55 protein-coding genes and 2 tRNA genes (2 of these 57 running past the window's edge) are annotated in these 57,421 nt (G+C 50.6%); 38 read left to right on the forward strand and 19 right to left on the reverse strand.

Going from position 1 to position 57,421, the window contains the following annotated elements:
- The 14 genes from rseP to E6C74_RS00360 all read left to right on the forward strand — a co-directional run.
- Positions 1–947, forward strand: the 3' portion of a protein-coding gene (gene rseP, locus E6C74_RS00295) for a sigma E protease regulator RseP (protein ID WP_136482256.1). It extends 412 nt beyond the left edge of the window; 947 of the gene's 1,359 nt are visible here — the last part of the coding sequence; its start codon lies beyond the left edge, outside the window; it ends in the stop codon at positions 945–947.
- 48 nt (positions 948–995) lie between these two features.
- Positions 996–3,410 (forward strand): outer membrane protein assembly factor BamA, encoded by a 2,415-nt coding sequence (bamA, locus tag E6C74_RS00300; protein ID WP_136482258.1) that lies wholly within the window; start codon positions 996–998, stop codon positions 3,408–3,410.
- A gap of 14 nt (positions 3,411–3,424) precedes the next feature.
- Positions 3,425–3,934, forward strand: coding sequence for an OmpH family outer membrane protein (locus tag E6C74_RS00305; protein ID WP_136482260.1), 510 nt, complete (start codon positions 3,425–3,427; stop codon positions 3,932–3,934).
- A 10-nt stretch (positions 3,935–3,944) separates the two neighbouring features.
- Positions 3,945–4,979: a UDP-3-O-(3-hydroxymyristoyl)glucosamine N-acyltransferase gene (gene lpxD, locus E6C74_RS00310; RefSeq protein ID WP_136482262.1), complete on the forward strand. Its 1,035-nt coding sequence runs from the start codon at positions 3,945–3,947 to the stop codon at positions 4,977–4,979.
- Between the two features lie 115 nt (positions 4,980–5,094).
- Positions 5,095–5,526, forward strand: a complete 432-nt coding sequence (gene fabZ, locus E6C74_RS00315; RefSeq protein ID WP_206208366.1) for a 3-hydroxyacyl-ACP dehydratase FabZ — start codon at positions 5,095–5,097, stop codon at positions 5,524–5,526.
- A 1-nt stretch (position 5,527) separates the two neighbouring features.
- Positions 5,528–6,316, forward strand: a complete 789-nt coding sequence (lpxA, locus tag E6C74_RS00320; protein ID WP_136482266.1) for an acyl-ACP--UDP-N-acetylglucosamine O-acyltransferase — start codon at positions 5,528–5,530, stop codon at positions 6,314–6,316.
- Between the two features lie 162 nt (positions 6,317–6,478).
- Positions 6,479–7,618: a lipid-A-disaccharide synthase gene (gene lpxB, locus E6C74_RS00325; RefSeq protein ID WP_136482268.1), complete on the forward strand. Its 1,140-nt coding sequence runs from the start codon at positions 6,479–6,481 to the stop codon at positions 7,616–7,618.
- Positions 7,619–7,672: 54 nt separating this feature from the next.
- Positions 7,673–8,293, forward strand: a complete 621-nt coding sequence (gene rnhB / locus E6C74_RS00330) for a ribonuclease HII (protein WP_136482270.1) — start codon at positions 7,673–7,675, stop codon at positions 8,291–8,293.
- A gap of 95 nt (positions 8,294–8,388) precedes the next feature.
- Positions 8,389–11,868 (forward strand): DNA polymerase III subunit alpha, encoded by a 3,480-nt coding sequence (gene dnaE / locus E6C74_RS00335; RefSeq protein ID WP_136482272.1) that lies wholly within the window; start codon positions 8,389–8,391, stop codon positions 11,866–11,868.
- Between the two features lie 44 nt (positions 11,869–11,912).
- Positions 11,913–12,872, forward strand: coding sequence for an acetyl-CoA carboxylase carboxyl transferase subunit alpha (gene accA / locus E6C74_RS00340; RefSeq protein WP_136482274.1), 960 nt, complete (start codon positions 11,913–11,915; stop codon positions 12,870–12,872).
- A gap of 185 nt (positions 12,873–13,057) precedes the next feature.
- Complete coding sequence (gene tilS, locus E6C74_RS00345) at positions 13,058–14,359, forward strand: tRNA lysidine(34) synthetase TilS (RefSeq protein ID WP_136482277.1); 1,302 nt, start codon at positions 13,058–13,060, stop codon at positions 14,357–14,359.
- Between the two features lie 63 nt (positions 14,360–14,422).
- Positions 14,423–14,734, forward strand: a complete 312-nt coding sequence (locus E6C74_RS00350) for a cytochrome c (RefSeq protein ID WP_136482279.1) — start codon at positions 14,423–14,425, stop codon at positions 14,732–14,734.
- Positions 14,735–14,848: 114 nt separating this feature from the next.
- Positions 14,849–15,187 (forward strand): nitrogen regulatory protein P-II, encoded by a 339-nt coding sequence (glnB, locus tag E6C74_RS00355; protein WP_168796919.1) that lies wholly within the window; start codon positions 14,849–14,851, stop codon positions 15,185–15,187.
- Between the two features lie 166 nt (positions 15,188–15,353).
- Positions 15,354–16,202, forward strand: coding sequence for an endonuclease/exonuclease/phosphatase family protein (locus tag E6C74_RS00360; protein ID WP_136482281.1), 849 nt, complete (start codon positions 15,354–15,356; stop codon positions 16,200–16,202).
- A gap of 16 nt (positions 16,203–16,218) precedes the next feature.
- Here E6C74_RS00360 and E6C74_RS00365 read toward each other — a convergent pair whose 3' ends face one another.
- The 3 genes from E6C74_RS00365 to gloB all read right to left on the reverse strand — a co-directional run bounded on the left by E6C74_RS00365 (position 16,219) and on the right by gloB (position 19,292).
- Positions 16,219–16,905 carry a YIP1 family protein gene (locus E6C74_RS00365; RefSeq protein WP_136482283.1) on the reverse strand — a complete coding sequence of 229 codons (687 nt, stop codon included), beginning with the start codon at positions 16,903–16,905 and terminating at the stop codon, positions 16,219–16,221.
- Complete coding sequence (locus E6C74_RS00370) at positions 16,902–18,461, reverse strand: LysM peptidoglycan-binding domain-containing protein (protein ID WP_136482285.1); 1,560 nt, start codon at positions 18,459–18,461, stop codon at positions 16,902–16,904. Before E6C74_RS00370 ends, E6C74_RS00365 begins: the two co-directional genes overlap by 4 nt.
- Positions 18,462–18,533: 72 nt before the next feature.
- On the reverse strand, positions 18,534–19,292 hold the full coding sequence (gloB, locus tag E6C74_RS00375) for a hydroxyacylglutathione hydrolase (RefSeq protein WP_136482287.1): 759 nt from the start codon (positions 19,290–19,292) through the stop codon (positions 18,534–18,536).
- A gap of 37 nt (positions 19,293–19,329) precedes the next feature.
- On the opposite strand from gloB, the gene E6C74_RS00380 reads away from it, so the two are divergent.
- Positions 19,330–20,082 (forward strand): class I SAM-dependent methyltransferase, encoded by a 753-nt coding sequence (locus E6C74_RS00380; RefSeq protein WP_136482289.1) that lies wholly within the window; start codon positions 19,330–19,332, stop codon positions 20,080–20,082.
- Positions 20,083–20,164: 82 nt separating this feature from the next.
- Here E6C74_RS00380 and rnhA read toward each other — a convergent pair whose 3' ends face one another.
- Entirely contained in the window at positions 20,165–20,629 is a 465-nt protein-coding gene (gene rnhA, locus E6C74_RS00385; protein ID WP_136482291.1) for a ribonuclease HI, read from the reverse strand.
- A gap of 56 nt (positions 20,630–20,685) precedes the next feature.
- On the opposite strand from rnhA, the gene dnaQ reads away from it, so the two are divergent.
- Together dnaQ and E6C74_RS00395 are read left to right on the forward strand one after the other, a co-directional pair.
- On the forward strand, positions 20,686–21,426 hold the full coding sequence (gene dnaQ / locus E6C74_RS00390; RefSeq protein ID WP_136482293.1) for a DNA polymerase III subunit epsilon: 741 nt from the start codon (positions 20,686–20,688) through the stop codon (positions 21,424–21,426).
- 9 nt (positions 21,427–21,435) lie between these two features.
- Positions 21,436–22,686 carry a TIGR03503 family protein gene (locus E6C74_RS00395; RefSeq protein WP_136482295.1) on the forward strand — a complete coding sequence of 417 codons (1,251 nt, stop codon included), beginning with the start codon at positions 21,436–21,438 and terminating at the stop codon, positions 22,684–22,686.
- 175 nt (positions 22,687–22,861) lie between these two features.
- Here the strand turns inward: E6C74_RS00395 and fadE are convergent, their stop codons facing one another.
- Positions 22,862–25,306 (reverse strand): acyl-CoA dehydrogenase FadE, encoded by a 2,445-nt coding sequence (gene fadE, locus E6C74_RS00400; protein WP_136482297.1) that lies wholly within the window; start codon positions 25,304–25,306, stop codon positions 22,862–22,864.
- 300 nt (positions 25,307–25,606) lie between these two features.
- Here fadE and lpcA point away from each other — a divergent pair, with 300 nt between their 5' ends.
- Entirely contained in the window at positions 25,607–26,182 is a 576-nt protein-coding gene (lpcA, locus tag E6C74_RS00405) for a D-sedoheptulose 7-phosphate isomerase (RefSeq protein WP_136482299.1), read from the forward strand.
- A 79-nt stretch (positions 26,183–26,261) separates the two neighbouring features.
- On the forward strand, positions 26,262–27,107 hold the full coding sequence (locus E6C74_RS00410; RefSeq protein ID WP_136482301.1) for a class II glutamine amidotransferase: 846 nt from the start codon (positions 26,262–26,264) through the stop codon (positions 27,105–27,107).
- A 101-nt stretch (positions 27,108–27,208) separates the two neighbouring features.
- Here the strand turns inward: E6C74_RS00410 and purN are convergent, their stop codons facing one another.
- Both purN and purM read right to left on the reverse strand, forming a co-directional pair.
- Positions 27,209–27,847 (reverse strand): phosphoribosylglycinamide formyltransferase, encoded by a 639-nt coding sequence (purN, locus tag E6C74_RS00415; protein WP_136482303.1) that lies wholly within the window; start codon positions 27,845–27,847, stop codon positions 27,209–27,211.
- A gap of 3 nt (positions 27,848–27,850) precedes the next feature.
- The gene (gene purM / locus E6C74_RS00420) at positions 27,851–28,891 is read right to left on the reverse strand and encodes a phosphoribosylformylglycinamidine cyclo-ligase (protein ID WP_136482305.1); all 1,041 of its coding nucleotides are present in this window, start codon (positions 28,889–28,891) and stop codon (positions 27,851–27,853) included.
- Between the two features lie 321 nt (positions 28,892–29,212).
- Between purM and upp the strand changes: the two genes are divergently transcribed.
- Complete coding sequence (gene upp / locus E6C74_RS00425; protein ID WP_136482307.1) at positions 29,213–29,839, forward strand: uracil phosphoribosyltransferase; 627 nt, start codon at positions 29,213–29,215, stop codon at positions 29,837–29,839.
- 83 nt (positions 29,840–29,922) lie between these two features.
- Here upp and rluF read toward each other — a convergent pair whose 3' ends face one another.
- Entirely contained in the window at positions 29,923–30,981 is a 1,059-nt protein-coding gene (rluF, locus tag E6C74_RS00430; protein ID WP_136482309.1) for a 23S rRNA pseudouridine(2604) synthase RluF, read from the reverse strand.
- Between the two features lie 138 nt (positions 30,982–31,119).
- Positions 31,120–31,698 carry a DNA endonuclease SmrA gene (gene smrA, locus E6C74_RS00435; RefSeq protein ID WP_136482311.1) on the reverse strand — a complete coding sequence of 193 codons (579 nt, stop codon included), beginning with the start codon at positions 31,696–31,698 and terminating at the stop codon, positions 31,120–31,122.
- Between the two features lie 506 nt (positions 31,699–32,204).
- Here smrA and E6C74_RS00440 point away from each other — a divergent pair.
- Positions 32,205–32,281 (forward strand) — tRNA-Pro (locus tag E6C74_RS00440).
- A gap of 100 nt (positions 32,282–32,381) precedes the next feature.
- Here the strand turns inward: E6C74_RS00440 and E6C74_RS00445 are convergent.
- The 3 genes from E6C74_RS00445 to E6C74_RS00455 all read right to left on the reverse strand — a co-directional run bounded on the left by E6C74_RS00445 (position 32,382) and on the right by E6C74_RS00455 (position 36,736).
- Complete coding sequence (locus tag E6C74_RS00445) at positions 32,382–33,254, reverse strand: TraB/GumN family protein (RefSeq protein WP_136482313.1); 873 nt, start codon at positions 33,252–33,254, stop codon at positions 32,382–32,384.
- 260 nt (positions 33,255–33,514) lie between these two features.
- Positions 33,515–33,958: a DUF411 domain-containing protein gene (locus tag E6C74_RS00450; RefSeq protein ID WP_136482315.1), complete on the reverse strand. Its 444-nt coding sequence runs from the start codon at positions 33,956–33,958 to the stop codon at positions 33,515–33,517.
- A 15-nt stretch (positions 33,959–33,973) separates the two neighbouring features.
- A complete protein-coding gene (locus E6C74_RS00455) occupies positions 33,974–36,736 on the reverse strand; it encodes a copper-translocating P-type ATPase (RefSeq protein WP_136482317.1) in 2,763 nt (920 codons plus the stop codon).
- Positions 36,737–36,957: 221 nt separating this feature from the next.
- Here E6C74_RS00455 and gltX point away from each other — a divergent pair, with 221 nt between their 5' ends.
- Together gltX and E6C74_RS00465 are read left to right on the forward strand one after the other, a co-directional pair.
- Entirely contained in the window at positions 36,958–38,385 is a 1,428-nt protein-coding gene (gene gltX / locus E6C74_RS00460) for a glutamate--tRNA ligase (protein ID WP_136482319.1), read from the forward strand.
- Between the two features lie 328 nt (positions 38,386–38,713).
- A complete protein-coding gene (locus E6C74_RS00465) occupies positions 38,714–39,682 on the forward strand; it encodes an OmpA family protein (RefSeq protein ID WP_136482321.1) in 969 nt (322 codons plus the stop codon).
- 105 nt (positions 39,683–39,787) lie between these two features.
- Here E6C74_RS00465 and E6C74_RS00470 read toward each other — a convergent pair whose 3' ends face one another.
- Positions 39,788–40,294 (reverse strand): Fe3+-citrate ABC transporter substrate-binding protein, encoded by a 507-nt coding sequence (locus E6C74_RS00470; RefSeq protein ID WP_136482323.1) that lies wholly within the window; start codon positions 40,292–40,294, stop codon positions 39,788–39,790.
- Between the two features lie 1,262 nt (positions 40,295–41,556).
- Here E6C74_RS00470 and mqo point away from each other — a divergent pair.
- Complete coding sequence (gene mqo / locus E6C74_RS00475) at positions 41,557–43,194, forward strand: malate dehydrogenase (quinone) (protein WP_136482325.1); 1,638 nt, start codon at positions 41,557–41,559, stop codon at positions 43,192–43,194.
- A gap of 165 nt (positions 43,195–43,359) precedes the next feature.
- On the opposite strand, the gene E6C74_RS00480 is transcribed toward mqo, so the two are convergent.
- The 3 genes from E6C74_RS00480 to E6C74_RS00490 form a co-directional block, all read right to left on the reverse strand.
- Positions 43,360–43,743: a hypothetical protein gene (locus tag E6C74_RS00480; RefSeq protein ID WP_136482327.1), complete on the reverse strand. Its 384-nt coding sequence runs from the start codon at positions 43,741–43,743 to the stop codon at positions 43,360–43,362.
- Between the two features lie 230 nt (positions 43,744–43,973).
- Positions 43,974–44,050: transfer RNA gene (locus E6C74_RS00485), tRNA-Arg, on the reverse strand.
- A gap of 55 nt (positions 44,051–44,105) precedes the next feature.
- Positions 44,106–45,239, reverse strand: a complete 1,134-nt coding sequence (locus E6C74_RS00490) for a flagellar assembly protein FlgT (RefSeq protein ID WP_136482329.1) — start codon at positions 45,237–45,239, stop codon at positions 44,106–44,108.
- Positions 45,240–45,401: 162 nt separating this feature from the next.
- On the opposite strand from E6C74_RS00490, the gene E6C74_RS00495 reads away from it, so the two are divergent.
- Both E6C74_RS00495 and flgP read left to right on the forward strand, forming a co-directional pair.
- Positions 45,402–46,037: a FlgO family outer membrane protein gene (locus E6C74_RS00495; protein ID WP_136482331.1), complete on the forward strand. Its 636-nt coding sequence runs from the start codon at positions 45,402–45,404 to the stop codon at positions 46,035–46,037.
- Positions 46,038–46,046: 9 nt separating this feature from the next.
- Positions 46,047–46,484, forward strand: a complete 438-nt coding sequence (flgP, locus tag E6C74_RS00500) for a flagellar assembly lipoprotein FlgP (RefSeq protein WP_136482333.1) — start codon at positions 46,047–46,049, stop codon at positions 46,482–46,484.
- 91 nt (positions 46,485–46,575) lie between these two features.
- Here flgP and flgN read toward each other — a convergent pair whose 3' ends face one another.
- The 3 genes from flgN to flgA all read right to left on the reverse strand — a co-directional run bounded on the left by flgN (position 46,576) and on the right by flgA (position 48,214).
- Positions 46,576–47,001: a flagellar export chaperone FlgN gene (gene flgN / locus E6C74_RS00505; protein ID WP_136482335.1), complete on the reverse strand. Its 426-nt coding sequence runs from the start codon at positions 46,999–47,001 to the stop codon at positions 46,576–46,578.
- 35 nt (positions 47,002–47,036) lie between these two features.
- Entirely contained in the window at positions 47,037–47,357 is a 321-nt protein-coding gene (gene flgM / locus E6C74_RS00510) for a flagellar biosynthesis anti-sigma factor FlgM (protein WP_136482337.1), read from the reverse strand.
- A gap of 113 nt (positions 47,358–47,470) precedes the next feature.
- Positions 47,471–48,214 carry a flagellar basal body P-ring formation chaperone FlgA gene (gene flgA / locus E6C74_RS00515; protein ID WP_240798098.1) on the reverse strand — a complete coding sequence of 248 codons (744 nt, stop codon included), beginning with the start codon at positions 48,212–48,214 and terminating at the stop codon, positions 47,471–47,473.
- Positions 48,215–48,295: 81 nt separating this feature from the next.
- Between flgA and E6C74_RS00520 the strand changes: the two genes are divergently transcribed.
- The 12 genes from E6C74_RS00520 to flgJ form a co-directional block, all read left to right on the forward strand.
- A complete protein-coding gene (locus E6C74_RS00520; RefSeq protein ID WP_136482341.1) occupies positions 48,296–49,222 on the forward strand; it encodes a chemotaxis protein CheV in 927 nt (308 codons plus the stop codon).
- A gap of 10 nt (positions 49,223–49,232) precedes the next feature.
- A complete protein-coding gene (locus E6C74_RS00525; protein WP_136482343.1) occupies positions 49,233–50,060 on the forward strand; it encodes a protein-glutamate O-methyltransferase in 828 nt (275 codons plus the stop codon).
- A 173-nt stretch (positions 50,061–50,233) separates the two neighbouring features.
- Positions 50,234–50,470: a hypothetical protein gene (locus tag E6C74_RS00530; protein WP_136482345.1), complete on the forward strand. Its 237-nt coding sequence runs from the start codon at positions 50,234–50,236 to the stop codon at positions 50,468–50,470.
- Positions 50,454–50,849 carry a flagellar basal body rod protein FlgB gene (flgB, locus tag E6C74_RS00535; RefSeq protein WP_136482347.1) on the forward strand — a complete coding sequence of 132 codons (396 nt, stop codon included), beginning with the start codon at positions 50,454–50,456 and terminating at the stop codon, positions 50,847–50,849. Before E6C74_RS00530 ends, flgB begins: the two co-directional genes overlap by 17 nt.
- A 4-nt stretch (positions 50,850–50,853) precedes the next feature.
- Complete coding sequence (gene flgC, locus E6C74_RS00540; protein WP_136482349.1) at positions 50,854–51,270, forward strand: flagellar basal body rod protein FlgC; 417 nt, start codon at positions 50,854–50,856, stop codon at positions 51,268–51,270.
- A 17-nt stretch (positions 51,271–51,287) separates the two neighbouring features.
- On the forward strand, positions 51,288–51,995 hold the full coding sequence (flgD, locus tag E6C74_RS00545; protein ID WP_136482351.1) for a flagellar hook assembly protein FlgD: 708 nt from the start codon (positions 51,288–51,290) through the stop codon (positions 51,993–51,995).
- A gap of 28 nt (positions 51,996–52,023) precedes the next feature.
- Complete coding sequence (gene flgE / locus E6C74_RS00550; RefSeq protein WP_136482353.1) at positions 52,024–53,328, forward strand: flagellar hook protein FlgE; 1,305 nt, start codon at positions 52,024–52,026, stop codon at positions 53,326–53,328.
- 198 nt (positions 53,329–53,526) lie between these two features.
- Positions 53,527–54,276 carry a flagellar basal-body rod protein FlgF gene (gene flgF / locus E6C74_RS00555; RefSeq protein ID WP_136482356.1) on the forward strand — a complete coding sequence of 250 codons (750 nt, stop codon included), beginning with the start codon at positions 53,527–53,529 and terminating at the stop codon, positions 54,274–54,276.
- Positions 54,277–54,295: 19 nt separating this feature from the next.
- Entirely contained in the window at positions 54,296–55,084 is a 789-nt protein-coding gene (gene flgG, locus E6C74_RS00560) for a flagellar basal-body rod protein FlgG (protein ID WP_136482358.1), read from the forward strand.
- 38 nt (positions 55,085–55,122) lie between these two features.
- Positions 55,123–55,902 (forward strand): flagellar basal body L-ring protein FlgH, encoded by a 780-nt coding sequence (gene flgH / locus E6C74_RS00565; protein WP_136482360.1) that lies wholly within the window; start codon positions 55,123–55,125, stop codon positions 55,900–55,902.
- Positions 55,903–55,993: 91 nt separating this feature from the next.
- Positions 55,994–57,079, forward strand: a complete 1,086-nt coding sequence (locus E6C74_RS00570) for a flagellar basal body P-ring protein FlgI (protein ID WP_136482362.1) — start codon at positions 55,994–55,996, stop codon at positions 57,077–57,079.
- A gap of 10 nt (positions 57,080–57,089) precedes the next feature.
- Positions 57,090–57,421 carry the start of a flagellar assembly peptidoglycan hydrolase FlgJ gene (flgJ, locus tag E6C74_RS00575; protein WP_136482364.1) on the forward strand. Its footprint extends 604 nt past the window's final position, so the window shows 332 of its 936 coding nt (coding positions 1–332); it begins with the start codon at positions 57,090–57,092; the stop codon falls past the right edge of the window.

Below are 57,421 nucleotides of genomic sequence, written 5' to 3' on the forward strand. Positions count from 1 at the left end.
CAATTGCTGCCGATGCAGGTCTGCAGTCCGGTATGGAAATTAAATCAGTCTCCGGGGTGGAAACGCCGGACTGGGAATCGGTCAACATGGGACTGATTTCCCACATTGGTGACCAGCGCATGACGATGACGGTTTCTTCACCAGACGGTGTCGGGGTCGACGAAATCAAAACTTTTGACCTGAGCGGTTGGAACTTTGATCCTGAAACAGAGTCTGCTATGGGAGCGCTTGGATTTAATCCATTTACCCCTGCTATTTCGCCGGAGTTGACCAGTGTGTCTGCAGGTGGAGCCGGAGAGCGCGCCGGATTACAGGTAGGGGATGTGCTGACCCGCATTGACGGTCAGCCGATTACAGACTGGCAACAGGTGGTTGAGGCGATTCAGGCACACCCTGAGCAACCCTTGACGCTTGACCTTGAGCGTGATCAGCAGAGCCTGTCGGTTGAGCTGAATCCACAGGCGCGAGAGCTGTCTCAAGGAAAAGTGATTGGTTTTGCGGGTATTGCCCCAAAAATCGCAGATTGGCCGGAAAATTATCGATTTGAACTGCAATTTGGTGTATTTGAATCGATCGGAAAAGCGGTTGATAAAACCGGACAGATTATTGATCTGACGATCAGCATGTTGAAGAAACTGCTGGTAGGGGATGTCGGCCTGAATAACCTGAGTGGCCCGATTTCGATCGCGAAAGGGGCAGGGACGACCGCGGATTACGGTCTGGTCTACTTCCTTGGTTTTCTGGCGTTGATCAGCGTTAACTTAGGGATCATTAACCTGGTTCCTTTGCCGATGCTTGATGGCGGCCACCTGCTGTTTTTTGCCATTGAGGCTGTCATTCGTCGTCCGGTACCGGAAAGAGTACAGGAAATGGGGTACCGCATCGGTGGTATGATCATTTTCTCTCTGATGGCCGTGGCAATATTTAACGATTTTACTCGCCTGTGATTGATACGCATTAGGCAAAGGTTGTAGTAAGGACTAACTAAAACAAATATGGCAATGAAAAAAATCCTGTTCGCGACACTGCTCGCAACAAGCGTGTCAGCGCACAGTGCCGAAAACTTTGTTGTGCAGGACATTCAAATTGAGGGTTTGCAACGCGTAGCGCTGGGTGCCGCATTATTGAAAATGCCGGTACGGGTTGGCGATACCGTGGATTCTCAGGACGTGGCCGAGATCATTAAAGCCCTTTACGCCTCCGGTAACTTTGAAAATGTCAAAGTGCTGCGTGACGGCGATACTTTGATGGTGCAGGTCAAAGAGCGCCCGACAATTGCTAGTGTCTCTTTTTCTGGCAACAAGGCGATTAAAGAAGAGCAGTTGCAACAGAACCTTGACGCTTCCGGCATCCGCGTCGGTGAGGCACTGGATCGGACCAAGCTGAGCAACATCGAAAAAGGTCTGGAAGATTTCTATTACAGTGTAGGTAAATACAACGCCACGGTTAAAGCGGTTGTGACACCGCTGCCGCGTAACCGTGCCGACCTTAAATTTGTCTTCACCGAAGGTGTCTCGGCTAAAATTCAGCAGATTAACTTTATCGGTAATGATGTCTTCTCAGATGAAGAGCTGCGCTCACGTTTCAATCTGAATGTGGATGTCGCGTGGTGGAATTTCCTGTCTGATGACAAGTATCAGAAGCAGGTTCTGGCCGGTGATATTGAAGCCCTGCGCTCTTTCTATCTCGATCGTGGTTACCTGAAGTTCCAGGTTGACTCAACCAACGTCTCTATCTCACCCGATAAAAAGGGTGTTTATATCACCATGAACCTCAACGAGGGCAAGCCTTATACGGTGAAGGATGTCAAATTCCGTGGTGAGCTGATCGGCAAAGAAGATGACTTCAAAGCCATGATCCCGTTTGAGCTGGGTGAAACCTATCAGGGTTCAGCGGTAACGGAGCTGGAAGAGTCAATCAAACGTGAACTGGGTGAAGCAGGTTATGCTTATCCTCAGGTGCGTACTATCCCTGAATTTGACGATGAAACGCAGCAGGTATCGCTGGTGATTAACGTTGAAACGGGCAAACGTATGTATGTACGTGACATTCGTTTTGTCGGTAACAATGCGACCAAAGATGAAGTGCTGCGTCGTGAGATGCGTCAGATGGAAGGCTCTTGGCTGAACTCGAAAGCGATTGATACCGGCAAAGCCCGTCTCAACCGTCTTGGTTTCTTCGAAACCGTCGATGTACAGACGGTACGTGTACCGGGTACTGATGACCAGGTTGACCTGGTGTATAACGTCAAAGAAGCTAACTCAGGCAGCGTCAACTTTGGGGTCGGTTACGGGACCGAATCGGGCGTGAGCTTTACCGTGGGCCTGACTCAGGATAACTTCCTTGGTACCGGTAACCGGGTTGGTATTAACGCGACCACCAACGATTATCAGCGTAACATCACACTGGAATATCGTGATCCGTACTGGAACATCGACGGGGTCAGCCTGGGTGGCAAAGTGTTCTTCAACAAGTTTGAAGCATCAGAAGCCGGTATTGTTGACTATACCAACGAAAGTTATGGCACCAGTCTGACCTGGGGTTTCCCGTTTGACGAACTGAACCGTTTTGAGTTTGGTGTCGGTTACACCCACAACAAGATCGGTAATCTGACGCCTTACCTGCAGGTCGAGCAGTTCCTGCGTGCTCAGGAAAGTAATATGGACTCAGACGGCAGTCTGATTACCGATGACTTTGATATCAACGTGGCCTGGACCCGCAATAACCTCAACAAAGGTTACTTCCCGACTGCGGGTAACTATCAGCGTGCGTCGGCTAAAATGACCGTACCTGGCTCGGATGCCAAGTACTTTAAACTGCAATATGATGTGCGTCAGTACATTCCGCTGACCAAAAAGCATGAGTTTACGCTGTTACTGCGTGGCCGCTTGGGTTACGGTAACGGCTATGGTCAGACCGACGGCAAAGATAACCTCTATCCGTTCTATGAAAACTTTTACGCGGGTGGCTTTACCTCTCTGCGTGGATTTGGCTCGAACTCTGCTGGTCCAAAAGCGGTATATCGTGATTACTCTGGCTCGAACAACGGTGCGGATACTGCGACCGATGATTCAGTGGGTGGTAACGCGGTTGCCCTCGGCAGCGTGGAGCTGATCGTTCCGACGCCTTTTGCATCGGACGAAGCACGTAACCAGATTCGTACCAGTATTTTCTACGATATGGCCAGCGTGTGGGATACCGAATTTGACTACCGTGATGCTGGTGCCGCTTACGGGGCCAACTATTACTACGATTACTCGGATCCAACCAACTACCGCTCATCTTACGGTGTGGCGCTGCAATGGATGTCGCCGATGGGACCACTGGTGTTCTCACTGGCGAAACCTATTGAGAAATACGAAGGTGACGATGAAGAATTCTTCACTTTCACAATCGGACGAACCTTCTAATAGAGGAAGCTATTTTGAAAAACATCATCAAAGCGGCAGGTGTTAGCCTTATTGTACTCAGCTCTTCATTTATTGCGCAGGCGGCTGAAGCTGCGCAAAAAGTGGGTTTCATTAACACTGCACAAGTCTTCCAGGCTCTGCCACAGCGTGATGTGGTTCTGCAAAAAATGCAGGAAGAGTTCAAGGATAAAGCGGCCGAACTGCAAAGCATTCAGGCTGAAGCTAAGACCAAAATCGAGAAACTGAAACGCGATTCAGAACTGATGAGCGAAGCAGACGTAGAGAAACTGCGTATTGAGATTGGTCAGCTGGACAGCAAGTACAAGATCAAAGCACAGGCACTGGATCAAGCATCTAAGCGTCGTGAAGCAGAAGAGAAACAAAAACTGTTCAAAGTGATTCAGGATGCAGTACAAAAAGTAGCAGAAAAAGACGGCTACGATATGATCATTGACGTAAGCGCAATGCAATACGGCAAACCTGAGTACAATATTTCCGAACAAGTTATCAAAGCAATCAAATAATTAGAACATTATGACTACACTAACTTTAGCCGAATTGGCAACGATTACTGGGGGTGAGGTTCACGGTGACAGCAGTGCTGTAGTATCTGCCGTTGCGCCGATGAATCGCGCACAGCAGGGAGATGTAACCTTCCTGTCAAATCCGAAATACAGTAAACACCTGGCAGAGTGTCAAGCCACCGTCATCATGGTCAAAGCGGAGCAGCAGGCGCTATGCCCATCAAATGCTCTGGTGGTTGCAGACCCTTACGTGGCGTTTGCTAAGGTGGCACAGGCTCTGGATACGACCCCGGCTCCGGCTAAAGGTGGCATTGCACCGAGTGCAGTGGTGGCCGAGGACGCTAAGTTAGGAAATAATGTTTCAATTGGCGCCAATGCGGTGATTGAGTCTGGCGCTGAGCTGGGTGACAACGTCGTGATTGGCCCAGGTTGCTTTATTGGCCAAAATGCTAAGCTGGGTAACAATACTAAGCTGTGGGCCAACGTCAGCATTTATCATGATGTTGTTATCGGTACTGACTGCCTGGTGCAGTCCGGCACTGTGATTGGCTCGGATGGTTTCGGCTATGCCAATGAGCGTGGCGAGTGGATTAAAATTCCTCAGTTGGGTTCAGTGCGTATCGGTCACCGGGTTGAGATCGGGGCGTGTACCACCATTGACCGTGGTGCGCTTGATGACACCGTGATCGAAGACAACGTTATTCTCGATAACCAGCTGCAAATCGCCCACAACGTGCACATCGGATATGGTACAGCCATGGCCGGTGGTACCATTGTGGCCGGTAGTACGACGATCGGTAAATACTGTATCATTGGCGGCGCGTCGGTAATTAACGGCCATATCACAATTGCAGATGGCGTGACTATTACCGGCATGGGCATGGTGATGCGCAGTATTGATGAGAAGGGCATGTACTCTTCAGGCATCCCGCTGCAACCCAATAAAGAGTGGCGTAAGACAGCAACACGCGTTCATCGTATTGATGAGATGAATAAGCGCTTAAAAGCGGTAGAGAAGCTGCTTGAGCAAAAAGCGGAATCATAATTCCGGTTTTTTGTTAAAAAGGCTCGCAATATGCGAGTCTTTTTCGTCTATAATGCCCTAATTAATTTTTGTATTGATAAATAGGAATATGACTTTGACTACTGAAAAGAAAATGATGAATATCACTGAAATTCAGGAGCTTCTTCCTCACCGTTACCCTTTTCTGCTGATTGATCGCGTAACGGATTATGAAGAAGGTAAATACCTGATTGGCCTTAAGAATGTTTCAGTGAATGAACCTCAGTTCACCGGTCATTTTCCCCAGCTTCCAGTCTTTCCTGGTGTACTGATCCTTGAAGCCATGGCACAGGCAACCGGCCTGCTGGCATTCAAAACCTTCGGTGCGCCAAAAGAAAACGAGCTGTACTACTTTGCCAGCATCGACAACGCAAAATTCCGTAAACCAGTGGGTCCTGGCGACCAGCTGATGATCGAAGTGGAATTCGTTAAAGAGCGTCGCGGTATCGCCCTGTTCAATGGCGTAGCGAAAGTTGACGGTGAAGTGGTGTGTTCAGCTGAACTGAAATGTGCACGCAGAGAATTTTAATATGATCCACGAAACGGCACAAATCCACCCGGCAGCGGTGGTCGAAGACGGCGCAGTGATTGGCGCTCATGTCACGGTTGGGCCATTTACTTACATTACCGCCGGCGTCACCATTGGTGAAGGCACGGAAGTAATGTCGCATGTTGTGATCAAAGGCAACACAGTAATCGGCAAAGACAACCGCATTTTCCCGCATGCTGTCATTGGTGAAGAGAACCAGGACAAGAAGTACGGCGGTGAAGATACGCGCGTTATCATCGGTGACCGTAACGTCATTCGTGAAGCAGTCCAGATCCACCGAGGTACCACGCAGGATAAACACGAAACCGTGGTCGGCAACGACAACCTGTTGTGTGTCAATGCGCACATTGCGCACGATGTGATTGTGGGTAACCACACACACATTGGTAACAACGCCATTCTGGGCGGTCACGTGACTGTGCATGATTACGCAGGTGTCATGGCTCTGTCGGCGATTCACCCGTTCTGCTCAGTTGGCGCTTATGCCTACATCGGCGGCTGTTCTGCCGTGGTTCAGGATGTGCCGGCTTACGTGCTGGCGCAGGGTAACCATGCGTCTCCGTTTGGTCTTAACCTGGTTGGTCTTAAGCGTAACGGCTTTGAAAAAGCAGAAATTCGTGCTTTGCAAAAAGCGTACAAAGAGATCTACCGCGCCGGTAAGACTCAGGCTGAAGCCCTAGTTGTATTGAAAGAGATGGCGGCTGAGTGGTCATCTGTGCAGCGCTTTGTTGACCTGCTGGAGAGCTCTGAGCGTGGCATTATCCGCTAAGCTCGGCTAATCCAATGATGGAAAAAGATCGTCCGCCTGTCGGACGGTCTTTTTGTGTTTTATAGCCCAGCGTGTTTTGTGCATCGTGTTTTTTGGACAGCCGCTTTTTTCGTAAAGTTGCGGTCCAAAATGCACAAGTTAGTTTTATAGAGGATATTCGGCGTGAAAAAACCACTACGTATCGGCATTGTGGCAGGTGAGCTATCCGGTGATACCCTGGGTGAGGGCTTCATCAAAGCCGTTAAAGCCCGCTATCCGGATGCCGAGTTTGTCGGCATTGGTGGTCCGAAGATGATGGCCCAAGGCTGTCAGTCTCTGTTTGACATGGAAGAGCTGGCCGTGATGGGGTTGGTGGAAGTGCTTGGACGTCTGCCACGTCTGCTTAAAGTCAAAGCGGAGCTGGTTAAGTATTTTACCACCAATCCGCCGGATGTGTTTGTCGGGATTGATGCGCCGGATTTCAATCTGCGCCTTGAGCTCGATCTTAAGCAGGCCGGGATCAAAACTGTGCACTACGTCAGTCCGTCGGTCTGGGCCTGGCGCCAGAAGCGTATCTTTAAAATTGCGGCTGCGACGAATCTGGTACTGGCGTTTCTGCCGTTTGAAAAAGCTTTCTACGATAAATTCAATGTGCCGTGTGAGTTTATTGGTCATACCCTGGCGGATGCGATTCCTTTCCAGAGTGATCAGCAGGCGGCGCAGCAACTGTTGGGCCTTGATCCGACGCAGCGCTGGCTGGCTGTCCTGCCGGGCAGCCGGGGCAGTGAGATGAAAATGCTGGCCGAGCCGTTTATCCGCACCTGTCAGCGTTTGCAGCAGAGTTATCCGGACCTTGGTTTTGTTGTCGCCCTGGTCAATCAGAAACGGCGTGAACAATTTGAAGCCGCCTGGCAGGCGATAGCACCTGAACTTAATTTTGTTCTGGTCGATGATACCGCGCGTAATGTGATTACGGCATCCGATGTGGTCTTGTTGGCGTCGGGGACGGTCGCGCTGGAGTGCATGCTGCTCAAACGCCCTATGGTAGTGGGTTACCGGGTCAATGCCATTACGGCATTTCTGGCTAAACGACTGCTCAAAACCAAGTACGTTTCGCTGCCGAATATTCTTGCCGAGCAGGAGCTGGTCAAAGAGCTGCTGCAGGATGACTGCAGCGTCGATAACCTCTACCGCGAAGTCAGTCAGTTACTCGACAGCGACAACCGGGTGATGCTGGACAAATTTGACCAGATGCACCACTGGATCCGTAAAGACGCGGACAAACAGGCGGCGCAGGCCGTGCTGGCTCTTATTCAACAGTAATAAAAGCATTCAACACTAATTACACAATCCAACACTTCAGGCTCAGAGCAGATTATGGCGAAAAAACCGCAACAAGAACTTCCTCCGTATCAGATCCCGGCGGGTTTCCATTGTATTGCCGGCGTGGATGAAGTCGGGCGCGGCCCGCTGGTCGGCGATGTGGTGACCGCGGCGGTCATTCTCGATCCTAATAATCCGATTGCCGGACTCAACGACTCGAAGAAATTGTCGGAGAAAAAGCGTCTGGCGTTGCTGCCGGAAATCCAACAAAAAGCGCTGGCCTGGTCGGTCGGGCGTTGCAGCCCGCAGGAAATCGACGAGCTGAATATTTTCCAGGCCACTATGCTGGCAATGCAGCGGGCCGTCGAAGGATTGGCATTACAGCCCGACCTGGTGCTGGTCGACGGCAATAAAATCCCGGTGCTGCCCATGGCGGCTGAAGCCGTGGTCAAAGGTGACTTACGCGTGGCGCAGATCAGTGCCGCGTCGATCATTGCTAAAGTGGTGCGCGATCAGGAGATGGAAGAGCTGGATAAAGCCTATCCCGAATTTGGTTTTGCCCAGCACAAAGGTTATCCGACCAAGGCCCACTTTGCCGCAATTGAGCAACATGGCGTGATTGCCGAGCACCGGCGCAGTTTCGGCCCGGTCAAACGGGCTCTTGGCCTCGGCTAGCCAACGGCTGAGGCAGGAATAAGCCCTGTATCTCAGCACAGATTTACGTAAAATAAGCGCCAGTTAAATTTATCAGTACCCCAGGACAGAATTAAATGTCAGACCCAAAGTTTATCCACTTACGTGTTCACAGTGATTTCTCCATGGTTGACGGCCTGTCAAAAGTGCCGCCGCTGGTGAAAAAAGTGGCAGCAATGGGCATGCCGGCAATGGCCCTGACCGACTTCACCAACTTATGTGGTCTGGTGAAATTCTATGGCACTGCGCATGGCTGTGGTATCAAGCCGATTGTCGGCGCTGACTTTGCCGTGCGTTCTGACGAGTTTGGCGATGAGCTGACCCGCATTACTGTCCTGGCCAAAAATAATCAAGGCTACAAAAATCTGACCCTGCTGATCTCCGACGCGTATCTGCGTGGTCATGTACAGCACCAGCCGGTGATTGATAAAGAGTGGCTGGTGAAATATTCCGAAGGCCTGATCCTGCTGTCCGGTGCGAAAAGCGGTGATATCGGCCGTGCGCTACTGAAAGGCAATCAGGCCCTGGTGGAGAAATGCGTCGAGTTTTACCAGACCCATTTTGCTGACCATTTTTATCTTGAACTGGTACGTACCGGACGTGCCGATGAAGAGAGTTATCTGCATTTTGCCCTTGAACTGGCTGAACAGACCGACCTGCCGGTAGTGGCGACCAACGACGTGGTATTTCTTGAACCGGAACAGTTCGATGCCCATGAAATCCGGGTCGCGATTCACGATGGTTACACCTTAGAAGACCCGCGCCGGCCAAAGAACTACAGCGCGCAGCAGTATCTGCGCAGTGAAGAAGAGATGTGCAATCTGTTTGCCGATATTCCGGAAGCGCTGGAAAACAGTGTCGAGATTGCCAAGCGTTGTAACGTGACCGTGCGTCTGGGCGAATATTTCCTGCCGGCATTCCCGACCGAGGGGATGCTGGAAACCGAATTCCTGGTCAAAAAGTCTCAGCAAGGTCTCGAAGAGCGTCTGGAATTCCTGTTTCCGGATCCTGCCGTGAGAGCCGAGCGTCGCCCGGCTTATGATGAGCGCCTGGAGATCGAGCTGCAGGTGATCAACCAGATGGGATTCCCGGGTTACTTCCTGATCGTAATGGAGTTCATCCAGTGGTCGAAAGATAATGATATTCCGGTAGGCCCGGGGCGGGGCTCAGGTGCCGGTTCTCTGGTGGCTTACGCACTGAAAATCACCGATTTGGATCCGCTTGAATACGATTTGCTGTTCGAACGCTTCCTTAACCCGGAGCGGGTATCCATGCCCGATTTCGACGTCGATTTCTGTATGGATAAGCGCGATCTGGTGATCGATCACGTGGCGGAAATGTACGGTCGTGATGCGGTATCACAGATCATCACCTTTGGTACCATGGCGGCGAAAGCGGTAATTCGCGATGTGGGCCGGGTGCTGGGCCACCCGTTTGGTTTTGTCGATCGCATCTCGAAAATGATCCCGCCAGATCCGGGTATGACGCTGGAAAAAGCGTTTAAAGCCGAACCAGCTTTGCCGGAGCTGTACGAAGCCGACGAAGAAGTTAAAGAACTGATCGATATGTGTCGCATTCTGGAAGGGTGTACACGTAACGCCGGTAAACACGCGGGCGGGGTGGTGATTTCCCCGACCTCGATTACCGATTTCGCGCCGTTGTATTGTGATGCCGAAGGCCACCATCCGGTGACTCAGTTTGACAAGAACGACGTCGAATATGCCGGTCTGGTTAAGTTTGACTTCCTTGGCCTGCGTACCCTGACCATCATCGACTGGGCGCTGGGGCTGATTAACCCGCGGCGTGAAAAAGCCGGTGAGGCGCCGGTGCGTATCGAGTCAATTCCGCTGGCGGATCCGGCCTCGTTCCGGGTATTGCAAAACTCAGAAACCACCGCGGTATTCCAGCTCGAATCGCGCGGGATGAAAGAGCTGATTAAACGTCTGCAGCCGGACTGTTTTGAAGACATCATCGCACTGGTTGCTCTGTTTCGCCCCGGCCCGCTGCAATCGGGCATGGTAGATAACTTTATCGACCGTAAGCATGGTCGTGAAGCCATTTCCTATCCGGATGAAAAATGGCAGCACGAGTCGCTGAAAGAGATCCTGGAGCCGACCTACGGCATCATTCTCTATCAGGAACAGGTGATGCAGATCGCCCAGGTTCTGGCTGGCTACACCCTGGGTGGTGCGGACATGCTGCGCCGGGCGATGGGTAAGAAAAAGCCGGAAGAGATGGCCAAACAGCGGGCTATTTTCCAGTCAGGCGCTGAAAATAACGGTGTTGACGGCGAACTGGCAATGAAAATCTTCGATCTGGTGGAAAAATTTGCCGGATACGGGTTTAACAAATCGCACTCAGCCGCCTATGCTTTAGTATCGTACCAGACGCTATGGCTCAAAACTCACTACCCGGCCGAGTTCATGGCAGCGGTCATGACCGCGGATATGGACAACACCGAGAAAGTGGTTGGTCTGGTCGATGAGTGCATGCGCATGGGGCTGACCGTGCTGCCACCGGACATCAACTCCGGTCTGTACCGGTTTAACGTCGATGATGCCGGCGCGATTGTCTATGGTATCGGGGCGATTAAAGGTGTTGGTGAAGGCCCGATTGAAGCGATTCTTGAAGCGCGTAGTCAGGGCGGTTATTTTAAGGATCTGTTTGATTTCTGCGCGCGGATTGACCTGAAAAAAGTCAACAAACGGGTGATTGAGAAGCTGATTCTGGCCGGTGCGATGGACCGCCTCGGGCCGCATCGCGCAGCGCTGATGGCCTCATTAAGCGATGCGGTGAAATCAGCCAGTCAGCATCACCAGGCCGAAGCGTTTGGTCAGACCGATATGTTTGGTGTCCTGACCGATGCGCCGGAAGAGGTGGAGCAGAAATACACTCAGGTCGATGAATGGCCGGAAAAAGTGTGGCTGGAAGGGGAACGCGAGACATTGGGTCTTTACCTGACGGGGCATCCGATTAATGCTTACCTGAAGGAACTCAATAAGTACACCAGTTGTCGATTGAATGAGGCCACGCCAACCCGACGCGATCAGTCGGTGACTGTGGCCGGTCTGGTCATCGCAGCACGGGTCATGACCACCAAACGCGGTAACCGGATTGGTATCATGACGATTGATGATCGTAGTGGCCGGATGGAAGTGATGTTATTTTCCGATGCGCTGGATCGCTATGCAGATTTGTTAGAAACAGATAAAATTTTGGTCATTTCCGGACAGGTCAGCTTTGATGACTTCAACGGTGGCCTTAAAATGTCGGCGCGCGAAGTCATGGACTTGGGCAGCGCGCGTGAAAAATATGCCCGAGGCTTGTCGGTTTCGATTGAGCAATCGCAGATCAATGAGCAGTTTTTTGAGCGCTTTAGTCACATCTTAGAGCCTCACCGAGCAGGGACTGTCCCTGTCAATGTATACTACCAGCGCCCAGATGCGCGAGCACGCCTGACGTTAGGCACCGAGTGGCGTGTCACTCCAAGCGATACATTGTTAGACGAATTAAAACAGTTGCTTGGCAAAGACCAGGTAGAACTCGAATTTAACTAAAATTCAGCTGCGCCAGTGCGAGCTGAGTAAAAAAGGATCGGTAGATGAGCCTAAATTTTCTAGAATTTGAAAAACCTATTGTAGAACTTGAAGCTAAGATTCAGGCGCTACGTGATGTTTCCCGTCACGGCGGCGATACTTCAGTCGATCTGGAAAAAGAGATTGAACAGCTAGAAAAGAAAAGCCTGGAGCTTAAAAAGAAAATCTTCAGTGACTTAGGTGCATGGCAAGTGGCGCAGATGGCGCGTCATCCGCAGCGTCCTTACACTCTGGATTACATCGAAAACGTATTCACAGAGTTCGACGAGCTGGCTGGTGACCGTGCCTTTGCTGATGATAAAGCGATTGTCGGTGGTATGGCTCGTCTGGACGGCCGTCCGGTGATGGTGATTGGTCACCAGAAAGGTCGTGAGACGCGTGAAAAAGTGAAACGTAACTTCGGTATGCCAAAACCGGAAGGTTACCGTAAAGCGCTGCGTCTGATGGAGATGGCTGAGCGTTTCAACATGCCAATCATCACCTTCATCGATACAGCAGGTGCATACCCTGGTGTGGGCGCAGAAGAGCGTGGCCAGTCTGAAGCGATTGCGAAAAACCTCAAAGTGATGGCAGGCCTGACGGTACCGGTTATCTGTAACGTTGTCGGTGAAGGTGGTTCAGGTGGTGCACTGGCAATCGGTGTCGGTGACTACGTTAACATGCTGCAATATTCAACGTACTCGGTGATTTCACCAGAAGGTTGTGCCTCGATTCTGTGGCGTGATTCAGACAAAGCCCCTCAGGCTGCAGAAGCGATGGGCCTGGTTGCTCCTCGTCTGAAAGAGCTTGAGCTGATTGATGAAATCATTGATGAGCCACTGGGTGGCGCGCATCGTGACCACGTCAAGACCGCTGCTAACATGAAAGCGACGCTGCTGCGTCAGCTGGAAGATTTGGAAAAGCTGGATCAAGAGTCTCTGCTTGAGCGCCGCTACCAGCGTCTGATGAGCTACGGTTATTGCTGATTAGCTACGATTACGCCTGATGAGCATCCTGCTCGGGGCAATAATGACAAAAGGTCGGACTCAGTCCGGCCTTTTTGCTTTTAAGTCAATCAAATAACCTGGTGGCTTATGCTGCCTGAGCGTGGCTTTGTGTATATACTGGAGCAGATACACACGCTTTGCTTTCCCTGTTCGATTAAAGAGTCATGATGGATTTATACGCTCATTTCAGTCATTCCCTGAGTCAGCATCCGGCCCGGCACTATGTGCTCGCGTTGAGTGGTGGCGTTGACTCGCGGGTCATGCTGGAACTGCTGGCACGTTACCGCTCGCAGCACGGCATCCTCATCTCAGCGGTGCATGTGCATCATGGCCTCAGTGCTAATGCCGATCAGTGGGCTGAGCAGTGCCAGGCTTGGTGTGATGTGTTAGCGGTTCCCTTACGCGTTGAGCGGGTCAACCTCGATACAACCCAGGGGGACAGTATTGAACAGCTGGCGCGCGAGGCGCGCTATACGGTGCTGGCCGGGTATATTGACCAGCACAGTTGTCTGCTGCTGGGCCAGCACAGTGATGATCAACTGGAAACCTTCTTACTGGCACTTAAGCGCGGTAGCGGTCCGAAAGGCCTGGCTTCAATGCCGCGCAGCGCTGTTTTTGGCCAAGGCCGGTTGCTGAGACCTCTGCTCACTGTCGCCAGGAGCGATATAGAAGCGTTTGCTGCGCAGCAGCAGTTAGCCTGGGTCGAAGATGAGAGTAATCTCGATACCCGCTATGAGCGTAATTTTCTCCGTCATGAGGTGACGCCGCTGCTCACTCAGCGCTGGCCCTCGATTCGCCAGGCGGTGCAGCGCAGTGCTGAGCTGTGTGCCGAGCAGGAAAGCGTACTGGCCGAATTACTCGCCGATGCTCTGCTGCAAGCGGTGCAGGCCGACGGAAGCCTGGCTATTGAAAGCCTGACCAGACACAGTGCTGCGGTGCGGCGGCAATTGCTGCGCGCCTGGCTGGACCGACATGGGTTGAATATGCCAAGCCGCATCCAGACAGATATCATCTGGGATGAAGTGGCGCAGGCCGAGCAGGATGCGAATCCTAAGCTAAAATTAGGGCTGCATCATATTCGGCGTTTTAATCGCCGTTTATATTGTGTTGGCCTGCAGGCCGATGTCTCTGCCTGGAGTCGGCAGATTAAGCCCGACCAGGTACTTGATTTACCGGATGATATAGGGCAACTTGTGCTACGTGTTGCACCTGGGGGTAACTTGCGTATTCCCGCCGAGTCGGAGCATTTACGGGTTATTTTTGAGCCACAGGGATTATCAGCCTGTCCGGTAGGAAGAGCCGGGTCACGCAAACTGAAAAAGCTGTTTCAGGAGTATCAGATTCCGAGTTGGCAGCGACGGAGGATACCAATACTTATCTATCAGCAACAGGTTGTTGCTGTGGCCGGTCTGTTTGTGGAGCGTGATTTCAGTGGTACCGATGCTGAACTGCTCTGGCAACAGTAATCCCTTTATGTCACAACATCGTATCGAGCAATACAAATAACAATATGGAAAGAAGGGCAAGCAATGAAGAAAATTACTATGGGAATGATGTTAGGTTTGAGCCTGCTGGCGGGCAATGCATTGGCTGCCGGTGATGCAGCGGCAGGAAAAGCCAAAGCGTCAGTGTGCGCAGCGTGTCACGGCGCAGATGGTATTGCGGTAATTCCGGGCTATCCGAACCTGAAAGGACAGAGCGAGCAATACATCATCAATGCACTGAATGCATACAAAAACAAAGAGCGTACTGGCGGCAATGCTATGATTATGCAGCCTCAGGCATCGATGCTGAGCGATGCGGATATTGCCAACCTGGCGGCTTATTACGCCAGCCTGTAATGGTATCTATCCCTCAGTTTGAGACACAGCCCGAGCTTCGCTCGGGCTTTTTATTGATTGTTTACAACGGCTAGCAGATAATATTGCTATCAAAGAGAAGTTTAAGGGATGAACATGAAAAAAATCGAAGCCATTATCAAGCCATTTAAACTCGATGATGTTCGTGAAGCTCTGGCTGAAGTCGGTATTACCGGTATGACGGTCTCTGAAGTGAAAGGGTTTGGCCGTCAGAAAGGCCATACCGAGCTGTACCGCGGCGCTGAGTACATGGTCGATTTCCTGCCGAAAGTGAAACTGGAAATTGTCGTGACAGAAGATGTAGCAGACCGTTGTGTTGAAACCATCATCGAAACCGCTCAAACCGGCAAAATTGGTGATGGTAAGATCTTCATTACTGAAGTGGAGCGCGTTGTGCGTATCCGTACTGGCGAAGAAGACGAAGACGCGGTTTAACCCCTGCGGGTAAATGTCATGCTTACTTGAATCGTTGAATAAGGAGCTCCGGCTCCTTATTTTTTTGCCCGTGAAATGTGCGTAAAGTGCACTGAGAGCCGTGCAGGCTTGTCGCGTGATTTGCGCAGTGCTATGGTGCTGCTAATCTCTGACAGGATCAATTGTGATGAAAAAACGCCTTGTAGTTTGGGGGCTGCTGCTGGCTGTTTTGCTGGTGCCAGGCAGCTTTGCAGTCCTGTTTTCAGTGCCAGATGAGCCACAGCTAACCCAAGCTGATCCCCTTACCGAAGCGTTGCCACAGCAATGCTCTCAGTACCCGGCCCACGATTATCTCGACCATAATGGTACGCTGAAACTGGTGGTATGGAACATTTACAAGCAGAACCGGCCAGAATGGCAACCGGTGTTGCAGGAGTTGAGTGCGGATGCGAATTTACTCCTGTTGCAGGAGGCGAGTATGAGCGGTGAATTGCATGCCTGGTTGCAGCAAAAGCGCTGGCAGGCCAATCAGGTCAATGCGTTTGAGGTACTTGGCGAGCCAGCGGGCGTGCTGAATGCTGCACGTGTAGCGCCGCAACAGGTGTGCGCCTTTACCGCGCTGGAACCCTGGTTAAGGCTGCCTAAATCAGCCTTATACGCCCTGTATCCACTCAGCTCAGGCCAGAGCCTGGCCCTGGTCAATTTGCATGCGATTAACTTTACCTTAGGTACCGCAGAGTATCAGGCTCAGATTGAGCAACTGCTCGGTCAGCTTCAGCAGCATCAGGGGCCGGTTATCGTCGCCGGTGATTTTAACAGCTGGAGTGAGGAGCGGACGGCATGGCTCAGTCAGGCAATGACGGCAAACGGGTTACAGGAAGTGCACTTTAATCCCGATCAACGGGTCCGTTTTATTAACGGTTTGCCACTCGATCACGTGTTTTTTAAACAGCTCAGTCTGAAAACGGCAGAGGCGCCCGTTTCGGACGCCTCTGATCATAACCCTTTGCTGGTGACATTTACCTTGAGCGAGTAAAGGGCGGCAATAAGGATTAACTTAAGCCGATAAATAGGGCCCAGATCAGGTAAAACGCCAGCCATGGCAGAGTTGCAATCACCAGCACCTGACCGCGTTCAAGCTGAGTCCAGGTGCCGACCGCGGTATAGCCCAGCACGATATACCAGGGCAGCAGCAGTGGGAAAGCGCCGGCAAACTGAGCCCAGTCGCTGGTCAGTGGCAGTTTAATCAGGCCATTGAGGCTATTGAGATCGGCGGCGTAGTTCATCACTTGACCGTGCTTAAGTAACAGACTGACGTAACTGGCTAAATCACCAATGACGGCCGGAAACAGCACCACGCTGCTGGCGGCAAACCATTTCCAGTAGCCCATCTGTGGCGCGACGGGTTTTGTTGCCAGACGAAACCACAATGCCAGGGTCAGAATGGTCAGAGTCCGCCCCACCAGATCGCTGATGATTTCACTGGCCATCAGGGGATCAGGCTGCAGCAATTCCAGCTGCGTCGGACTGGCGCTGGTCAGCTGTGCTTGCAGAGCCTGTCTCAGCCACTCAAAGTTAACGTTATCGAAGTACGCCCCCCAGAACAGAAACGGCGTAATCATTAACACCAGATAGGTTTGCCAGCCCCACAGACTGCGCTGGTAGAGGGCGGCAAAACAGTCGCTCGGTGAACGGAAAATATCCACCAGCATGATCAAAGGATTACCTGAAGGTGTCATACCGTAACCTTAGTAACATCGACATACAATTTCAGTTTCTGGCCCGGACGCAGGTATTTCTGATTTGACAGTTCATTCCACTGCACAATATCGCGTGTTTTGACACTGAAGCGCGAAGCGATGCCACTCAGAGTGTCACCACTGCGCACCTGATAAAATACGGTGCGGATGATGGCGCCGTCGCTGCTGTCTTTCCAGATCACCAGTTTTTGTCCCACCCGTAAGGTATCGCGCGGGCCCATGCCATTCCATTTGGCTAGTGCCTGATGCGACACATTGTTTGCTCGTGCGATGGTCCACAGGCTCTCGCCGGAATGCACGGTATGGGTCAGCTTGTACTGGCCGCGGGCCAAAGACTGAGTCTTGGCCAGACGGTTGCTGGCACTCAACGCATACGCTTTTTCATCTTTGACTGACGTCGGCACCATCAGGTGTTGGCCGACGCGAATCGAGGTGCCGGACAGGCTATTGGCGGTTTGCAGAACTTTGGTGGTGGTGTTATAGCGATTGGCTATCACGCTCAGGGTATCACCGCTTTTCACCTGATAACGAATCAGTTTCATCCCTTTGCCTTTATTGGCCGCCACTTGCTGCTCAAAGCGCGTGACTTTATCGACCGGGATCAGCAGTTGATGCGGCCCGTTGGGCGCCGTGGCCCACTGGTTAAACGCCGGGTTATAGCTTTGCAGTTCTTTGACGCTGATACCGGCATACTGGGCCGCAATCGCGAGGTCGAGCTGCTCTTTCGGATCAACCAGCTTCAGTACCGGTTGGTTAGCAATCGGCGGCAGCTCGATACCGTATTTTTCCTGGTTGGCGATGATATCAGCCAGAGCCAGTAATTTAGGCACATAACTGCTGGTTTCTTTCGGCAGATCAAGCGAGAAGAAATCGGTCGGCTTGCCATGACGGACGTTTTTACGCATCGCCTGAGACACCCGGCCGCCGCCACTGTTATACGCAGCGATCGCGTTATACCAGTTGCCATCAAAGCGCTTACCCAGCACGGTCAGGTAATCCAGTGCCGCGTCGGTGGCAGCATCTACGTCCCGGCGTCCGTCGTACCAGAAATTTTGTTTCAGGCCGTACATCTTGCCGGTCGCGGGGATAAACTGCCACAGCCCGGCCGCACTGCCGTGGGAGTAAGCAAATGCATCGAATGAGCTTTCCACCACGGGCAGCAGAGCCAGTTCGAGTGGCAGATGACGCTGTTCGATTTTCTCGGTAATTAAATGCAGGAAAGGTTTGGCCCGCTCGGCGACAATCGCTAAATGGCCCGGATGTTTGAGATACCAGGTGCGGTAGTAGTTGACGGTTTCATCATCCGGAATCGGCAGCGACAGCTGCATAGCGATGCGCTGCCACACGTCATCCTGCTCCTGAGGGGGAACCACCTTAGGGGCTTTTAGCGTCGTTTTGGATGGGGCTGGCGGCACGGTCATCTGGGCAGATGCTGTGCTCTTTTCCCTGTTTTCTGATGTATCTTGACTCAAAGGCTGGGTAGTTTGGCATCCGGCAAGTAGCAGTGCAATTACCCAGCTGAATTGTACTCGCATGTAAGACAGCCTTTTTTATCGTTGGCTGCTGATAATACTTTCCGTATTAATCCCGTGACAAGCAAGAATACGTCAAAATTCGTTCTTCCATTCACGTAATGCGCTAAATACCGACAACGCATCCGTTTGCTCGGTACGATTGGTCACTGACTTCATGACGCTTGAAGCCTGTGTGCGCAAGAAAGGATTGACCCATTTCTCCCGTTGCAGGGTGGTCGGCAGGGTCGATTTGCCTTGGCCGCGCAGACGGATGACTTCATCACGATAAATTTGTAACTGTTCGTTATCGGGCTCGACGGCCATGGCAAAAGCGATGTTACTGGCGGTGTATTCGTGTGCGCAGTACACCTCGGTTTCATCCGGCAGGCTGGTGAGTTTGTTCAGTGAAGTGAACATCTGTTCCATCGTGCCTTCAAACACCCGTCCGCAGCCGGCAGAAAACAGCACGTCGCCACAAAACAGCTTGCCGTCGCCCACATAACCGATATGGCCCAGCGTATGGCCCGGTAAATCAAGCACCATAAAACGTTCATCAAACAGTTCAATTTGATCGCCGCCGTCGACCGGGTGGGTCAGGGTCGGAATCGGCTCTTTGGATGGGCCGACGACATCAACGTGTGGAAACTGACGCACCAGTTCAGGCACTCCGCCAATGTGGTCATGGTGGTGGTGGGTGATAAGGATGGCATCCAGAACCAGTTCATGCTGAGCCAGGTAGGCAAGCACCGGGGCGGCATCGCCCGGATCGACCACCGCACAACGCTGATCGCTATTTTTAATCAGCCAGATGTAATTATCATTAAATGCGGGTATGCTTTTGATATGTAACATGAGTTATCTCCAGTCACCTTGGTGAAGCGAGTTAGCAATGAAACCAGCACGCAGTGAAAAAAAACTTGAGACACCGCATTCGTGGTCTCAAATGAAAAATGGCCAGTGGGTCTGTGAGTCGATTCAAACCCGGCTTGATGAGTGGTGCCCGAAACTGTTTGGCTATCATATGTTGAAACTGGGTGGCTTGAGCTGCGAACTTGCCAGTTGTAACTGTAATATTCAACACCAAGTTCATCTCGATATCCAGAATCCATTGCATAATGTGATCGCCGACAGTGGTGAATTACCATTTTTGGAACGCAGTATTGATGCCGTGATTGTGACCCATCAACTGGACTACTGTAACGACCCGCACCGGATGTTACGTGAGGTAGACCGGGTTTTGATTGATGATGGCTACATCATTCTGACCGGCTTTAACCCGCTCAGCCTGACCGGGCTGGCCAGTTTTTTGCCTTGGCGTAAGCGCAGCCTGCCGTGGAGTGGACGTATGTTTACTCCAAACCGGATTAAAGATTGGCTTGGGGTGCTTAATTATCAGGTGGTTGAGTGCGATCAGTATGCGTTGTTTCCGATGCTGAAATATCGTCCGCTATGGACCTGGCTGGAAAACGGCCTTGGTGACTACGGGCGTGCCTTTGGCAGTCTGTATTTCATCGTGGCGCGCAAGCGTACCTATCCGCTTAAGCCGATTAAGCCCCACTGGCGCTTCAAACGTCGTTTGTCACCAGTCGGAGTCAATTACCGGGTTAAGTCTCAGTCCCAACAGATGTCTGAGCAGAAGTAATTCCTGAGTCGTTTCTACCTCAAACATCGAATTCGACAACGCTTAGCCCGGTAATATGAGGTGCATCAACCGATCTGCAACATCAGCTTGGTTGATAACCGGTATCTTCTTCGGTTGGATTTTCAGCCGCAGTGCGTGCCAGTTCGTCGCACATTTCGTTTTCGCGGTGACCGGCATGGCCTTTTACCCAGTGCCATTCCACTTTATGGCGGGCGGTTTCTTTGTCCAGTGCCTGCCATAAATCGGCATTTTTAACCGGTTTTTTATCGGCCGTTTTCCAGCCGCGCTTTTTCCAGTTATGAATCCACTGGGTGATGCCCTGACGCACATACTGGCTGTCGGTGGTCAGTTGCACCTCGCAGGGCTCTTTCAGGGTTTGCAGCGCGACCACGGCCGCCAGCATTTCCATCCGGTTATTGGTGGTGAGGCGATAACCTTTGGCAAGGGTTTTTTCCACTTGTTTATAGCGCATAACGACCCCGTAGCCACCCGGGCCCGGATTGCCTAAACAAGAACCGTCAGTGAAAATTTCCACCTGTTTCTTCATGATTTGATACTATTGGGTTTGGCACACAATTGGCATAGTCTGACATATAAATCCTCATGAATACTAGCAACAATTCTGATTACGGTCGCATTGTGGTTCTCGATACCGAAACCACAGGTATGAACCTTGAAGGCGGTCCTCATTACGAAGGGCACAGGATCATCGAAATCGGTGCGGTGGAGATCATCAACCGCAAGCTGACCGGTCGTCATTTCCATGTTTACCTCAAACCGGATCGCGAGATTCAGGCTGAAGCGGTGGAAGTGCATGGTATTACCGATGAATTTCTGGTGGATAAGCCGGAATATAAAGATGTGCATGATGAGTTTCTCGACTTTATCAAAGGCGCTCAGTTGGTCGCACACAACGCGCCCTTCGATGTCGGCTTTATGGATTATGAGTTCAGCAAACTCAATGCTTCGATTGGTAAAACCGAGCAGTACTGCCAGATAACCGATACGCTGGCCATGGCGAAGAAAATCTTCCCGGGCAAACGTAACAACCTGGATATTCTGTGTGAGCGCTACGGTATTGATAACTCACACCGTACTCTGCACGGGGCATTGCTCGATGCCGAGATTTTGGCTGATGTTTATCTGCTGATGACCGGTGGCCAGACGTCGCTGCAATTCTCTGCCGGGTCACAGGAAAACGGCGCTGGTGGCGATAACATCAAACGGGTCAGTGAAAGTCGAAAAGCGCTAAAGGTTTTGCGTGCGACGGCCGATGAAATACAGGCACACCAGGAACGTCTGGATCTTGTTGAAAAAAATGGGGCGTGCCTCTGGCGCCAGTAGGGAGAATCTATGTTTAGAATAGGGTTGGTATTATTCGGATTACTGTTTGGTGTCAGTGCATTTGCCAGCGATGAGTCAACCCTGTCTTTGCTGGATAACCGGTTTCGGGTCGATCCGACTATTTCTCAGATCACCTTTGTGATCTACCGTGAAAACAATTCTCAGCCAGTGGTACTGGTGCGTCCGGATGGTAAAAAGTATTACGCCTGGCGTAAGCCGGACAACGTACGCTGGTACGAAGAACCTTCCATGGACATCATCTCCATTGATCATCCGATGCCGGGCCCCTGGCAGGCGGTGGGGAAGGTATCGCCGAGGAATAATATCAAGCTTATTTCCCACCTTCAGCTCAGCTCGGATGTGTTTCCGAACCGGGTTTATCAGGGGGAGGAGATCAAGTTTACTGCCCGCCTGACTTCTGATGGTAAGCCTCTGCTGTTGAGGGACTTTTTGGACCGCGTGAATCTGAAAGTGACCTTTACCAAGTACATCGAAAATGAAGAGTCGTTGCTCAAAGAAGCCCGCCCGCTACCGACCGTAATTGGCGAATTTGCTGATGACGGACAGGGGCTGGATGAGAAGCCTGGCGATGGCGTATTTACGGTCTCGCTGCCGATTTCACCCGACCCGGGTAAGTATCGGGTACGAATCACTTCCGGCAACGGCGTTTTCCTGCGAGCTCAGGAACAGGCAGTGCTGGTGTATCCGTCACCGGTGACCACCACTTTTATCCAGTCTCGAGAGGATGGCCAACCGCACCAACTGGTGGTCAGCGGCGAGCAGGGTATGATTGAGCCGGGATCGCTGGCTGCGCATGTGGAGCATTTCAATGCTGACCAAGAGCAGTTTCTCACCGAAGGAGTGGCTGCGAAAGATGCACTGAAGGTGACGCTGATGATTCCGAACCGTGAAAAGGTCGGTAACTATTCCTGGCAAGCCAAGTTGTATGCGACGGATTTGGCCAGTCAGCGTGAGCTCTACTTCCCGATTGGCCTGCATACCTACAGCGTTGTTAAAGGGATTGATTTAGCGGCGACCCGCCGCTTACAGGAAGAGGAAGCGGCCGCGAAGCGTAAAATAGAGCAGGAACGTCTTGTGATTCAGATGCGTGAAGAGGCGCGCCAGCGCAGCATCATCTACATTGTGGTGGGTAACCTGGTGGTTTTGCTGCTGATTGTGGTCGGTTGGTTTGTGATGCGCAAATTGCGCGTTGGCAGGGAACCAAAACCGGAGATGCAGCTCAATGTGCCGAAAAAATAGCCCAGGCCACAGCTAAGTGATTCACTTAGCTGTGATAGCGTAAACGACCAGTAAATTAAGCGAAGCGGCTTATCAGCCGGCGAAAAGCACGATAAGAAAAAACAGGAGGCTTTGGCCTCCTGTTGGGATGGATACTTTGCTGTTAGCTGCCGACGGTTTCAGGCTGAGCTACGTCTCAGGCGGCATCACCCAGCTGCGGCGAGGTTTTCTCTGCGGCCAGCTCCTGCGGTGCGAAATCATCCACATTGATGGTGGCCAGACGGTGCGCTTCAGCTTCGCTGAGGTGTTTTGCCTGTTCCGGCGTCAGGATATTATGCTGCAGTCCCAGTTTGGCCACTTCATCCAGGCCGGTGAATGGACGACGCTGGTTGAGCGCCTGGCACACTTTATCAAACAGTGGCTCAGCGTCGAGTATCACCCGTAAAGCCAGCTCAATTTTTCCGGCCGGGTTATGCTCGCTCGGCTCCAGGTACTGATTGCGGCCCAGGCGGTCACGGGTGGCACTCGGTGTTTGCACAATTTGCGCCACCTGACTGTCGAGCTTGTCACTGGGCACTTGACGCACCCGGCCAAATGGCAGGATCAGCATTCGCAGTACTCTGCCCAGCAGGCGGTTCGGGAAGTTGGCCAGGAACTCATCGATAGCCACTTCAGCCTGCTGCATACTGTCTTGCAGTCCCCAGTGCACCAGAGGTAGGTCTTCCAGTGGCCGGCCGTCATTGTCAAACCGTTTCAGGGTTGCAGAGCTGAGGTAAAGCTGACTGAGAATATCCCCCAGTCGGGCTGACAGGCGCTCTTTACGTTTCAGTGAGCCTCCGAGCACTGCCATGGAAATATCAGCCAGCAGCGCCAGGTTGGCACTGTAGCGGTTGAGTTGTTGATAGTAACGTTGGGTCGCATCCCGGACCGGAGCCTGTGAGCCGCGTCCATCGCTCAGACCAAACCAGATACTGCGTACCAGGTTGCTGAGGGTAAAGCTGACATGCCCGGCCAGAGCCTTATCAAATTGGGCTAAAGCGTCCGGCTGATCGGAATACGCCGCTGCCATTTCCTGTAGAACATACGGATGACAGCGGATCGCACCCTGACCAAAAATAATCATCGAGCGGGTCAGAATATTGGCCCCTTCGACAGTAATGGCAATCGGGGCGCCCTGATATCCGCGTGCTAGGAAGTTAGAGGGGCCAAGACAGATCCCTTTACCGCCTACGATGTCCATCGCATCGATAATGGCACGCTGACCACGATGGGTGCAGTGATATTTAACGATGGCCGAGATCACCGAAGGTTTTTCCCCGCTATCGATGGCAGCAACGGTCATGTTGCTGGCGGCATCCATCACATAAGCATTACCTGCCAAACGGGCCAGCGGCTCTTCGATACCTTCCATCTGTCCGATAGGCTGTTTGAATTGACGGCGGATACGGGCGTAGGCACCGGTCGCCAGTGCTGCGGTTTTGGTGCCTCCGGTTGAGTTGGATGGCAGGGTAATGCCGCGTCCGACCGACAGACATTCCACCAGCATACGCCAGCCCTGTCCGGCCATTTGCGGCCCCCCGATGATGAAATCGAGCGGCACAAACAGATCACTGGCACGGGTCGGTCCGTTCTGGAACGGAACGTTGAGCGGGAAATGACGGTTGCCAATTTCCACGCCGGGCAGGTCGGTTGGGATCAGGGCACAGGTGATGCCCACTTCTTCTTTGTCGCCTAACAGGCCGTCCGGATCGCGCAGTTTAAACGCCAGGCCAAGGACGGTTGCGACCGGAGCAAGAGTGATATAGCGCTTGTTCCAGGTTAGGCGCATACCCAAAACCTGTTTGCCTTGCCATTCACCGTGACAGACGATACCGAAATCCGGAATTGAACCGGCATCGGAACCGGCCTCTGGGCTGGTCAGAGCAAAGCAGGGGATTTCGCGTCCTTCAGCCAGGCGTGGCAGGTAGTATTCTTTTTGCTCTGTGGTGCCGTAATGTTGCAACAGCTCACCGGGTCCCAGGGAGTTAGGGACGCCAACGGTTGAGGAAAGAACCCCCGACACACCGGTCAGTTTTTGCAGCACCAAGCTTTGTGCGTAAGCGGAAAACTCCAGACCGCCATACTGCTTCTTGATGATCATGGCGAAGAATTTATGTTCTTTAAGGTACTGCCACACCTGCGGCGGCAGGTCGGCCAGTTCATGGGTGACCTGGTAGTCACTGACCATGGCGCAGACTTCATTGACCGGCCCATCGAGAAATGCCTGCTCTTCGGCCGACAGTTCAGGCGCCTTGATACGATGCATCTGCTGCCAGTCGGGTTTACCTTTAAATAACTCGGCTTCCCACCATACCGTACCAGCGTCCAAGGCTTCTTTTTCCGTTTGCGACATGGCCGGCAGAACTTTTTTAAAGCCGGCCAACGCTTTGCGCGATACGACAGACTGGCGGACGGCAGGGATTGCCAGTAGGAGAACCGCAGCCAGATACAGTGCCCAACTGATGAGACCCAGAGGACCAAACAGCGTGAGGACGAGTAGGGTAACGGTTAGGGCGGCTAAGGCAGTAATGAGTGAGCTACGATGATAGAGGCAGCCGCCGAGAACAACCATCAACCCACAGACAGAGAGCAAGATTTCCATATTTTTATCCTTATTCAGACCGGAGTGTTTGATGAGGTTTTATTCTGGTCTTACCAGTTAAGTGTAAGCGAAATATTAATGAAATGTAAAACCCTGCAATACTTAAAAGTGATCTGAATGGAGTAATGCTTCTAAATTTTGGATCAAGCCCGGGTAACTGGAGGCGATTTACGCTGAATGTGGCAAATCTTGCAGGCTAACTCTCGACAGAGGAAATCGTTTGGGTAAACTCATCGGTAACGAAACTCTCCGGTTTGTAGAGAGTTTGTCTGCCAGCAGCGTAATAAAGAGAATATACCTATGTACCAGGATCTGATTAGAAGTGAATTAACTGAAGCGGCCGATGTTCTGAACAAGTTTCTGAGCGACGAGCACAATCTGGCTCAGATTGAAGCCGCAGCGAAACTGATCGCTGACTCCTTTAAACAGGGGGGTAAAGTACTGTCATGTGGTAACGGTGGCTCACACTGCGATGCCATGCACTTTGCTGAAGAGTTGACCGGTCGTTACCGTGAGAATCGCCCGGGTTACCCTGGTATTGCCATTTCAGATCCAAGCCACCTGTCTTGTGTGAGCAATGATTTTGGCTACGATTTCGTGTTCTCGCGCTATGTTGAAGCGGTCGGTACTAAAGGGGATGTGTTGTTTGGTCTGTCGACGTCCGGTAATTCTGGCAACATCCTCAAAGCGATGGAAGCGGCACAAGCGAAAGGCATGAAAACCATCGCTCTGACCGGTAAAGACGGCGGTAAAATGGCCGGTGTGGCCGACGTGGAAATCCGCGTTCCTCACTTTGGCTATGCAGACCGTATCCAGGAAGTACATATTAAGATTATCCACATTGTCATTCAGTTGATTGAAAAAGAGATGGCGTAATCAAGAACCCCGGGCTGCGGCCCGGGACTCTGGGATAGCTGAAAGGTGAAGTGTGGTTTAAAGAGGAGTGGTTTAAACCATGTGTGAATTGCTCGGCATGAGCGCTAATGTGCCAACCGATATCTGTTTTAGTTTTACCGGCCTGATGCAGCGTGGCGGACGTACCGGCCCGCATCGTGACGGGTGGGGAATCACCTTTTATGAAGGTAAAGGCTTTCGGACCTTTAAAGATCCCAGCCCAAGCTGTCAGTCAAAAATTGCGGAACTGGTTCAGAATTACCCGATCAAAAGCTGCGCGGTGATCAGCCATATTCGTCAGGCAAATCGCGGTGCTGTGAACCTGGAGAACACCCATCCGTTTACTCGTGAATTATGGGGGCGCTACTGGACGTTTGCTCATAATGGTCAGCTGACGGATTATCAGCATCTGATTTCCGGTCGCCATCGCCCGGTCGGTGAGACAGATAGTGAAGTTGCCTTTTGCTGGCTGCTGGATGAGCTGGAGCATCGTTATCCGCAGATCCCTGAGGATATGACCGAAGTATTTGCCTACATTGCTACGCTGTGTGACCAGTTACGTGCCAAAGGCGTGTTTAACATGCTGTTGTCCGATGGCGACTACGTGATGAGCTATTGCACCAACCACTTATACTGGATTACCCGTCGCGCGCCATTTGGACATGCTGCGTTGATCGATGAAGATGTTGAAGTCAATTTCCAGGAAGAGACCACACCGAATGACGTGGTATCGGTGATCGCGACTCAGCCATTGACCATGAATGAAATCTGGCAACGCATGAAGCCCGGAGAGTATAATCTGTTCCATTGTGGCGAGCTGATTGCAACCAATGTTGAGCAACTGGCGGATGTTGAGTTTGTGCCGGGTAAACCGGGAGACCAGTCGCCGAAAGCGCCATTGGAGTAGTCCCGGCATCTGCCAGTCGTTGGGGCGGGTTGGGACAAATAAAAAGGGTTGATATGCTATCAACCCTTTTTTGTTGTCAACTTTGTCCCGGACGCAGACGGTTACTGGTCAGGATGGCCGTGGATGCCGAGCGGATTACCATCAAGATAGGCTTTACCGTCTTTCATCTCCAGGCGTCCTTCAACAAACCACTGGGTCACCAGTGGGTAGATGCGGTATTCCTGCTCCTGAACGCGTTTGGTCAGGCTATCCACCGTATCTTCATCGTAGATGGGTACACTGGCTTGCAGAATCACCGGGCCACCATCAAGTTGCTCGGTAACGAAATGAACACTGGTACCGTGCTCTTCATCACCGGCATGGATAGCGCGTTGATAGGTGTTCAACCCCGGGTATTTCGGCAACAGTGACGGGTGAATATTGATCATGCGCCCCATGTAATGGCGCACGAATTCACTGCTCAGAATTCGCATGTAACCGGCCAGAACTATCAGGTCCGGCTGATATTCATCGATCTGTTGCATCAGGGCGTGATCGAATGCATCACGCGTTTCAAACGCTTTTGGATCGACAAACACTGCAGCCGCACCTGCTTTTTTAGCCCGTTCTAAGCCATAAGCAGTTGCTTTGTTTGAAAAAACAGCCGTTACTTTGCCATCGCCAATACTTGTTTCACAAGCATCGATGATCGCTTGTAAATTGGTACCATTTCCTGAAACTAAAACAACAATACTTTTCATTGATTATTTGATCTCTACTTGCTCTTCATTTTCCTGAGCAGCGGCGATTTCACCAATAACCCATGCGGTTTCACCTTCTTGCTGCAGCAGTTCTACCGCAGCCTGAGCCTGATCTTTTGGCAGTGCAATCACAAGACCGACACCACAGTTAAATGTACGGTACATTTCGTGAGTGTTTACATTGCCCTGCTGTTGCAGCCATGTGAAGATTGCAGGCCATTCCCAGCTCTTGCCGTCGATAACCGCTTTAGTGCCTTCTGGCAGTACGCGAGGAATGTTTTCCCAGAAACCACCACCAGTGATGTGAGAAATCGCATGAATGTCATGCTCAGCAATCAGTTTCAAACCTGATTTGATGTAAATTCGGGTTGGCTCCAGAAGGTGTTCGCCGATTGCTTTACCTTCCAGTAGCTCGTTTTTGTCAGCGCCGGATACTTCCAGGATCTTACGAACCAGAGAGTAGCCGTTTGAGTGAGGGCCGCTGGAGCCCACAGCAATCAGTGCGTCGCCGGCGGCAACTTTGCTGCCGTCAATGATATCTTCTTTTTCGACCACACCGACACAAAAACCTGCCACGTCATAGTCTTCACCTTCGTACATGCCTGGCATTTCAGCAGTTTCACCACCGATCAGGGCACAGCCAGCTTGCAGACAACCGTCAGCAATGCCGGATACTACGTCGGCTGCGGTATCCACGTCTAGTTTACCAGTTGCATAGTAGTCAAGGAAAAACAGTGGTTCAGCGCCTTGTACAATCAGGTCGTTCACACACATCGCAACCAGGTCGATACCAATGGTGTCATGCTTTTTCATATCCAAAGCAAGACGTAGTTTGGTACCCACACCATCCGTGCCTGACACCAGGACCGGTTGTTTGTATTTGGTTGGGAGTTCACACAATGCACCAAAGCCACCAATGCCACCCATTACCTCTGGGCGACGAGTACGCTTTACTGCACCTTTAATTCGTTCAACAAGCGCGTTGCCTGCATCGATATCTACGCCAGCATCTTTGTAGCTAAGAGAAGTGTTGTTGCCGCTCACGGGGAAAGTCCTCGATCTAGTTGGATATGAAAACGGCGTTATTCTACAGGGCTTAAAACAAAAAGGAAAACGTTTGCGTCAGTTTTTTTCTGCCATTTTTGTAACCTGAAATTTTTCCGCCAAATTTGATTTTTCCGCCTCGAACCGGATCCTGGATGAGGCAGGCTTGTGGGGCAAAGGTTATGTGGCACAAGGGCTAAAGGGCGGAATAAGCGCGCTGAATCGGGCCATGACAGCGCTAAAAATCCCGGACAAACGTCAACATAAGGAGAATTTCAGTGTATAATCGGAAAGTTTGATTAAATTATGCCGGAGATGGAAATGAAAGTTGTTGAAGTGAAACACCCTCTAGTGAAACATAAAATTGGCCTGATGCGAGAAGGTGATATCAGCACTAAACGTTTTCGTGAGTTAGCAACCGAAGTTGGCAGCCTGCTGACTTATGAGGCCACCGCTGACTTTGAAACTGAAACAGTCACCATTGAAGGCTGGAACGGCCCGGTTGAAGTAGAGCAAATTAAAGGTAAAAAAGTAACGGTAGTGCCGATTCTGCGTGCTGGTCTGGGCATGATGGATGGCGTTCTGGAGCACATGCCGAGCGCACGCATCAGCGTAGTCGGTATTTACCGTGATGAAGAGACACTTGAGCCGGTACCTTATTTCAATAAGCTGGCCTCGAACATGGAAGAGCGTATTGCTCTGGTGGTCGATCCTATGCTGGCGACCGGTGGTTCTATGATTGCAACCATCGATCTTCTGAAAGAGAAAGGCTGTAACCAGATTAAAGTTCTGGTGCTGGTGGCTGCGCCTGAAGGTGTTGAAGCTCTGGAAAAAGCGCACCCGGATGTTGAGTTGTACACAGCGGCTATCGATAAGAAACTTAATGATAAAGGTTATATCGTTCCAGGCCTGGGTGATGCCGGTGATAAGATCTTCGGTACTAAGTAAGCTTTAACGCGCTTGTTATCAATTGAAAAGGGAGCCAGTGGCTCCCTTTTTATTGGCAAATCATCGTGTTCGGCGTGATGGTACTATTTTTTCAGGCTCAGTGTGCCACCTTTGCGTGGCGTGACATTAGGCTTATGAGAGGTGTTGGAAACGTAACTTTTTGGTTTACGTGCAGCAGGCGCTTTGTCGCTGTAAGTCTTAGCGTTGTCGCGTTCTGCCTTGCCGTTCGACCGCTCTGACTGGCGCTGCTGGCCTTTTTTCGAGTTCGGTGCATGACGGTATTCATCGGCATTATGGCCGCGGAACGTTTTTGGGTTACGGCGTGCTTTCGAATGCTGGTTTTCTTCGCGGCTGTCATACAGCTTGGCATCCGTCGCTTTACGAATACGCTGACCATTATGGCCGACTTGTGAGGCTTCTTCCGTACTGCTCGAACCTTCACACATAGCCAGAATCTCGGCAATCTCCGCATCGGTTAGGTAACGCCATTTACCGTTCGGAATACCATCCAGAGAAATATTCATGATGCGTACCCGGCGCAGTTTGAACACTTCATAACCCAGAGCTTCACACATACGACGAATTTGGCGGTTAAGTCCTTGAGTCAACACGATACGAAACGAAAATTTGGTTTCCTGAGTGACTTTACATGGCAGAGTCACGGTATCGAGGATCTTGACCCCTGATGCCATCTGCTTGATGAACTCAGGTGTGATTGGTTTATCGACCCGCACCACGTACTCTTTTTCATGACTGTTACCGGCGCGTAGAATTTTATTGACGATATCACCGTCGTTGGTGAGAAAAATCAGACCATCAGAGGGTTTATCGAGGCGGCCAATCGGAAAAATACGTTTCTTGTGACCGATAAAATCCACGATGTTACCTGGGATATCACGCTCAGTGGTACAAGTGATACCGGTCGGTTTGTTAAGGGCAATATAAATCGGTTTTTCTTTGCTGCGCAAAGGCTTACCGTCAATGCATACGTCATCGTTTTCGGTGACTTTGGTACCCATTTCCGGCAACTGGCCATTTATGGTTACGCGGCCCTGTTCAATCAGTTTGTCTGCTTCACGGCGTGAGCAAAAGCCGGTTTCACTGATAAATTTGTTGAGGCGTTTTTCGATAGGTTGCGACATGAGTTCTCCTGACGTTTCACAACGGAATGGGCTCGCACAGCGTTAGCCACAGCAAGCGGGGCAGAGGAAAGGTTCTCTGCGTTAAAGCGCGCGTTTCAGCGACGCTCAGTTGGCGCGCATTGTAGCAAGTCAGCGTGATTAGCCAAGTCGTTTCTGATGGCGTTCGCGATTCTCACTTTTTTTATCGGCGCTCTTTTTCAGCAGGACGTAGACCGCGCCACTGCCGCCATGGAAACGCTGCGCTGAGTGAGCGCATTGCACGTCCTGAATCTGATTGAGCCAATTAGCAACATAACTTTTCATCATGGCTGGCGGATTAGACTTTTCACCGCGGCCATGTACGATCAGTACCGTACGGATATCCATGCGCATGCACTGCCTGAGGAAGTTGACCACTTCATCGCGTGCTTGTTTGAGCGTTTTGCGATGCAGATCGAGGCGAGCCTGAACCGGATATTTGCCCAGACGTAATTTGCGGAAAACGCCTTCCTGGACGCCGTCACGTTTGAATTCAATGATATCGTCTGGTTTAAGCATCGGCGCGAAGTCGACCGACAGATACTCAGGGTCGTCTTCGGACAGGCTCATGGCCGCTTCACGCTTGGCCAGCTGACCTTCGGTGATGGTGTGGTGCTTTTTCAGTTCAGCGGTGTCTTGTGTGATGGGTTTGACGTCTCCCATCATCTGCTGAAACAGTTCGAAATCATCCTGAGACATAATCGCATCTCGAAATCATTATTGAATATCAGGATTATACCAACGGAATGGTGTGGGTGATCAACGACTAATAATAAAAAACCGGAGCAGACAAGTTACCTACTCCGGTGCATAGCGAAATTCTATTTTGCAATAGCAGCTAAGCGATCTAGTGAGGAGATTTGTCGTTCATGACTTTGACAAATGAAGGAATCGCTGGGTAACAGCACCAGACCCAGAGCTTCAAGACAATTTTCCTAATTGCATTACCCAATAGGAGCTTGAGCTGTCAGTCTGTATTCCCTCCAAAGCGTTCGAAGACAGGACTAAGGTAAAATCTGTTGGGGGAGACGACACTGATCTGGATCAATGATGTTGCAGAGGTTGCGACAATGTTTATATTGCTGTGTTTTTAGTCACATTTTTTTGTGTTTGATTGAGTTTTAAGCGAACAAAGCAAAAATGCAAAAAAAGTCTGCTCAAGGGCTTGCACCAAAAACCAGAATCCGTACTATACACAACGTTCCCGGTGAATAGCGCAGTTTGGTAGCGCATCTGGTTTGGGACCAGAGGGTCGGGGGTTCGAATCCCTCTTCACCGACCACATTTAAAGCCTCGTCAGAAATGACGGGGCTTTTTCGTTTCTAGTGTGTTTGAATTTTAGACCCTAGACCCTAGACCCTAGACCCTAGACCTTCACTCACTTAATAAAACTGACAATCTGCCGCTTGGGAATGATTGCGTTTGTGTACGGTAAAGCCGCGTTGTTGCAGCATACTCAGCAGGCTGTGTTGGCCGACCAGGTGCAGGGTTCCTACTACCATCAGATATTGACCCTGACTTTGGGGCAGCAACTGACCGCTGGCCAGCTTGTCAGCCCAGTCGCGATTGCGATTTTGCACCATGGCTTGTTCCAGTTCAGGGGACATCTCGGTTAGCTGTGCCATTGAATTTAGATTGTCGGCGTCGCCGGCAATCCAGCTGTCGATCATGCATTCAGTCATGGCCTGATTTTTTTCCCAGTCGTCAAGCAGGGCCGTCAGCATCTCCTGACCCGCATCGGGTTGCTTGGTGAGCAGATCAACCTGAAACTGGACCGATTCCAGGGCCACGATGGGTTTATTGGTTTTGATGGCTTTGTCCATCAGTACGGCATCGACGCCTTGCGTCGGATGAAAGCCGAGTTGTTGCAGTTGCAGTAACTGGATTGATAAAGCGGCTTTCCATGGTGCAAGCTGGCGAAATACTTTACCGTCTTGACCCAGATCTTTAACCACCTTATCCAGCATAAAAACCTGCTCATCCGATAAAACTTGCTCAGCACTCGGTTGCCCGCTCGGGTAGCGGATATGTTGATTGTCGCGAATATCGGCTTCAACGATTAAGCCGTCTGCGTCCTGCAGAGCCTGGTATACAGGCTGCGGCAAGGGATACATTTTCGGCTCGCCAACGTGAATCGAGCCGAAAATAGTCAGTTGAAGATCGCCTTTACTGGCTTGCCAGTAGAGAGGCTCGGCTTGAAGAGAGAAAGCGGCCAACAGGCAGCATGTGGCGATAATGCGGGAGATCCCTGTCATAACGTATTCCTTGCGTATTTGAATATAATTACCTTACCGGAACCCGCAGGTAAAGGTCGACTTGTTATGACTGTTATTAAGCGGGACACCGCCTTTATTTTACGCGGAACACACATCCTTGTCTTAACGAGGAGACTCGCCTTTACCAGCGGCAGGCCAATGGTCACAAAACTCAGCGAGGTGATGGTGCCTGTCCCGTAAAGTATGTGGATACACAATAAAGTAAAGCCCTGCACAAGGCAGGGCTGATAGGCTGAACATTACTGATTGGCGGGGTATTGCCGGTATTTGAAGCTCTGGCCTTGTTCGTTAAAGGCGTACACCACGTAGGCATCTTTCTGATCGCCATACTCCATGCCCGGAGACCCCATAGGCATGCCGGGTACTGCCAGCCCCTTGGCATTTTTCGGCGGATTGGCAAGGAACGCTTTGATATCTTCAGCCGGGATATGCCCTTCAAACACATAACCATTGATTTCAGCCGTATGGCAGGATGCTAACTGTGGAGTGATCCCCAGTTGCTGCTTAATGCCATTCATATTGTTGTGCTGCTGTTCTTTAACATTAAAACCGTGCTCTTGCATATGTTTGCCCCATTCGCCGCAGCAGCCACAGTAAGGGGACTTATGGTTGATGACATCGGTGGCTAACGCCTGGCCGGAAAACGCAAACAACAGTGCAAGTCCGAGTGAGTATTTATTCATAGTTGCCTCTTGTATTCAGGAATGAAAACGAGTTTTCACCAAGCGCAGTCGGTTGGCATTACTGACCACAGTGATTGAAGACAGCGCCATCGCTGCGCCTGCGACCACCGGACTGAGCAAAAAACCGAACGTAGGGTAGAGCACGCCGGCCGCAATCGGGATACCTAATGTATTGTAAATAAAGGCTCCCAGTAAGTTTTGTTTCATGTTCTTCACGGTGGCCCGGGACAGTTCGATAGCGCTGACGACAGCCAGTGGTGAGGAGTTAAGCAACGTCATCTGAGCGCTTTCTATGGCCACATCACTGCCGCTGCCCATCGCGATACCGATATCTGCCTGTGCTAATGCCGGTGCATCATTGATGCCGTCACCAATCATGGCAACACGGCGGCCTTCACTTTGCAACTGCTCTATTTGCTGCGCTTTCTGATCCGGCAGCACCTGGGCAATCACCTGATGGATACCAAGCTCTCTGGCAATCGCATCTGCCACGCTTTGATGGTCACCGGTCAGCATCACGGTATGAATCTTCATCTCGTTGAGGGCGCGTATGGCTTGCTGCGCGCTTTGCTTAATCGGGTCAGCAATAGCGATAAGTCCAAGTAACTGTCCTTGACAGGCAATGGCGACGGGGGTCCAGGCCTGACGGGCAAATTCCTGCAGTGTTTGCTGGGCTGTGTCGAGGTTAATCCCGCTGTGCTGGCAGTGATCCAGTGACCCGACCTGGACTTTTTGATTTTGATACTGCGCCTCCAGCCCGCGGCCTCGCAGATTATTAAATTGAGAAATGGCCGCCGCTTTAACCTGATGCTGCTTGCCGTAGTCAATAATCGCTTTGGCCAGCGGATGTTCTGAATGTTGCTCCAGCGCAACAGCCAGGCTGAGCATCACCGACTCTTCTCCCTGCAAGGTGACCACTTGTTGTACGACAGGCTTACCTTCGGTCAGGGTGCCGGTTTTATCAAACACCACGGTGTCTATCTTGCTGGCGCTTTGCAGTACGTTGGCATCACGGATCAGTATGCCCATTTCCGCGGCTTTACCGACTCCGACGGTCACTGACAGTGGGGTGGCAAGGCCAAGGGCACAAGGACAGGCGATAATCAGAACCGTGGTGGCGATCACCAGCATGTAACTGGCGCGCGGTTCAGGACCGACCCAGAACCAGATGGCGGCAGCCAGCAGAGCGATGGCGACCACGGTCGGTACAAATACCGCGGAAATTTGGTCAGCCATTTTCGCGATTGCCGGTTTACTGCTTTGTGCCTGACGTACCATCTGAATAATTCTGGCCAGCATGGTTTGCGAGCCTGTCCCGGTTGCGGTGATGATCAGGCTGCCGTCCTGGTTAATGGTTCCGGCGGAAACATTATCGCCGGCGGATTTGTGCACTGGGATCGGTTCGCCGGTTAGCATTGACTCATCGATATACGAATCGCCTTCGAGGACTTTACCGTCCACCGGAGCTTTTTCACCGGGTTTGATCCGCAACTGCATACTCTGGCTGATGTCTGCAACCGCGATCGTGCGCTCGGTGTTGCCTTCAATCAGAGTCGCTTGTTGTGGCTGCAGGTTAATCAGTGCTTGTAACGATTGGGTCGTCCGGGCTTTGGCACTGGTTTCGATGTAATGACCGAGTGAAATCAGGCCAATGATCATTGCTGTGGCCTCAAAGTAGACATGGCGTGCAGCGGGCGGGAACCAGTCCGGAAACACGACCACCAGAACGGAATAAAACCAGGCAGCGCCGGTGCCAAGTGCAACCAGAGTATCCATCGTCGCGCGGCCATGTTTTAGTGCTTGCCAGGCGCTGCTGAAAAAGCTGCGTCCGGCAGTGGCGAGTAACGCCAGGCATAGTAAGCCGATGATACCCCAGGCGATCTGATCGCTGCCGGACCGGATCATCATATTGCCGCCCAGCACGCCCCAGGCCATAAGTGGCACACCGACCATCAGGCCGGCCAGAGCACTGCGTTGGTGCTCTTTTTTCACCTGCTCAAGTTGCGCCTGCTGTTTTTGCTGCTGTTCGGCCGGGTCATCGACGGATTCAGCCTGATAACCGGCTTTTTGCACAGCGGCAACTAATTGCGCGGTGACGTCCTGGGTTGCGATGACCAGTGCGCTCTGTTCTGCCAGATTAACTTGCGCGCGGTCGACACCGCTAACGGAGGTCAGCGCTTTTTCCACCGACGAAACGCAGCTGGCGCAGGTCATGCCTTTGATGAGTAAGTGCGTACTGACCTGCCTGTCGTCTGACTGTGCTGATGGTGTAATAGAGTCACGCTGAGACTGGGCAGCCGTTGTCAGCGTGTCTTGGTCAGAGTCAGGAGCGGAGGCGGTGTGAGAGACTGCGTCTGTCTTGACTTCTGCGGCTGTCTCAGAGCTTGCCGCTGTGCCAGTCAGTTGTGCCTGGTAACCCGCCTCAGCCACTTTGGCGATGATGTCATCTGCGCGTAAAGTGGTTCGGAGTGACAGTGAGTCTTTACTTACCTTCAGGCGTGCAATCTGGTTACTCTGTTCGAGCTGTTTGGTCAGTTTGTTGACACATCCCGCGCAGCTCAGTCCTTGCAGCTCAAATTCGAGAGCCTCTGCGCCCTGATAGCCCAGTGATTCGACACTATCAAGCACTTGATCCAGCGATGCATCGACATCGAGTTCGATAAAGGTCGGAGAGAGAGTCTGAATCTCGGCGCTGAAATCTTCATTAATGCGGCGCTCAAGCTTACGTGCGCAGCCCATGCAATTTAAACCCGATAAACTTAAAGTAAAATGACTCATGGTTTTCCCCTCCGATATTTAATATTAGCAGGATAAACCTTCCCCTTGCGGCAAGGTCAAGCTTTGTTCGTCACGGGCAACTTTTCAGGTCCATCCGGGCTAAAGCGCAGTTGAATATGCCAATCAACGTTGTGGACTGGGAGCTGTGGGTGCTAGAATACTGGCCAAAATTTCGCGCATGCTGAACTCTCAGCAGAAGTTCCAGACAAAGGTAAATCATAATGACGGTTAAGACTCGTTTTGCTCCCAGCCCAACTGGCTTTCTTCACGTAGGTGGTGCCCGTACCGCACTGTATTCTTGGCTTTATGCAAAAAGTCAGGGCGGAGAATTTGTACTGCGTATCGAAGATACTGACCTTGAGCGTTCAACTCAGGAAGCAGTAGATGCCATTCTGGAAGGCATGAGCTGGCTTGGACTGGATTGGGATGAAGGCCCTTACTACCAGACGAAGCGCTTTGACCGTTACAATGAAGTGGTTGAACAGCTTCTTGCCGAAGACAAAGCTTACAAATGTTACGCTTCAAAAGAGCTGCTGGACGAAATTCGTGCTGAGCAGGAAGCGAACAAAGAGATGGCTCGTTACGATGCGAACCATCCGAAGATCAAAGCGGTCAACGAAGCGGCAAAAGAGGGTGATCCTTGTGTTATCCGCTTCCGCAACCCGAAAGAAGGCAGTGTGGTCTTTGATGACCAGATCCGTGGCCGTATCGAAATCCGTAACGACCAGCTGGATGATCTGATCATTCGTCGTACAGACGGCTCGCCAACGTACAACTTCTGTGTTGTTGTTGACGACGTAGACATGGGCATTACTCACATCATCCGTGGTGAAGACCATATCAACAACACGCCTCGTCAGATCAACATCTACAAAGCAATGGGTGCGACTATCCCGACATTTGCTCACTGTGCAATGATCCTGGGCGACGACGGCGCCAAACTGTCTAAACGTCATGGCGCGGTCTCTGTAATGCAATACCGTGACGAAGGTTATCTGCCAGAAGCACTGATCAACTACCTGGTGCGCCTGGGTTGGGGTCATGGCGATCAGGAAATCTTCTCTCAGCAAGAGATGATTGAGCTGTTCAGCCTGAATGCTATTTCTAAATCGGCCTCTGCGTTTAACACTGACAAACTGTTGTGGCTGAACAACCACTACATCAAAACCTCGTCACCTGAACATGTTGCTAAGCATCTGGAATGGCATTTTGATCACCAGGGCATCAACAAAGACAATGGCCCGGCACTGACTGACATTGTTAAGCTGGTGGGTGAGCGTTGCCACACTTTGGTTGAACTGGCACAGCAGTCGCGTTACTTCTTCGAAGACTTTTCTGAATTTGAAGCAGGCGCAGCGAAGAAACATCTGCGTGGTGTCGCGAAAGAGCCTCTGGCACTGGCGCTGAGCAAGATTGAAGCCCTGACAGAGTGGAGTAGTGAAGCGCTGCATCAGGTGATTGCTGCTGTATGTGAAGAGCTGGAAATCGGCATGGGTAAAATCGGTATGCCACTGCGTGTTGCCGTGACCGGTGGTGGCCAGTCGCCTTCAGTGGATGCTGTGATGACGCTGATTGGTAAAGAGCGAGTGATTGCTCGTATCAAGCTGGCACTGGCGTACATCGAAGAGCGCGAAGCGAACGCCCAGTAAGGATAATGTCTCACCGGTTGATGCAACATCAGCCCGGTCAGTATCCAACCTCAATGCAAAACCGCAGCTGATGGCTGCGGTTTTTTTATTTTCTCCTCTTATCATTCGTACCGCATTTGAGATAAGTTCTCGGTTTGCAAGCGTTTATATCTAAGAATTCGCAGAAAACTAACAAAACTTAACCAAATCCATATGCAACTTTTCAATGCTATTCATTATAGTTAATAGCGAAGGCCCGCTTTTAACGGGAAGTCGGTAATGAACAGGTTCACACAGACGTTAAAGTCGCGAGTCTTACAATCACAATAATGAACCGTAAGGAATGGTTATGAAAAAGTTAGCAGCAATGGTATCCGCGTCAATGTTAGTCGCATCAACGGCCGCTATGGCCGATGTGTATGTTGGCGGTAAAGTCGGTAAAACCTGGCTTGATGATGCGTGTCACAATACTGAATCCTGTGATTTGGATGGTACAACGGCAGGTGCTTTAGTCGGTTACAACTTCAATGACTGGTTGGCTCTGGAAGGTGGTTACGATTACCTGGGTAAATTTAACGGTGCAGGCATTGATCGTGACACTGCAGAAGCATTTACAATTGCACCTAAACTGAGTGTCGGCCTGACGGATTCTCTCGATCTGTACGGTAAAGTCGGTGGTGCGCGTGTATTCTACGGCCACTCTTCTGACTACTCATACCTGGGTGCTGCGGGTCTGGAATATGCAGCAACCAGCAATCTTGGTGTTCGTCTTGAGTATCAATACCTGAGTGACATTAATAATGACGTTGTACGTGCCAAAGCACATACAACCACTCTGGGTCTGGTTTACCGTTTTGGCGGTAATGATGAGCCAGCACCGGTCATGGCACCTGTGAAACCAGCACCAGTTGCAGAGCCAGCTCCAGCACCTAAGCCACAAATCGTGACTAAAACTTTTGAGTTCCAGCGTCTGGACAGCAAAACCTTTGCTAACGACAGCGCATCGCTGAGTGCTGAGAAAAAAGCTCAGCTGGATGACCTGGTGGTCTTCATGAATGAACACCCACAGGCAAAAGTAGAAGTGACCGGTCACACCGACTCAAGCGGTCCTGAAGCCTACAACCAGAAACTGTCTGAGAAACGTGCTCAGGCCGTCGCGACAGCATTGCAAGAAAAAGGCATTGCAGCTTCTCGTATCAAAGCGACAGGTCAGGGGGAAAGCAACCCGGTTGCTTCGAACAAGACTGCAGAAGGTCGTGAGCAAAACCGCCGCGTAGAAATCGTGATTCCGGCATTTGATTACCAAGTGCAAGAATAATCGGCGATTGTTAGCACAAAGCCCACCAAAATGGTGGGCTTTTTCATTGTCTTCGCTTGACGGGTATTCAGTTGAACCTCGTTGTAACAATATCATCCGAACGGGTTATTTGAGATCAATACTGTTTAAACGGCCCATATAAACCAGTATATCGAGACAGTCTTTATGGGCTTCCAGCAGAGCCTTTTTAGTTTTAGTGTAAGCGGCTAATTTGCCATGCTTATTAATAGAGCAGACCACGCTTTTGAACGTGCAGCGACCTTTTTCATCATAGTGACGCCAGGCTGCGATGTAACAGGCATCACGGCAGTCCGGGTTATCCTGAGTCGGGCGCGGTTTATATATGATTTTAGGCTCCAGACTGTGTGGCAGTCGGGTCATCAGGTACGGGTCTTTCAGGATACGTCGCCAGTGCTGGCCCCACATTTCTCGTCCAAGCTCGTTACGCATCTTGATTGCTTTTTTTAATCCCTTTTTCTCACCAATTCGGATGTAGCCCACCGACCGATGCAAAACTTTATCATCAGGGGTGTGAATGTGAATCTTGTACGCCGTCTTGGCTTTAGAGATAAAGCGGTGACCAGTGTTGGTTTCCAGGTTACTCTTTGTCATACGCGATGCTATAGATAATATTGTTAATAGTAATAGTAGAATAAATTCCCAAGAATAGTAGCGACAGAATAGGGGAAACTGATCGCCCTTCATCAGGGCGATGTCAGATTTGCGCGAAATGAAGCTGGCCCCCGCCACAAAAGGGACACGCAAGTTTAGAAATGGAACTGGACACACATCTTTGCAAAAAAGACTCCGCATAAAAAACAACGAATTGGCCTGGAAATTAGCCACTAAACGGACAGGGTTAATGGCGTGGGTTGTTATTTTTACCGCGGATCATTTAGGCAGGAGAGATTATTTTATAAGAGTGTAGTTGCTTATTTTTTGGTGTGAGTGGAGAGGGAGAAGTCCTAAACTTGCTTTACTATCGATGAAGGAAATTAAATGAACTCTCATTAATGAGAAACGGTAGCAGCGCTAAATCACAAAACCATTCATCATATCTATGTAATGGCTCAGCCAACCATGTGTTGTCTGTTGAGGCTCTGCTTGGCAACGCGCAATGGCTGAGAGCCACCTATCCATCGTCTGGAGTTTAATCCAAGCTGGAGGGCGTAAAGGGGCGTGTCCCGTTTATTTCTTCCTGCTTATGATTGGTACGGATATAAATACATCCCCTGAAAGAAGCTAAATCTAGTCAGAAAAAAGAATGAAAACCCAGCGATTAATCAGAAAAATTCGGCTATGTGTACTGGTATTTTAGTATTTATCTAACACCTGTATTTATTGTTTTGAATTTGTCTGGTGGTTTATTCTTTAGTAAATAACCTTTTATATTGTGATGTTTTAAGTGACCTAATATATAGAATGTTGTTCTATATAGTGAATTATTTAAAAAAGAAAAAAATAGTGAAGCTTTTGTTGTTGCTTTGTATGTTTACTTCACGTTTTTGCTATGGTAGTTTGCGTGCCCCAAGGAAGGACACTGTGGTTTACAGTGTGTTTAGTCAAAATTAAATAAGTGAAATCTTATTTTAATGGCTGCTAAGTCATGGTTGGTTAATTTTTATTGAGTAGTTGTACAACGTGCTTTTATTCAAAATGTAACGTTGCTTATTTTTAATAATGTTAATTTAAATCTGGTCGTGTTGCGCTATGAATTATTTTTGTCATTGTTTTAAGGCATATGACTGCGATGATGATTTATTGATGTGTTGTTGACAGATTACCTACTTAATATCCATTGGTTATCCGTGCTTTTTTAGAGCAAAGGCGGTTTTCCTCGGCTGCTTAATTTTATATTTAAGGTCAGTGTCTTTATGAAAAAATTAGTCATGATGTTGTTTGCTGTTGCCAGCATGACATCTTTTCCGTCAGCGTATGCTGACGATAATGATTCACCGGTTGATGTGCTGCTGATTGGTGGCGGGATCATGAGTGCGACTCTGGGCACCTACCTGCAGGAGCTGGAGCCTGAGTGGAACATGACCATGGTTGAGCGTCTGGACAATGTTGCCCAGGAAAGCTCGAATGGTTGGAACAACGCAGGTACCGGTCACTCGGCACTGATGGAACTCAACTACACGCCGCAAATGCAGGATGGTAGCGTCGATGTCACCAAAGCGGTGAAGGTGAACGAAGATTTCCAGATCAGTCGCCAGTTCTGGGCATACCAGGTTGAGCAGCAAGTGATGCATAACCCGGCATCTTTTATCCGCAGTGTGAATCACATGAGTTTCGTCTGGGGTGATACCAACGTTAACTTCCTGCGCGCTCGTTACGCTGAACTGCAGAAGAATACGCTGTTCCAGAGTATGGACTATTCAGAAGATCCGGCACAGATCAAAGCCTGGGCACCTTTAGTTATGGAAGGTCGCGATCCGAATCAGAAAGTGGCGGCTACCCGCTCAGTACTCGGTACGGATGTAAACTACGGTGAAATCACTCGCCAACTGGTCAGATCGCTGCAATCGCAACCTAACTTTGACCTGCAACTGCAAACGGAGGTTCGTGGTCTGAAACAGAATACGGACGGCAGCTGGACAGTGACCGTGGCTGATCTGGCCAACGGTGAGCAGGAAAAACAGATCCACGCTAAATTCGTTTTCATTGGTGCTGGTGGTGCGTCTTTGCCGCTGCTGCAGGCATCGGGTATTCCTGAAGCGGATAACTATGGTGGTTTCCCGGTTGGTGGCCAGTTCCTGATCACGGAAAACCAGCAAGTCGTGCAACAGCATCTGGCCAAGGTGTACGGTCAGGCTGAAGTGGGCGCGCCTCCGATGTCGGTGCCGCACCTGGATGCGCGTCGTATTGATGGTAAAGAAGTGATCCTGTTTGGTCCGTTCGCTACCTTCTCAACCAAGTTCCTGAAAAACGGTTCACTGTGGGATCTTATGAGTTCGACTACTGCGGACAACCTGATGCCGATGGTACATGTGGGGCTGGATAACTTTAATCTGGTGACTTACCTGATTGGCCAGGTACTGCAGGATGATGAAGACCGTTTTGCCGAACTGCAGAAGTACTATCCGAACGCGAAAAAAGAAGACTGGAAACTGTGGACAGCGGGCCAACGTGTGCAAATTATTAAGAAAGACCAAGAGAAAGGCGGTCGTCTGCAATTTGGCACTGAAGTTGTTGCTTCACAGGATAAAACCCTGGCGGCTCTGCTGGGGGCATCTCCAGGCGCGTCTACCGCAGCCCCTATCATGCTGAATGTGCTGAAATCCGTATTTAGCGAGCGTGTTGACGGTGTCTGGAACGATAAATTGAAGCAGATCATTCCTTCATTTGGTCAGCACCTGAATGGTAATGTTGAAGCGACGCTGAACGAGCTGAACTACACCAGTAAAGTACTTGGTCTGCACAAACCTCAGCAGGCGCAAGGTGATGCACCAGCGCCGGATGCTGATGCAGCGATTCCTGAGAAAGCACCGATGGCTGATATCGAGCTGTAAATCTCGCTGTCACAATGGGGGCCAGATGAGTAAGGGATAGGGCGCCTATCTGCCTGCGTTGCAGAGACTCGCGATAAAATAGAGTCAGATTTGAAATCCAATCCCCTTATGCTTTGTGCCTGAGGGGATTTTTCTGTATGGCCTAATCCGAGCATGAGCGGCTGGTTAATAACGTACATTCACGAGCAGGCCGACATAAGTGCCGTCAGATTCAGGCGCCACGACAGGCATCAAAAAATAGCGGCCAGTAACATAAGCGCCGATGGCCGTGCCTAGCGCATGTGAAGCAGCATCGAGCAGGGCTTCTTTACCGGTATTCGTACCTTGCTGATATTCATAATATTGCGATAGTGCCCCTACAGCGGTACTGACTGAAAAGCCCACCCAGCCCCGATCCGGCTTTGACCACCAGGTATCCGATGCCCAGACCAGAGCGCCAGCCATTGCCGCCCCTCCCACCGCGTGACTAAGCTCGCTATTGACACTGTTACCTGCGTTAACCGGTGATGTCAGCAATATCATTAAGGTCAGCCATAAAGCACGTTTCATGATCTTCTCCTCATACCATGCTTTGGGTCCGCAGCATAAATTTCGTAACTTACCTTAGATGAGCTTAGAAGATATTCGGATTTGCAGACCAAAAACCGCCAGTGACAGTTGAAAAAAAATAGCAGTGCGAGCTGATGGTGTAGCTCTTGACCAGAGGCGCTCTTTTGATATGAGCCGCGCAGAATATGAAAAGGGCTTAGTGATGCGACTCACTAAGCCCTTGTAAAGTATGGCGCTCCCGACAGGATTTGAACCTGTGACCTGCCCCTTAGGAGGGGGCCGCGCTATCCAGCTGTGCCACGGGAGCTGAGAAGCAATATACTACCCAATTATTTGAATAAATTCATGTTTTCAAATCACAATCATAACTGTTTGTGCATTACGTCGCCAATTTGAATACTGGAAGCCAGCTCCGGCTGATCTACGGTCAGTTCTGCATTGGTGTCATAGACACGGCTTACGGTCAGGGTGATTTCGCTTTGTGACACCTTGTTACGCGGCAACCCGTTTTGATCGATAAAGGCACCGGTGTGCCACAGTTGCAACTTATCGCCCTCTCTGACACCGTGAATTCTACCCAAATCCATGCTCACGGTATTGCCAAATTTAGCCACCACCTCTGGCAGGGTAATTTTGCAGGAGATTTGTGATTCCAGATCCAGCATGATATCCCGGCTGACCTGAAGCAGCATCTGACCGTAAGTGGATGTCCAGAAGCGGGCGCTGCGGGTATCGACCTGGCTGGTTTTAGCAAATGGCCAGTTGGCCACTTCGCGGTAGTTACCTTGATACACTTCGCTGCCGGTTTTGCCGTCAAACACATGCAGTTCGAGCGCGAACTGACGGTTAATCACATCATCCTGGAAGGTGCCCTGATCGACGGTTGCGGTCAGGTCGGTAATCACTCCGCCAACCAGGTACTGAGCTCCTGAGTCCTGAGCCAGCATTTTGATCCGCTCCGGGTTGCGGGCATCAATATCATAGTCTGTGGTGCCAACCGACATAAAACTGTGCGAGTCCTGCTCGATCTGGCGATTGAGGATATGGGCGAAGTCATCGCCGACATCGTAGATCTGACCCATCACGGCTTGCTGGGGAGAGGCAACATCAATATTGCCGATCATAAAGGTCTTTTTATAGTTACTGATGTGGCAAGCTGTTGCCGATGGATAAATATCAATCCGGGCGCGCACCTGCATCACGTTCCCGACCACAAGGCGTTTTTCCACCAGAATCGAGCGTACCTCATGATTGGCAAACAGATATTCGCGCCGGTTGTCCTCCAGCAACGGTAACAGGTTACTGATACTGCCAATATCTGCCCCGGCAAAATTTACCGCTTTATAGATGGCATCTTCCAATGCATGCAGTCTGGCCGATTCCTCGGAGGCAACAATGGCCGAGGTTCCGGTAACCTCATACCAGGCTGCGTGGGCTGCAGGAATCCAAAGTGACAATAAAAGCATTGAAACTAAAGAATAAATGTTTTTTTTCATCGTAATTTACCAGTCAGGTACAAATTTTGCTTTTTAATTTTCAGCTGATGTAGGCATTTGCTGTTCAAAGTGGTCTCAGCTTAGAAAAGCAAAGAGCGTTCCAGTTTTGTCACAGAGAGTGAAATTGAACGTGTCGCCTTAGTATATCTGGAGATGAAGATAATGAAAAAATGGCTTTGCTTAGTGCCGGCGATGATGCTGACTGCCTGCTCTTATGCCCCGATCTATAACGGCAAAGAGTCATACGGTGGTTCGCAGTTTATGTTGATGGAGAGTCCGCGCCACACCCTGGACTTCTTTGTGGACAGCTTGACCGAAGATCTGGTCGAATCGAATACCAGTGTGACTGCCCGTACACCGATTGCAATTACCTCTTTTGTCGATTTGCAGAATATGGATACCACTAACTGGCTGGGCAACTCGGTCTCGGAAGGGTTGATTTATCAGTTCCAGCGCCGTGGGTTTAAAGTGGTGGATTTCAAAACCACAGGTTCCATTCAGGTCACTCAACAAGGTGATTTTGCTTTCAGTCGTGAATGGAAAGATCTGGCCCAGCAGCAAGAGATTCAGTATGTTCTGACTGGGACCATGTTGCGTCAGGAAGGTGGCGTACTGATTAACGCCCGAGTGGTTGGTATGCAGTCACGGATCGTTGTGGCTACCGCGCAAGGCTTTTTACCGGCGGATCGTATTGGCCGCGATCTGGATACGCTGAACAGTATGCGTACTCAGGATGGGGTGTTAATTCGGTCCGATCCAACCATGACTCAACCATACACTGTGATTTTGCGTCCCTAGGAGGAAAGGATGAAATACGGATTACTCGTACTGCTGGCTGCTGTAATGGCCTTATCCGGATGTCAGCCGCTCCAGACTTTGCGCGCGGATGAGTGGTTGACTGCGGTGGGTTACGCCAATATTAATGAACAGCGTGGCCGCGATACGGCAGAGAAACAGGTTCGCGCGATGCGCGCATCGAAAATCGATGCTTATCGTGAACTCGCTGAACAGGTGTATGGCATGCGCGTCAGTGGGCGTTCGCAATTGCAGGATCAGCGAATGGGGACTGAACTGACGGCTGGTGCTGTTGATGGTGTGATCCGCGGTGCGGAAGTGGTGCGTAGTTATAAAGTCGGCGACAATTACGTGACTGAGCTGCGTCTCGATATTCGTAAGATGGATCGTCTGCGCGACTATGGTGAAGTGCAGCAGGTGCCGGAAAATCGTCAGCAAACATTATTCTAAGCGGCACACTCTCATCTCTCCAGATAACAAAAAAGCGGCGCTCGACAGCCGCTTTTTTGTTATCTGTTACGCAGTTTATGCCCTGATGCGGTCAGGCTTTAATATTGGTGCCTAAGGTCGATACGGTATGAGTTTGACCGGTCGCGTTGTAAGTCATGCCGATTTTACCGTGACTTTGTTGCATCAGATTATTCAATTTGTTGAAACTTAGCTGAGCACGATTTAGTGCCTCGCCGTTGACGGCATTAGCTTGTTGGCACTCTTGTACCAGGCTGCGGATTTGTTCGACCAGATTCGCCAAGTATTCATCTTCTGTCAGGCTCGGAACATGAGGATGATTGGAAATGCGTTGGTCGGTCTGTTGCAACTGGCCGACTAGGGTGATTTTCTGTTTCGCCAGCGCTTCTATATCCGCGGCAACACGGCCGGTGATGGCAATTTTTTCCTGCTCCAGTAACGCGGACAGCTCCTGGGCGTTTTTGAGCTGAAACTCGACTAAGTCTTTCAATGCTGCCATGACTTCATCACCTTTTTGCCGGACTGAGTATCAGCTTACAGGCCACCCAGTTCATTTTCAAATTTGATCATATTGTCGGCCAGTTTTTCCGGATCGACTTTGTACGAGCCGTTCGCAATCGCTTCTTTGATTGCAGCGACTTTGGCGCTGTCGAAACTCGGCGTCGCGGCCATTTCGTTATGCATTTCACCGATTGCTTTGCCCTGAGAGCTCAGCGATACCGCATCGTTACGCGGTTGAGAACTCTGACTGACTGAGCCAGAAGTTGTTGATGATGCATTAGATTCTGAACGCGCAGGGCTTCGGCTCGTTGTCGTCAACGAGTTTCCTGAGCGAATGTTATCAATGCCTGCCATATTTTTGAGCCTTATAAAACTATGAACGTGTACCGTCAATATCGACTGTTGAGCGACGAACTTTAGCTTTTTCTTAACAGTCGGGTAAATTTCCCTGCGTTGAGTAGAGGCAGCTAAAATCGTACGGTGACTTCACCTATTCCGCTGACTTGAGCATCTATTATACGGTTAGATTTGCTATTTTTCACTTTTATCTGTTCGCCAAAGGTCCCGTCCGACAATGCGGTGCCTTCGGTTGTGATGCTCATCCCGCCGCTGACGGCGCGGATACGTACGTTTTCATTACGGCAAACCACACAGACATCATTATGCTCGATGACATCACCTAACTTAAGGTTTTTCTTGGTCTTTGCTCCGACCACCAGATCCGGAGAGGAAAAACCTTGCCGTCTGAAGCGCAGCAGATCTACCATACTCATCGTCACATTATGAGCTGTGATGATTTGGCCGCGGGTCAGCGGTGTTAGTGCGGTGACCATGGGAACCGTTACCGTTAATTTGACCGGAACATAGACTTTCCAGTTATCAGGCTCACATTCTACTAACACAGTGATCGCACTGGCAGAGCCGTTGTTAGATGATGATGAGGTCTGCAGTGGCGCAGGGCAGTCGGTGGCAAAAATACGCTCATCGATATTGGCGGCACTGACATCCAGCTCGCTGCCAGCCGGTGTATCCACGTTGCTCAAAACGTGCTGCTGAGCGGCTTGCTGAATCTGAACAATTTGTTCTGGTGTTGCACTGTGCACAGAAAGACTAAAGAAAACGCACAAAAAGCCGATACAGGTATAATAAAAGTGGCAGAAAGCTCTACACTTACGTTTGGTATGTTGGCATACACGGGTATTCGAAATCATGGTTCGGTTCTCTGGTTTCTTCATAGCCTTAGGTAGGTTATCACTTTTTTACATAAAAATGTTTAAGATGGAGATGTGCATATGACGGGTATTCTTGATTCTGTGAATCAACGTACGCAACTCGTCGGTCAAAACCGACTGGAATTACTAACCTTCCGTCTGAACGGACGCCAACGTTATGGCATTAACGTATTTAAGGTGAAAGAAGTTCTCCAGTGCCCTCGTTTGACTGCAATGCCTAATTTGCATCGACTGGTAAAAGGCGTTGCGCACATCCGTGGTCAGACCGTATCGGTGATTGATTTGAGTCTGGCGATTGGTGGCCGTCCGACCACCGAAATTGACAAAAGTTTTGTGGTCATTGCCGAGTTCAACCGCACGATTCAGGCTTTCCTGGTCAGCTCAGTTGAACGTATTATCAACATGCGTTGGGAAGCCATTTTGCCACCACCGGAAGGGGCTGGTAAAGGTAACTACCTGACTGCGGTGACCAATATTGATAACGAGCTGGTAGAAATTCTCGACGTAGAGAAAATTCTGGCCGAGATCGCTCCGGTGAATGAAGTGATGGATGCCAGCATTGGCGAGCAGATTGCTCATGCCGAGCAGGAAAAAGAAATCGTACGCCGTATACTGATTGCGGACGACTCGAGTGTGGCACGCAAACAGGTGCAACGTGCGATTGAGTCGATTGGATTTGAGTGTATCCTGGCCAAAGATGGCAAAGATGCTCATCAGCAATTGGCCAATATGGCTAAAGAGGGGAGCATTTACGATCAGATTTCTCTGGTTATTTCAGACATTGAAATGCCGGAAATGGATGGTTATACCCTGACTGCTGAAATTCGTCGTAACCCGGCTCTTAAAGACTTGTATGTTATTCTTCACTCGTCACTGAGTGGTGTATTCAACCAGGCGATGGTTGAGCGAGTCGGTGCGAATTCGTTCATTGCGAAATTTAACCCGGATGAACTGGGTAACGCAGTGAAAAAGGCTTTAGTAGAATAAAGAGAACTGAATGACTGCGATAACTATCAGCGATCAAGAATATCGTGATTTCTGCCGTTTTCTGGAATCTCAGTGCGGCATCGTGCTGGGAGACAGTAAACAGTACCTGGTCAGAAGTCGTCTGAGTCCGCTTGTCAGCAAATTCAAGCTGGCATCGCTATCCGATCTGCTGCGTGATGTTACAACCGGCCGCAACCGAGAGTTGCGTGTCGCCGCAGTGGACGCGATGACGACCAATGAAACCTTATGGTTCCGTGATACCTATCCATACACAGTATTGGCCGATAAGCTGTTGCCTGAACTGGCCAAGAACAAGCGTCCGATCAAAATCTGGTCTTCGGCCAGTTCTTCTGGTCAGGAGCCTTACTCTATGGCGATGACCGTGTTGGAAGTACAGCAACGTCGTCCTGGTGTGTTACCCAGCGTGTCTATTACTGCAACCGATATCTCGACCAGTATGCTGGATATGTGCCGGGCTGGTGTGTATGACAACCTGGCTCTGGGGCGTGGTCTTTCTCCGGAGCGTCGTCGCACCTTCTTTGAAGACGCCGGTGATGGCCGGATGAAGATCAAAGACAACGTCAAGCGAATGGTTAACTTCCGCCCGCAGAACCTGATGGAAAGCTATAGCTTGCTGGGCAAGTTCGACATTATTTTTTGTCGAAATGTCTTGATTTACTTCTCGCCAGAGATGAAGTCCAAAGTACTTAATCAAATGGCAAGCAGCCTTAATCCCGGTGGCTACCTGCTGCTTGGGGCATCAGAATCTCTGACCGGTCTGACTGACCGTTTTGAGATGGTGCGCTGTAACCCAGGTATCATCTATAAGCTCAAATAAGCTATAAGCTCAACTAAGCGTTATACCTCACCGATAAGCCCGGCAAATTGCCGGGCTTTTGTTTGCCGCTGTACTCGCCCGTGACTCCTCACCATTGCCGCCGGCAAGCGCTTGTGCGATCGGCTTAAGGTGTGTGTCCGGTTAAAGATGACGGCTATACTAAGGAGGCAAAGGTGCGCTGCAGGCTTGCCGCCGGGCTGACATTCCCCCGGTTGCGGCTTGGTAAAGTAGGGTTGGATGAAAACATTACGGATATGGTTTTTGCTCAGCGCTCTGGCGTGTATTTTGCAAAACAGCAAGGGATGATGATGTGGTCAATGTGTATTGTTAAAGTTGGTACGCTAATTGCTATAAATTCATCAGTAACGGTCAGTTCTATCAAAGAGGCACAGTATGGCTATTTCTTTTGACAATGCACTCGGTATCCACCAGTACACGGTGGGTGTGCGTGAACGTAATGCGGAAGTGATTGCTTCTAACATTGCGCAAGCAAACACTCCTGGGTTCAAAGCAAAAGGAATGGACTTCCAGAAGGCGTTGCAGGCGGCAAGTTCGGAGGCAAGCATTGGTCTTAGCCTTACCGATGGTCGGCATATTCCTGCCTCTGCGAATGTGACAGGGGAAATGCTTTACCGTCTTCCGACACAACCTGACACTGGTGATGGCAATACGGTGGATGTGGATCTGGAGCGTAACTTGTTTATGCAAAACCAGATGCGTCACCAGGCATCACTCGATTTCTTAGGCAGCAAGTTTAAGAACTTAACCAAAGCTATCAAAGGGGAATAATTAGATGAGCTTATTTAATGTGTTCAATGTGACTGGTTCTGCAATGAGTGCTGAATCTGTTCGTCTAAATACCACTTCGAGCAACCTGGCGAATGCGGACAGTATCAGCAGCTCTGCGAAAGATACTTACAAAGCTCGTCATGCGGTGTTTGGCGCTGAGTTAAGTAAGGCACGTTATAACCATGATGTGAATGTGCCAGTCAAAGTGTTGGGCATTGTAGAAAGCGATAAACCGCTTACCGCGGAGTTTAACCCGGATCACCCACTTGCTAATGACGAAGGTTATATCTACAAGCCTAACGTCAACGTGATGGAAGAAATGGCCAATATGATCTCAGCATCCCGCGCATACCAAAGTAATGTTCAGGTCGCTGAGGCGAGTAAACAAATGCTGCTGCGTACGCTGCAGATGGGTCAATAAGGATAAGGAGGTAGCGAATGGCCGGAATTAATAACGTTGGTCAAAGCGGCTTGTCCTATGTTGACCAGCTAAAAGCGCTTCAAGAGAAAAATAAGCCAACCGAGACAACGGGTAAACAGGATCTCAAACAAGAAGATTTCCTGTCGTTGCTCACCAAGCAGCTTTCTCAACAAGACCCTTTTAAGCCGGTCGGCAACGACCAGATGATCGCGCAAATGGCTTCATTTGCCACGGTTGATGGTATCGGCAATATGAACAAGCAGTTTGAAAGTCTCAACTCGTCGATGACATCAAACCAAGCTCTGCAGGCATCTTCTCTGGTAGGTCGTGATGTACTGGTACCAGGTGCTGCAGGGGTGAAAAAGGACGGCGCCAGTATGGCGGCGATGGTGAAGCTCCCCCAATCCATGGAAAACGTCATGGTGCGAGTTGAAAACGAAGCGGGCCAGCTGGTGCGCACGTTTGATCTCGGAGCGAAGCCAAGCGGTGATAACCGCATCGAATGGGACGGTAATGATCAAAACGGTAATCCATTGCCGGGCGGCAAATACAAAGTGAGAGCTTCGGGTTTGCTGAATGGGGAAAGCAAAGACTTTGAGGTGTCGACCTATGCCAATGTCAATAGCGTTCTCCTGGGTAAAGGTGATGGTAACGTACTGCTCAATCTGGCTGGTTTTGAATCGCCAGTTCGACTTGCTGAAGTACTAGAAGTTGGCCAAGCATAATCATGCTAGCTAGATAGGAGAATTTGGAATGTCATATGTATCTCTAAGCGGTTTGTCCGCAGCTCAGTTAGATCTGAACACCACCAGTAACAACATTGCGAACGCCAATACCTTTGGCTTTAAAGAGTCGCGTGCGGAATTTGGTGATGTTTACTCGAATTCACTGTTCACTAACGCGAAAACCACTCCGGGTGGTGGCGTGATGGCGAACAAGGTCGCGCAGCAATTCCATGAAGGTTCAAGTATTTATACTAACAACCCGATGGACCTACGTATCTCAGGTACCGGCTTTTTTGCGGTTTCTAAAGATCGTATGGTGCCGCAGCAAAATGAGTTGACGCGTAACGGTGCGTTCCACCTGAACAAAGACAACTACATGGTGACCTCAAATGAAGAGTTCCTGCTGGGCTATCAGGTTAATCCGGATACCGGCGAAGTGCTGTCTTATGAGCCTTCACCGCTGAACATTCCAGCTGAGTTTGGTAAGCCAAAGCAGACCTCAAATATTGATGTGGGTGTCAACCTGCCGGCTAACGGTGATCTAAAAGATCCAACCTTGTTTGATTTCACCGATCCGGAAACTTACAACCGTTCAACCTCGTCAACCATCTATGACTCGATGGGGCAGTCGTATAAGTTAACCACGTATTATCTGAAAGATCAGACCCAGCCGAATACGTGGCAGACATATTACACAGTGACTGACCGTGACGGTGAGAAGCCAATTAACATCGCTGGCGGTGATGCAACGTCGGGTAGCGGTCAGGTTGGTCACACCATGCGCTTCAATAACGATGGAACATTGGCAAGCCTGAACAATGGTCAGCCTATTGTTTCTGAAGCATTGGGTGCGGGTGCTAACCCGCTTAACCTGAATGGTGCTGATGTCAACCAGACCTTATCTTTCGGTCTGGATGCGGCCACTCAGTTTGCCGCTCCGTTTGAACTGACTAAGTTTGATGAAGATGGGGCGACAACCGGCTTCCTGACCAAGATCGATTTTGACGAAAACGGCAGTGTGATGGGCACTTATTCGAACGGTGAAAACGTGACTCTGGGCCGAGTGGGCCTGGTGCGTGTACCGAACGAGCAAGGCCTGGACAAAAAAGGTGGTACTCAGTGGGATTCGACTCAGATGTCCGGTGGTAAAATCTGGGGTGAATCCAACAAAGGTTCATTTGGTACCATTAAGAACGGCACACTCGAGCAGTCAAACATTGATATGACTCAGGAGCTGGTGGACCTTATCTCCGCGCAGCGTAACTTCCAGGCCAACTCACGTGCTCTGGAAGTCCACAACCAGCTGCAACAGAATATCCTGCAGATTCGATAATCCTTTCATCTGGCCTGTCAAACCAGCGGCAACGTTGGTTTGACAGGATTGCCACTTGCCTCATTGCCGCGGCAAATTCTGTCTTCCCCTCTCACAATTTCCTGCTTTATCTTTCCTAATGATTTGATTTAAAACACTATTTATTTTTGGCACGCCAATTGCTTTATTACAGTTAATAAACGATTTTGGGAGCGAATTATGGATCGTGCTTTGTTTTTAGCCATGAGTGGCGCCAAGCAGAATATGCAAGCAATGCAGCTGAGAGCGAACAACCTGGCCAACGTCAGTACCACCGGTTTCCGGGCGGATCTGGAGCAGGCGCGTTCCATGCAAGCGTACGGTGATGGCCTGCCAAGCCGGGTATTCAGCATGACTGAGCGTCCGGGGCACAATTTTCAGCAGGGCAGTGTGATCACGACCGGCCGCGATTTAGATGTGACTGTCCAGGGCGATGGCTGGCTGGCAGTGATGGATAAAACCGGCAAAGAAGGTCTGACCCGCAACGGCAATCTCAATATCGACGCGAACGGACTGCTGATGAATGGCAGTGGCCATCTGGTACTGGGTGAGAATGGTGCGCCTATCACTTTGCCGGTTCCGCTGGCCAAAGTGTCGATTGGCAATGATGGGACGATTTCGGTTCGTCCGCAGGGCGCTCCGCCGGATGCGATGGAAATCGTTGATCGCATCAAACTGGTTAAACCCGATAATCAATCGTTATATAAAGATGTCAATGGTCTGTTCCGGGCGAAAGATCCCAACGCAGCCTATGACGCAGATGCAACGGTCAAAATCCTGACCGGTGCGGTAGAAGGTAGTAATGTCAATGCGGTTGGCGAAATGACCAGCCTGATTGATCTGCAACGTCAGTTTGAAATGCAGGTCAAGATGATGAAAACGGCAGAAGACATGGATAAATCATCCGATACTCTGCTGCGCATGAGCTAACCGAGAACAGGAGTTTAATATGCAGCCGGCATTATGGGTAAGTAAAACGGGTCTGGACGCACAGCAAACCAACATTGCGACCATTTCCAACAACCTGGCCAACGCCTCGACCGTAGGGTTTAAGAAAAGCCGTGCGGTGTTTGAAGACCTGTTTTATCAAAATATTAACCAGCCAGGCGGCCAGTCGTCTCAGAACACCGAATTACCGAGTGGTCTGATGCTGGGCGCGGGCTCAAAGGTGGTCGCAACCCAAAAAGTGCATACTCATGGGAATGCACAGACCACGTCCAACAGTCTGGACATGATGATTGAAGGTGATGGCTTTTTCCAGATTCTGATGCCTGATGGCAATATCGGCTATAGCCGTAATGGTCAGTTTACTCTTAATGCTGAAGGCGTGATTGTGACCTCAGGTGACGGCTATCCGCTGCAGCCGGAAATTGTTATCCCTGACGATGCTATCTCGATTTCGGTTGGTAATGACGGTGAAGTGTCAGTAAGGGTGCGTGGCCAGCAGGACAACCAGGTGCTTGGTCAGATCACCACCGTTGATTTTATTAACCCGGGTGGCCTGGAACCGATTGGACAGAACCTGTACTTACCGACCGGCGCCAGTGGCGATCCGCAGGAAGGGGTGCCTGGGCTGGATGGCCTGGGTAATATCCGTCAGTCGATGCTGGAAAGCTCCAACGTGAACGTGACCGAAGAGCTGGTCAACATGATTGAAGCGCAGCGCGTGTATGAGATGAACTCAAAAGTGATCTCGGCTGTGGACAAAATGATGAGCTTTGTTAACCAGCAGCTGTAAGCGCTGGATTAGTGACAGATTAGCAAGAGAATGCCGCGATGAAACGTTTACTCAGTTTAGCTTTGATTTCACTGTTATCAGGCTGTAGCCTGCTGCAGGAGCCGATTGAAACACCGGATGTTGCAGCAGGCACCACAGTGGTGGATGCGGTGGAAGGTGATCAGTCTGAGCCGAGCAGTACCGGCCTTATCGATACGTTGCGTAATCGTACCGACCCGGTGGCGGGCGACCCGGCCTGGGCGCCGATTCATCCGAAGAAAAAACCGGAGCATTACGCGGCAGAAACCGGCTCGCTGTTTAATCTTGACCATGCCAACAGCTTGTATGACGACTCCAAACCGCATGGTATCGGGGATATTATCACGGTTAACCTGGACGAGAGCACTAACGCCTCTAAGAGTGCCGATGCGGATTTATCCAAATCGAATGATGCCTCGATGGATCCGCTCAATGTCGGCGGCCAGGAGCTCAAGCTGGGCGATTACAACTTCTCATATGGTCTCAAAAACGATAACAAATTTTCCGGCAGTTCCGCTGCCAACCAGAGTAACAGCCTGTCCGGTTCGATTACGGTCGAAGTGATTGAGGTGCTGGCTAACGGTAACCTGGTGATCCGCGGTGAGAAATGGCTGACCCTCAATGCCGGTGACGAGTACATTCGTCTCAGTGGCACCATTCGTCCGGATGACATTGGGTTTGATAATACCATTGCCTCAAATCGCATTTCCAACGCCCGAATTCAATATTCCGGCACCGGAACCAATCAAGATATGCAAGAACCTGGATTCTTGGCACGATTTTTTAATGTCTCTTTGTAAGTCGGACTGGGCGGTCGAGATTTTGACAGCTTGAGGTATCGATGAGGCCAGATTGGCCTCATTGTTTTTATAAAGAGACAGGTAATCCACCATGAAAAGACTCACATTGTTATTGTTGATGTTTGTTGCGGCAACGGCGCAGGCTGCCCGCATCAAAGATATGGCTCAGGTAGCGGGTGTGCGCAGTAACCAGTTGGTGGGTTACGGCCTGGTCACTGGTTTGCCGGGCACCGGCGAATCTACCCCCTTTACCGATCAAAGCTTTAACGCGATGCTGCAGAACTTCGGCATCCAATTGCCGCCGGGGACCAAGCCAAAGACCAAAAACGTTGCCGCTGTGATCATCACTGCTGATTTACCGGCGTTTTCCAAACAGGGGCAAACCGTTGATGTGACCGTTTCATCGATTGGTTCCGCATCCAGCCTGCGTGGCGGTACTCTGATGCAGACGTTCCTCAAAGGTCTGGATGGTCAGGTGTATGCCGTTGCCCAGGGGAATCTGGTGGTGAGTGGCTTTAGTGCTAACGGCGCGGATGGCTCGAGCATTGTCGGCAATAACCCGACGGTGGGCATCATCTCCAATGGTGCCATTGTCGAGCGCGAAATTCCGACCCCGTTCAGTCGTGGCGATTTTATTACCTTTAACCTGTTTGAATCTGATTTCACGACCGCGCAGCGTATGGCGGATGCGGTGAACCAGTTCCTCGGGCCGCAAATGGCATCGGCTGTCGATGCCACTTCAGTAAAAGTGCGCGCACCGCGTGATGTCAGCCAGCGTGTGGCCTTCTTATCTGCGATTGAGAATCTTGAGTTCAATCCGGCAGACGGTGCGGCAAAAATCATTGTCAACTCGCGTACCGGCACCATAGTCGTCGGTCAGCATGTGCGTCTCAGACCGGCTGCGGTCACCCACGGTGGCATGACGGTTGCGATTAAAGAAGATTTGAATGTCAGCCAGCCCAATGGACTCTCGGCAGGTCAGACTGCAGTCGTACCGGACTCATCGATCGAAGTGACCGAAAAACAAGGTAAGATGTTTAAACTTGAGCCTGGCGTGACGCTGGACGACTTAGTCCGCGCGGTCAATCAGGTGGGCGCAGCTCCGTCGGATCTGATGGCTATTCTGCAGGCGCTCAAACAAGCGGGTGCCATTGAAGGTCAACTGATCATTATTTGAGGAGCAGGTTATGGTTAATAATCCTAATGATGTCGGTTTTATTCACGATATTGCCAGCCTGGACAGCTTGCGTAAGCAGGCGGTAACCGGCGACAAACAATCGGAAAAAGAAGCACTGCGCTCGGCTGCGCGGCAGTTCGAATCGATATTTACCACCATGATGCTCAAATCGATGCGTGATGCCAATGCCAGCTTCAAATCGGGAATGTTCGACAGTCAGAACGAAGACTTCTACCGCCAGATGCTGGATGAACAGATGACCAGCGAACTGAGTGCTTCCGGCTCGCTTGGCTTAGCCGATATGATTGTTGCCCAGCTCTCTGCAGGCGATAATGCCGGTGC

The sequence above is a fragment of the Vibrio sp. H11 genome (genome assembly GCF_004804295.1).
Taxonomy (GTDB): Bacteria; Pseudomonadota; Gammaproteobacteria; order Enterobacterales; family Vibrionaceae; genus Vibrio; species Vibrio ostreae.

Bases quoted from the DNA above. Each gene is read 5' to 3' on its own strand.
- bamA (WP_136482258.1), top strand. From the start codon at position 996: ATGGCAATGAAAAAAATCCTGTTCGCGACACTGCTCGCAACAAGCGTG.
- lpxD (WP_136482262.1), top strand. From the start codon at position 3,945: ATGACTACACTAACTTTAGCCGAATTGGCAACGATTACTGGGGGTGAG.
- fabZ (WP_206208366.1), top strand. From the start codon at position 5,095: ATGAATATCACTGAAATTCAGGAGCTTCTTCCTCACCGTTACCCTTTT.
- lpxA (WP_136482266.1), top strand. From the start codon at position 5,528: ATGATCCACGAAACGGCACAAATCCACCCGGCAGCGGTGGTCGAAGAC.
- rnhB (WP_136482270.1), top strand. From the start codon at position 7,673: ATGGCGAAAAAACCGCAACAAGAACTTCCTCCGTATCAGATCCCGGCG.
- dnaE (WP_136482272.1), top strand. From the start codon at position 8,389: ATGTCAGACCCAAAGTTTATCCACTTACGTGTTCACAGTGATTTCTCC.
- accA (WP_136482274.1), top strand. From the start codon at position 11,913: ATGAGCCTAAATTTTCTAGAATTTGAAAAACCTATTGTAGAACTTGAA.
- tilS (WP_136482277.1), top strand. From the start codon at position 13,058: ATGATGGATTTATACGCTCATTTCAGTCATTCCCTGAGTCAGCATCCG.
- E6C74_RS00350 (WP_136482279.1), top strand. From the start codon at position 14,423: ATGAAGAAAATTACTATGGGAATGATGTTAGGTTTGAGCCTGCTGGCG.
- glnB (WP_168796919.1), top strand. From the start codon at position 14,849: ATGAAAAAAATCGAAGCCATTATCAAGCCATTTAAACTCGATGATGTT.
- E6C74_RS00360 (WP_136482281.1), top strand. From the start codon at position 15,354: ATGAAAAAACGCCTTGTAGTTTGGGGGCTGCTGCTGGCTGTTTTGCTG.
- E6C74_RS00365 (WP_136482283.1), bottom strand. From the start codon at position 16,905: ATGACACCTTCAGGTAATCCTTTGATCATGCTGGTGGATATTTTCCGT.
- E6C74_RS00370 (WP_136482285.1), bottom strand. From the start codon at position 18,461: ATGCGAGTACAATTCAGCTGGGTAATTGCACTGCTACTTGCCGGATGC.
- gloB (WP_136482287.1), bottom strand. From the start codon at position 19,292: ATGTTACATATCAAAAGCATACCCGCATTTAATGATAATTACATCTGG.
- E6C74_RS00380 (WP_136482289.1), top strand. From the start codon at position 19,330: ATGAAACCAGCACGCAGTGAAAAAAAACTTGAGACACCGCATTCGTGG.
- rnhA (WP_136482291.1), bottom strand. From the start codon at position 20,629: ATGAAGAAACAGGTGGAAATTTTCACTGACGGTTCTTGTTTAGGCAAT.
- dnaQ (WP_136482293.1), top strand. From the start codon at position 20,686: ATGAATACTAGCAACAATTCTGATTACGGTCGCATTGTGGTTCTCGAT.
- E6C74_RS00395 (WP_136482295.1), top strand. From the start codon at position 21,436: ATGTTTAGAATAGGGTTGGTATTATTCGGATTACTGTTTGGTGTCAGT.
- fadE (WP_136482297.1), bottom strand. From the start codon at position 25,306: ATGGAAATCTTGCTCTCTGTCTGTGGGTTGATGGTTGTTCTCGGCGGC.
- lpcA (WP_136482299.1), top strand. From the start codon at position 25,607: ATGTACCAGGATCTGATTAGAAGTGAATTAACTGAAGCGGCCGATGTT.
- E6C74_RS00410 (WP_136482301.1), top strand. From the start codon at position 26,262: ATGTGTGAATTGCTCGGCATGAGCGCTAATGTGCCAACCGATATCTGT.
- purN (WP_136482303.1), bottom strand. From the start codon at position 27,847: ATGAAAAGTATTGTTGTTTTAGTTTCAGGAAATGGTACCAATTTACAA.
- upp (WP_136482307.1), top strand. From the start codon at position 29,213: ATGAAAGTTGTTGAAGTGAAACACCCTCTAGTGAAACATAAAATTGGC.
- rluF (WP_136482309.1), bottom strand. From the start codon at position 30,981: ATGTCGCAACCTATCGAAAAACGCCTCAACAAATTTATCAGTGAAACC.
- smrA (WP_136482311.1), bottom strand. From the start codon at position 31,698: ATGTCTCAGGATGATTTCGAACTGTTTCAGCAGATGATGGGAGACGTC.
- E6C74_RS00445 (WP_136482313.1), bottom strand. From the start codon at position 33,254: ATGACAGGGATCTCCCGCATTATCGCCACATGCTGCCTGTTGGCCGCT.
- E6C74_RS00450 (WP_136482315.1), bottom strand. From the start codon at position 33,958: ATGAATAAATACTCACTCGGACTTGCACTGTTGTTTGCGTTTTCCGGC.
- E6C74_RS00455 (WP_136482317.1), bottom strand. From the start codon at position 36,736: ATGAGTCATTTTACTTTAAGTTTATCGGGTTTAAATTGCATGGGCTGC.
- gltX (WP_136482319.1), top strand. From the start codon at position 36,958: ATGACGGTTAAGACTCGTTTTGCTCCCAGCCCAACTGGCTTTCTTCAC.
- E6C74_RS00465 (WP_136482321.1), top strand. From the start codon at position 38,714: ATGAAAAAGTTAGCAGCAATGGTATCCGCGTCAATGTTAGTCGCATCA.
- E6C74_RS00470 (WP_136482323.1), bottom strand. From the start codon at position 40,294: ATGACAAAGAGTAACCTGGAAACCAACACTGGTCACCGCTTTATCTCT.
- mqo (WP_136482325.1), top strand. From the start codon at position 41,557: ATGAAAAAATTAGTCATGATGTTGTTTGCTGTTGCCAGCATGACATCT.
- E6C74_RS00480 (WP_136482327.1), bottom strand. From the start codon at position 43,743: ATGAAACGTGCTTTATGGCTGACCTTAATGATATTGCTGACATCACCG.
- E6C74_RS00490 (WP_136482329.1), bottom strand. From the start codon at position 45,239: ATGAAAAAAAACATTTATTCTTTAGTTTCAATGCTTTTATTGTCACTT.
- E6C74_RS00495 (WP_136482331.1), top strand. From the start codon at position 45,402: ATGAAAAAATGGCTTTGCTTAGTGCCGGCGATGATGCTGACTGCCTGC.
- flgP (WP_136482333.1), top strand. From the start codon at position 46,047: ATGAAATACGGATTACTCGTACTGCTGGCTGCTGTAATGGCCTTATCC.
- flgN (WP_136482335.1), bottom strand. From the start codon at position 47,001: ATGGCAGCATTGAAAGACTTAGTCGAGTTTCAGCTCAAAAACGCCCAG.
- flgM (WP_136482337.1), bottom strand. From the start codon at position 47,357: ATGGCAGGCATTGATAACATTCGCTCAGGAAACTCGTTGACGACAACG.
- flgA (WP_240798098.1), bottom strand. From the start codon at position 48,214: ATGATTTCGAATACCCGTGTATGCCAACATACCAAACGTAAGTGTAGA.
- E6C74_RS00520 (WP_136482341.1), top strand. From the start codon at position 48,296: ATGACGGGTATTCTTGATTCTGTGAATCAACGTACGCAACTCGTCGGT.
- E6C74_RS00525 (WP_136482343.1), top strand. From the start codon at position 49,233: ATGACTGCGATAACTATCAGCGATCAAGAATATCGTGATTTCTGCCGT.
- flgB (WP_136482347.1), top strand. From the start codon at position 50,454: ATGGCTATTTCTTTTGACAATGCACTCGGTATCCACCAGTACACGGTG.
- flgC (WP_136482349.1), top strand. From the start codon at position 50,854: ATGAGCTTATTTAATGTGTTCAATGTGACTGGTTCTGCAATGAGTGCT.
- flgD (WP_136482351.1), top strand. From the start codon at position 51,288: ATGGCCGGAATTAATAACGTTGGTCAAAGCGGCTTGTCCTATGTTGAC.
- flgE (WP_136482353.1), top strand. From the start codon at position 52,024: ATGTCATATGTATCTCTAAGCGGTTTGTCCGCAGCTCAGTTAGATCTG.
- flgF (WP_136482356.1), top strand. From the start codon at position 53,527: ATGGATCGTGCTTTGTTTTTAGCCATGAGTGGCGCCAAGCAGAATATG.
- flgG (WP_136482358.1), top strand. From the start codon at position 54,296: ATGCAGCCGGCATTATGGGTAAGTAAAACGGGTCTGGACGCACAGCAA.
- flgH (WP_136482360.1), top strand. From the start codon at position 55,123: ATGAAACGTTTACTCAGTTTAGCTTTGATTTCACTGTTATCAGGCTGT.
- E6C74_RS00570 (WP_136482362.1), top strand. From the start codon at position 55,994: ATGAAAAGACTCACATTGTTATTGTTGATGTTTGTTGCGGCAACGGCG.